Source organism: Jiella mangrovi, from assembly GCF_017815135.1.
Classification (GTDB): Bacteria; Pseudomonadota; Alphaproteobacteria; order Rhizobiales; family Rhizobiaceae; genus Jiella; species Jiella mangrovi.
Genome location: NZ_JAGJCF010000010.1, coordinates 1 through 56,642 on the forward strand (window position 1 = coordinate 1; position 56,642 = coordinate 56,642).

General features: G+C 65.2%; 52 protein-coding genes (1 of these 52 running past the window's edge). 26 read left to right on the plus strand and 26 right to left on the minus strand.

Features of this window, described 5'->3' with window-relative positions; translation table 11 throughout:
• Positions 1–421: 421 nt before the first annotated feature.
• From glpK to J6595_RS13900, 3 genes are all read right to left on the minus strand, one after another.
• On the minus strand, positions 422–1,909 hold the full coding sequence (glpK, locus tag J6595_RS13890; RefSeq protein WP_209595175.1) for a glycerol kinase GlpK: 1,488 nt from the start codon (positions 1,907–1,909) through the stop codon (positions 422–424).
• Between the two features lie 75 nt (positions 1,910–1,984).
• Positions 1,985–3,805: an ABC transporter substrate-binding protein gene (locus J6595_RS13895; RefSeq protein WP_245198309.1), complete on the minus strand. Its 1,821-nt coding sequence runs from the start codon at positions 3,803–3,805 to the stop codon at positions 1,985–1,987.
• A gap of 88 nt (positions 3,806–3,893) precedes the next feature.
• Positions 3,894–4,178, minus strand: coding sequence for a DUF2160 domain-containing protein (locus tag J6595_RS13900; RefSeq protein ID WP_209595176.1), 285 nt, complete (start codon positions 4,176–4,178; stop codon positions 3,894–3,896).
• 68 nt (positions 4,179–4,246) lie between these two features.
• On the opposite strand from J6595_RS13900, the gene J6595_RS13905 reads away from it, so the two are divergent.
• The 3 genes from J6595_RS13905 (at position 4,247) to J6595_RS13915 (ending at position 5,431) form a co-directional block, all read left to right on the plus strand.
• Positions 4,247–4,483 (plus strand): type II toxin-antitoxin system RelE family toxin, encoded by a 237-nt coding sequence (locus tag J6595_RS13905; RefSeq protein ID WP_209595177.1) that lies wholly within the window; start codon positions 4,247–4,249, stop codon positions 4,481–4,483.
• A 12-nt stretch (positions 4,484–4,495) separates the two neighbouring features.
• Entirely contained in the window at positions 4,496–4,852 is a 357-nt protein-coding gene (locus tag J6595_RS13910; protein ID WP_209595178.1) for a helix-turn-helix domain-containing protein, read from the plus strand.
• 273 nt (positions 4,853–5,125) lie between these two features.
• Positions 5,126–5,431: a GIY-YIG nuclease family protein gene (locus tag J6595_RS13915; protein ID WP_209595179.1), complete on the plus strand. Its 306-nt coding sequence runs from the start codon at positions 5,126–5,128 to the stop codon at positions 5,429–5,431.
• Positions 5,432–5,625: 194 nt separating this feature from the next.
• Here the strand turns inward: J6595_RS13915 and J6595_RS13920 are convergent, their stop codons facing one another.
• The 6 genes from J6595_RS13920 to J6595_RS13945 all read right to left on the minus strand — a co-directional run bounded on the left by J6595_RS13920 (position 5,626) and on the right by J6595_RS13945 (position 12,036).
• A complete protein-coding gene (locus J6595_RS13920) occupies positions 5,626–6,438 on the minus strand; it encodes a carbohydrate ABC transporter permease (protein WP_209595312.1) in 813 nt (270 codons plus the stop codon).
• A gap of 77 nt (positions 6,439–6,515) precedes the next feature.
• A complete protein-coding gene (locus tag J6595_RS13925) occupies positions 6,516–7,403 on the minus strand; it encodes a carbohydrate ABC transporter permease (RefSeq protein ID WP_209595180.1) in 888 nt (295 codons plus the stop codon).
• Positions 7,404–7,415: 12 nt separating this feature from the next.
• Complete coding sequence (locus J6595_RS13930; RefSeq protein ID WP_209595181.1) at positions 7,416–8,492, minus strand: ABC transporter ATP-binding protein; 1,077 nt, start codon at positions 8,490–8,492, stop codon at positions 7,416–7,418.
• Positions 8,493–8,503: 11 nt separating this feature from the next.
• Positions 8,504–9,580 (minus strand): ABC transporter ATP-binding protein, encoded by a 1,077-nt coding sequence (locus J6595_RS13935; RefSeq protein WP_209595182.1) that lies wholly within the window; start codon positions 9,578–9,580, stop codon positions 8,504–8,506.
• Between the two features lie 39 nt (positions 9,581–9,619).
• A complete protein-coding gene (gene glpD / locus J6595_RS13940; protein ID WP_209595183.1) occupies positions 9,620–11,122 on the minus strand; it encodes a glycerol-3-phosphate dehydrogenase in 1,503 nt (500 codons plus the stop codon).
• A 110-nt stretch (positions 11,123–11,232) separates the two neighbouring features.
• The gene (locus tag J6595_RS13945; RefSeq protein ID WP_209595184.1) at positions 11,233–12,036 is read right to left on the minus strand and encodes a DeoR/GlpR family DNA-binding transcription regulator; all 804 of its coding nucleotides are present in this window, start codon (positions 12,034–12,036) and stop codon (positions 11,233–11,235) included.
• 29 nt (positions 12,037–12,065) lie between these two features.
• On the opposite strand from J6595_RS13945, the gene J6595_RS13950 reads away from it, so the two are divergent.
• Entirely contained in the window at positions 12,066–12,212 is a 147-nt protein-coding gene (locus tag J6595_RS13950; RefSeq protein ID WP_209595185.1) for a hypothetical protein, read from the plus strand.
• A gap of 140 nt (positions 12,213–12,352) precedes the next feature.
• Here J6595_RS13950 and J6595_RS13955 read toward each other — a convergent pair whose 3' ends face one another.
• A complete protein-coding gene (locus J6595_RS13955; protein ID WP_245198318.1) occupies positions 12,353–13,660 on the minus strand; it encodes an MATE family efflux transporter in 1,308 nt (435 codons plus the stop codon).
• A gap of 305 nt (positions 13,661–13,965) precedes the next feature.
• Between J6595_RS13955 and J6595_RS13960 the strand changes: the two genes are divergently transcribed.
• Positions 13,966–14,868: a histone deacetylase family protein gene (locus J6595_RS13960; protein ID WP_209595187.1), complete on the plus strand. Its 903-nt coding sequence runs from the start codon at positions 13,966–13,968 to the stop codon at positions 14,866–14,868.
• 296 nt (positions 14,869–15,164) lie between these two features.
• Here J6595_RS13960 and J6595_RS13965 read toward each other — a convergent pair whose 3' ends face one another.
• On the minus strand, positions 15,165–15,464 hold the full coding sequence (locus tag J6595_RS13965) for a hypothetical protein (RefSeq protein WP_209595188.1): 300 nt from the start codon (positions 15,462–15,464) through the stop codon (positions 15,165–15,167).
• A gap of 12 nt (positions 15,465–15,476) precedes the next feature.
• Between J6595_RS13965 and J6595_RS13970 the strand changes: the two genes are divergently transcribed.
• Positions 15,477–16,544 (plus strand): hypothetical protein, encoded by a 1,068-nt coding sequence (locus J6595_RS13970; protein WP_209595189.1) that lies wholly within the window; start codon positions 15,477–15,479, stop codon positions 16,542–16,544.
• Between the two features lie 129 nt (positions 16,545–16,673).
• Here the strand turns inward: J6595_RS13970 and J6595_RS13975 are convergent, their stop codons facing one another.
• The 9 genes from J6595_RS13975 to groES all read right to left on the minus strand — a co-directional run bounded on the left by J6595_RS13975 (position 16,674) and on the right by groES (position 24,108).
• On the minus strand, positions 16,674–17,369 hold the full coding sequence (locus J6595_RS13975) for an Isoquinoline 1-oxidoreductase subunit (RefSeq protein WP_209595190.1): 696 nt from the start codon (positions 17,367–17,369) through the stop codon (positions 16,674–16,676).
• 122 nt (positions 17,370–17,491) lie between these two features.
• On the minus strand, positions 17,492–19,648 hold the full coding sequence (locus tag J6595_RS13980) for a xanthine dehydrogenase family protein molybdopterin-binding subunit (RefSeq protein WP_209595191.1): 2,157 nt from the start codon (positions 19,646–19,648) through the stop codon (positions 17,492–17,494).
• Between the two features lie 3 nt (positions 19,649–19,651).
• A complete protein-coding gene (locus J6595_RS13985; protein ID WP_209595192.1) occupies positions 19,652–20,110 on the minus strand; it encodes a (2Fe-2S)-binding protein in 459 nt (152 codons plus the stop codon).
• A 336-nt stretch (positions 20,111–20,446) separates the two neighbouring features.
• Entirely contained in the window at positions 20,447–20,635 is a 189-nt protein-coding gene (locus J6595_RS13990; protein ID WP_209595193.1) for a CsbD family protein, read from the minus strand.
• 178 nt (positions 20,636–20,813) lie between these two features.
• Positions 20,814–21,215, minus strand: coding sequence for a type II toxin-antitoxin system HicB family antitoxin (locus J6595_RS13995; RefSeq protein ID WP_209595194.1), 402 nt, complete (start codon positions 21,213–21,215; stop codon positions 20,814–20,816).
• A gap of 16 nt (positions 21,216–21,231) precedes the next feature.
• Positions 21,232–21,426, minus strand: coding sequence for a type II toxin-antitoxin system HicA family toxin (locus J6595_RS14000; protein WP_209595313.1), 195 nt, complete (start codon positions 21,424–21,426; stop codon positions 21,232–21,234).
• A 54-nt stretch (positions 21,427–21,480) separates the two neighbouring features.
• Entirely contained in the window at positions 21,481–21,828 is a 348-nt protein-coding gene (locus J6595_RS14005; RefSeq protein WP_209595195.1) for a helix-turn-helix domain-containing protein, read from the minus strand.
• 234 nt (positions 21,829–22,062) lie between these two features.
• Positions 22,063–23,715 (minus strand): chaperonin GroEL, encoded by a 1,653-nt coding sequence (gene groL, locus J6595_RS14010; protein WP_209595196.1) that lies wholly within the window; start codon positions 23,713–23,715, stop codon positions 22,063–22,065.
• 93 nt (positions 23,716–23,808) lie between these two features.
• A complete protein-coding gene (gene groES, locus J6595_RS14015) occupies positions 23,809–24,108 on the minus strand; it encodes a co-chaperone GroES (protein WP_209595197.1) in 300 nt (99 codons plus the stop codon).
• A gap of 339 nt (positions 24,109–24,447) precedes the next feature.
• Between groES and J6595_RS14020 the strand changes: the two genes are divergently transcribed.
• The 4 genes from J6595_RS14020 to J6595_RS14035 all read left to right on the plus strand — a co-directional run bounded on the left by J6595_RS14020 (position 24,448) and on the right by J6595_RS14035 (position 30,964).
• Entirely contained in the window at positions 24,448–25,305 is an 858-nt protein-coding gene (locus tag J6595_RS14020) for a TIGR01459 family HAD-type hydrolase (RefSeq protein WP_209595198.1), read from the plus strand.
• The gene (locus J6595_RS14025) at positions 25,302–26,288 is read left to right on the plus strand and encodes a bifunctional riboflavin kinase/FAD synthetase (RefSeq protein WP_209595199.1); all 987 of its coding nucleotides are present in this window, start codon (positions 25,302–25,304) and stop codon (positions 26,286–26,288) included. Before J6595_RS14020 ends, J6595_RS14025 begins: the two co-directional genes overlap by 4 nt.
• Before the next feature lie 234 nt (positions 26,289–26,522).
• Positions 26,523–29,915, plus strand: a complete 3,393-nt coding sequence (locus J6595_RS14030; RefSeq protein WP_209595200.1) for an isoleucine--tRNA ligase — start codon at positions 26,523–26,525, stop codon at positions 29,913–29,915.
• Between the two features lie 365 nt (positions 29,916–30,280).
• Positions 30,281–30,964 carry a hypothetical protein gene (locus J6595_RS14035; protein ID WP_209595201.1) on the plus strand — a complete coding sequence of 228 codons (684 nt, stop codon included), beginning with the start codon at positions 30,281–30,283 and terminating at the stop codon, positions 30,962–30,964.
• Positions 30,965–30,987: 23 nt separating this feature from the next.
• Here the strand turns inward: J6595_RS14035 and J6595_RS14040 are convergent, their stop codons facing one another.
• Positions 30,988–31,434 carry a nucleoside deaminase gene (locus tag J6595_RS14040; protein ID WP_245198311.1) on the minus strand — a complete coding sequence of 149 codons (447 nt, stop codon included), beginning with the start codon at positions 31,432–31,434 and terminating at the stop codon, positions 30,988–30,990.
• A gap of 228 nt (positions 31,435–31,662) precedes the next feature.
• On the opposite strand from J6595_RS14040, the gene J6595_RS14045 reads away from it, so the two are divergent.
• From J6595_RS14045 to J6595_RS14065, 5 genes are all read left to right on the plus strand, one after another.
• Positions 31,663–33,684 (plus strand): pseudouridine synthase, encoded by a 2,022-nt coding sequence (locus tag J6595_RS14045; RefSeq protein ID WP_245198313.1) that lies wholly within the window; start codon positions 31,663–31,665, stop codon positions 33,682–33,684.
• A 6-nt stretch (positions 33,685–33,690) separates the two neighbouring features.
• Entirely contained in the window at positions 33,691–34,251 is a 561-nt protein-coding gene (gene rsmD, locus J6595_RS14050; RefSeq protein ID WP_209595202.1) for a 16S rRNA (guanine(966)-N(2))-methyltransferase RsmD, read from the plus strand.
• A 175-nt stretch (positions 34,252–34,426) separates the two neighbouring features.
• The gene (locus J6595_RS14055; RefSeq protein WP_209595203.1) at positions 34,427–35,938 is read left to right on the plus strand and encodes a M16 family metallopeptidase; all 1,512 of its coding nucleotides are present in this window, start codon (positions 34,427–34,429) and stop codon (positions 35,936–35,938) included.
• 19 nt (positions 35,939–35,957) lie between these two features.
• Complete coding sequence (locus J6595_RS14060) at positions 35,958–37,289, plus strand: M16 family metallopeptidase (protein ID WP_209595204.1); 1,332 nt, start codon at positions 35,958–35,960, stop codon at positions 37,287–37,289.
• Between the two features lie 10 nt (positions 37,290–37,299).
• Positions 37,300–38,181 (plus strand): patatin-like phospholipase family protein, encoded by an 882-nt coding sequence (locus J6595_RS14065; protein ID WP_209595205.1) that lies wholly within the window; start codon positions 37,300–37,302, stop codon positions 38,179–38,181.
• Between the two features lie 262 nt (positions 38,182–38,443).
• On the opposite strand, the gene J6595_RS14070 is transcribed toward J6595_RS14065, so the two are convergent.
• Together J6595_RS14070 and J6595_RS14075 are read right to left on the minus strand one after the other, a co-directional pair.
• Entirely contained in the window at positions 38,444–39,859 is a 1,416-nt protein-coding gene (locus J6595_RS14070; RefSeq protein ID WP_342453197.1) for an MFS transporter, read from the minus strand.
• A 228-nt stretch (positions 39,860–40,087) separates the two neighbouring features.
• Positions 40,088–40,744, minus strand: coding sequence for a TetR/AcrR family transcriptional regulator (locus J6595_RS14075; protein WP_209595206.1), 657 nt, complete (start codon positions 40,742–40,744; stop codon positions 40,088–40,090).
• A gap of 80 nt (positions 40,745–40,824) precedes the next feature.
• On the opposite strand from J6595_RS14075, the gene J6595_RS14080 reads away from it, so the two are divergent.
• Both J6595_RS14080 and J6595_RS22755 read left to right on the plus strand, forming a co-directional pair.
• Entirely contained in the window at positions 40,825–41,991 is a 1,167-nt protein-coding gene (locus J6595_RS14080; protein ID WP_209595207.1) for an FAD-dependent monooxygenase, read from the plus strand.
• Positions 41,992–42,108: 117 nt separating this feature from the next.
• Positions 42,109–42,240 (plus strand): hypothetical protein, encoded by a 132-nt coding sequence (locus J6595_RS22755; protein WP_280891029.1) that lies wholly within the window; start codon positions 42,109–42,111, stop codon positions 42,238–42,240.
• Positions 42,241–42,290: 50 nt separating this feature from the next.
• Here J6595_RS22755 and J6595_RS14085 read toward each other — a convergent pair whose 3' ends face one another.
• Positions 42,291–47,210, minus strand: a complete 4,920-nt coding sequence (locus J6595_RS14085) for an NAD-glutamate dehydrogenase (RefSeq protein ID WP_209595208.1) — start codon at positions 47,208–47,210, stop codon at positions 42,291–42,293.
• Between the two features lie 144 nt (positions 47,211–47,354).
• Between J6595_RS14085 and J6595_RS14090 the strand changes: the two genes are divergently transcribed.
• The 9 genes from J6595_RS14090 to zapE all read left to right on the plus strand — a co-directional run bounded on the left by J6595_RS14090 (position 47,355) and on the right by zapE (position 55,063).
• Positions 47,355–47,933 carry a peroxidase-related enzyme gene (locus tag J6595_RS14090; RefSeq protein ID WP_209595209.1) on the plus strand — a complete coding sequence of 193 codons (579 nt, stop codon included), beginning with the start codon at positions 47,355–47,357 and terminating at the stop codon, positions 47,931–47,933.
• 159 nt (positions 47,934–48,092) lie between these two features.
• Positions 48,093–48,806, plus strand: coding sequence for a C40 family peptidase (locus J6595_RS14095; RefSeq protein WP_209595210.1), 714 nt, complete (start codon positions 48,093–48,095; stop codon positions 48,804–48,806).
• 104 nt (positions 48,807–48,910) lie between these two features.
• On the plus strand, positions 48,911–49,948 hold the full coding sequence (locus J6595_RS14100) for a D-alanyl-D-alanine carboxypeptidase family protein (RefSeq protein WP_209595211.1): 1,038 nt from the start codon (positions 48,911–48,913) through the stop codon (positions 49,946–49,948).
• A 220-nt stretch (positions 49,949–50,168) separates the two neighbouring features.
• Positions 50,169–50,420 carry a hypothetical protein gene (locus J6595_RS14105; RefSeq protein ID WP_209595212.1) on the plus strand — a complete coding sequence of 84 codons (252 nt, stop codon included), beginning with the start codon at positions 50,169–50,171 and terminating at the stop codon, positions 50,418–50,420.
• Positions 50,421–50,431: 11 nt separating this feature from the next.
• Positions 50,432–51,322 carry a pyridoxal kinase PdxY gene (gene pdxY, locus J6595_RS14110; RefSeq protein WP_209595213.1) on the plus strand — a complete coding sequence of 297 codons (891 nt, stop codon included), beginning with the start codon at positions 50,432–50,434 and terminating at the stop codon, positions 51,320–51,322.
• Between the two features lie 133 nt (positions 51,323–51,455).
• Entirely contained in the window at positions 51,456–52,196 is a 741-nt protein-coding gene (locus J6595_RS14115; RefSeq protein WP_209595214.1) for a DUF3800 domain-containing protein, read from the plus strand.
• A 12-nt stretch (positions 52,197–52,208) separates the two neighbouring features.
• On the plus strand, positions 52,209–52,856 hold the full coding sequence (locus tag J6595_RS14120; RefSeq protein WP_209595215.1) for a carbonic anhydrase: 648 nt from the start codon (positions 52,209–52,211) through the stop codon (positions 52,854–52,856).
• A 211-nt stretch (positions 52,857–53,067) separates the two neighbouring features.
• Positions 53,068–53,643, plus strand: a complete 576-nt coding sequence (locus J6595_RS14125) for a protease inhibitor Inh/omp19 family protein (RefSeq protein ID WP_209595216.1) — start codon at positions 53,068–53,070, stop codon at positions 53,641–53,643.
• A gap of 241 nt (positions 53,644–53,884) precedes the next feature.
• Positions 53,885–55,063, plus strand: a complete 1,179-nt coding sequence (zapE, locus tag J6595_RS14130; protein ID WP_209595217.1) for a cell division protein ZapE — start codon at positions 53,885–53,887, stop codon at positions 55,061–55,063.
• A gap of 167 nt (positions 55,064–55,230) precedes the next feature.
• On the opposite strand, the gene J6595_RS14135 is transcribed toward zapE, so the two are convergent.
• Together J6595_RS14135 and J6595_RS14140 are read right to left on the minus strand one after the other, a co-directional pair.
• The gene (locus J6595_RS14135) at positions 55,231–55,395 is read right to left on the minus strand and encodes a DUF1328 domain-containing protein (protein WP_209595218.1); all 165 of its coding nucleotides are present in this window, start codon (positions 55,393–55,395) and stop codon (positions 55,231–55,233) included.
• Between the two features lie 204 nt (positions 55,396–55,599).
• Positions 55,600–56,642: the 3' portion of a flavin-containing monooxygenase gene (locus J6595_RS14140; protein ID WP_209595219.1), read on the minus strand. It continues 784 nt past the right edge of the window; the window shows 1,043 of its 1,827 coding nt (coding positions 785–1,827); its start codon lies off the right edge, out of view; its stop codon occupies positions 55,600–55,602.

Below are 56,642 nucleotides of genomic sequence, written 5' to 3' on the forward strand. Positions count from 1 at the left end.
TTCAAGCCGTCGCCGAAAGATCGGGATCGAAGAAAGTCGGCATCATCGCCGTCGCCAGAAAGCTTCTCACTGTTCTCAACGCCATGCAGAGAGACAGAAAGGCGTTCGAATGAACACAGTTGCCAGAGACTTCTGACGCAACAGAAGCTTAAACGGCACACTGGATGCTCGGGACGGGGCCCGAGCATGACGAACGCGATGAAAGCGGACGCCTGATCTTGGAGTGTCAGGCACTCGATATGCGCAGTTCGACGAGACTGTCGTGCGCCCTGGCGACGCTCATTTCATCTCGCTCTGAAGAGCCACAGTTGCCCTTGCCGCCGATCGAACCGTCCCGTCGCATAAGCGGACAGCATCCATCGTCCTCAAACGTCTGGCGATCCGAGGTTTCCACGAAGCTGGCGGAAGATTGCGCCCCCCGTCACCGCGTCAGCGTGCGCGTCACCGCATCGGCCCAGCCGCTCAACTTGCGGCCTCGGGTGACGGCGTCCATCTGCGGCGTGAACTGGCGGTCCAGCCGCCATTTGGCTGCAAAGCCCTCCATGCCGGGCCACACGCCCGCCTTCTGGCCGGCGAGCCAGGCCGCGCCGAGCGCCGTCGTTTCCAGCACCACGGGCCGGTCGACGGGCGCGTCCAGGAGGTCGGCGAGGCGCTGCATGGTGTAGTCCGAGGCGACCATGCCGCCATCGACCCGCAACACTGTGCCCGCCGCCGCCGGCCAGTCCTTCTTCATGGCGTTGAGGAGGTCGGCGGTCTGGTAGCACACGGCTTCCAGCGCTGCGCGGGCGATCTCGTTCGGCCCGGTCTTGCGGGTGAGGCCGAAGATCGCGCCGCGGGCTTCGGCGTCCCACCAGGGCGCGCCGAGGCCGGTGAAGGCCGGGACGAGATAGACGTCCTGCTCCGGATCGGCCTTGGCCGCGAGCGGCCCGCTGACATCGGCCTTGTCGATCAGCTTCAGCCCGTCACGCAGCCACTGCACCGCCGCCCCCGCGATGAAGATGGATCCCTCCAGCGCATAGGTGGTCCGGCCGCCGAGGCGATAGGCGATGGTGCTCAAGAGCCGGTTGTGCGAGGCGACGCGCTCGGTGCCGGTGTTGAGGACGGCGAAACAGCCGGTACCGTAGGTCGATTTCAGCATGCCGGGTTCGAAGCAGGCCTGGCCGAGGGTCGCGGCGTGCTGGTCGCCGGCGATGCCGAGAATGGGGATGGCCGCGCCGAAGAGGGCGGGCTCGGTCTCGCCGAACTCCGCGTCGCAGTCCATCACCTGCGGCAGCATCGCCCTTGGCACGTTCAGAAGCTTCAAAAGCTCGTCGTCCCAGTCATTGGCCGAGATGTCGAACAGCAGCGTGCGCGAGGCGTTGGTCGCGTCCGTCGCATGGACCTTGCCGCCGGTGAGGCGGAAGAGCAGGAAACTGTCGATCGTCCCGAAGGCGAGCTTGCCGGCCTCGGCCTTATCCCGCGCGCCCTCGACGTGATCGAGCAGCCAGGCGATCTTGGTGCCGGAGAAATACGGATCGACGATCAGCCCGGTCTTTTCGGTGATCATCGGCTCGGCGCCGTCCGCCACCAGCTTGCGGCAGAACTCGGCGGTGCGCCGGTCCTGCCAGACGATGGCGTTGTGGATCGGCTTGCCGGTGTCGCGATCCCAGACGACGACGGTCTCGCGCTGGTTGGTGATGCCGATCCCGGCGATGTCGGAGGCCGAAAGCGAGGCGTCGGCGATGGCGCCCTTGACCGTGTCGACGACGGAATTCCAGATGTCTTCCGGATCGTGCTCGACCCAGCCGGAACGCGGAAAATGCTGGGCGAATTCCTGCTGGGCGACGCCCTTGATGCGAGTGCCGTCGTCGAAGACGATCGAGCGCGTCGAGGTGGTTCCCTGATCGATGGCGAGAACGTAGCCGGACATGATGATTTCCCGAGTTCATTCAGCATAAAAGGCGAAAGCCGGGGCGGACCCCGGCTTTCGTGTCAGTGAGACGGCTTAGTTGGCCTTGTCGCCGGACATCGTGTCCGGCTGCATCGAGGCCTTTTCGGCGGAGGTGCCGGCGGCCGCGTCGCCCGGATCCTTGGCGTCGTTGGCGTCGGCCCAGCTCTTCACCAACTCGTCATAGGAGACGGTGATCGGCTTTTCCTTCTCGTTTTCCTTCTTGGGCTGAGGCGCGATCGTGCCGTTTTCCTTGGCCTGTTCGACCCAGTAGTCCATGTCGTGCTCTTCGTTGAGCTTCGGACCGATGTCGCCCTGAATGCCGGCCCGCTCGAGGCGGTTCATCACCTGCTCCTGATTGGCACAGAGCGTGTCCATGGCTTCCTGCGGGGTCTTGGCGCCGGAGGCCGCGTCGCCGACCGCCTGCCACCAGAGCTGGGCGAGCTTCGGATAGTCCGGCACGTTGGTGCCGGTCGGCGACCACTGCTTTCTGGCCGGCGAGCGATAGAACTCGACGAGGCCGCCGAGCTTCGGTGCGCGCTCGGTGAAGCTCTTGTCGCGGATCGTCGACTCGCGGGTGAAGGTCAGCCCCTCGTGGCTCTTCTTTACGTCGACGGTCTTGGAACCGACGAACTGGGCGTAGAGCCAGGCGGCCTTGGCCCGGTCTTCCGGCGTCGACTTCATCAGCGTCCAGGAACCGACGTCCTGATAGCCGAGCTTCATGCCGTCGACCCAGTAGACGCCATGCGGCGAGGGGGCCATGCGCCACTTCGGATTGCCTTCCTCGTCGACGACGGGCAGGCCGTCCTTGACCATGTCGGCGGTGAAGGCGGTGTACCAGAAGATCTGCTGGGCGATCTGGCCCTGCGCCGGCACCGGGCCCGACTCGGAGAAGGTCATGCCCTGGGCTTCCTGCGGAGCATAGGCCTTCAGCCAGTCGAGATATTTCTGGATCGAATAGACCGCGGCCGGGCCATTGGTGTCGCCGCCGCGCGCGACGCAGGAGCCGGTCGGCTGGTCCTTGTCGTTGACGCGGATGCCCCATTCGTCGACGGGCTTGCCGTTCGGCAGGCCCTTGTCGCCATTGCCGGCCATGGAGAGCCACGCATCGGTGAAGCGCCAGCCGAGCGACGGGTCCTTCTTGCCGTAGTCCATGTGGCCATAGACCTTCTGGCCGTCGATCTCGCGGCCGGTGAAGAACTCGGCGATGTCCTCATAAGCCGACCAGTTGACCGGGACGCCGAGATCGTAGCCGTATTTCGCCTTGAAGTCGGCCTTGTTCTTCTCGTCGTTGAACCAGTCGTAGCGGAACCAGTAGAGATTGGCGAACTGCTGGTCGGGCAGCTGGTAGAGCTTGCCGTCAGGCGCCGTGGTGAAGGACGTGCCGATGTAGTCGGCCAGGTCGAGCCCCGGATTGGTGACGTCCTTGCCCTCGTTCTCCATCCAGTCGGTGAGGTTGCGGACCTGCTGGTAGCGCCAGTGGGTGCCGATCAGGTCACTGTCGTTGACATAGGCGTCGTAGATGTTCTCGCCCGACTGCATCTGCGTCTGCAGCTTCTCGATGACGTCGCCTTCGCCGATCAGGTCGTGGGTGACGTTGATGCCGGTGATGGCGGTGAAGGCGGGCGCCAGCACCTTCGACTCGTATTCATGGGTGGTGATGGTTTCCGACACGACCTTGATGTCCATGCCCTGGAAGGGCTTGGCCGCGTCGATGAACCACTGCATCTCCTTTTCCTGGTCGGCGCGGGACAAGGACGAGAGGTCCTTGATCTCGGTATCCAGGAATTTCTTGGCGGCATCCATGTCGGCGAAGGCCGGGCCGGAGGCAAGCGCGAGGGCGAGGGTCGCCGTGGTGACCCAGAGACTGCGTTTCATGAAGTATCCTCCCGTTGATAAGAGCCGGTCGATTCATCCCGAGACCCGAGCCGACCGGCGGCGGCGCGAATCCATGTTCCCTTCCGCCTCAGACGACGCGGAAGACGAGAGCGAAGAAGGCCGCGCAGACGATCAGCGCGTACCAGAGCGACAGATCGGTGGCCCAGAGCCAGCCGAGGCAGATGAAGGCGGAGCCGAGCAGGGACACGAACAAGCGGTCGCCCCGCGTCGTCTCGAAGCGCAGGATGCCGGTGCGTGGGCTACCGCCGGGCGAGGCGTATTCCCACACGCCCATCAAGGCGATCAGCCCGAAGATGACGATGAAGAAGATTGCCGTAGGCCAGGTCCAGGCCATCCAGGATAGGTCGATCATCTGGTGACTCCCATTGCAGCCATATTCGTTCTTGCGTATTTTTTGACTGAGTGAAGACGGATAAGCGTATGGACATTCGATTCTCGAACGCGGCCCGTCGAGGTCTGAAAGCCATGCCTGCCAAAGATCAGGCGGCAATGGTCACCAAGCTCATCCGCTACGCCGACACTGGCGAGGGCGACGTCGTCAAGTTGACGGATCAGACGGGGTATCGCCTGCGGCATGGAAACTGGCGTGCGGTGTTCGAGCTGATCGACGGGATCTACGTCGTCAAAATCGCCCACAGGCGAGAAGTCTATCGTTGACGGAGCAACGCCATGAACGAAGCGGTCAATCTGAAGGGCGATAAACTCATCGTCCTGACAGAGGAAGAGTATCGGACAATCATCGAGGACGCGGGCGATGCGGCGATCGCCGAGCAGGCAATGATCGACTACGAGCGCGCCCCCTCGATGCCTTCCGAACTCGTGCTGGCGTCGCTGAACGGCGAGCTCCACCCGCTCGCCGCCTGGCGCAAGTCCGTCGGCTTGACGCAGGCCGATCTGGCGGCGGCCGCGGGCCTTCGTCCGGCGACGGTGTCGGACATCGAGAGCCGAAAGATCGACCCGCGACTGTCGACGCTGAAGGCACTGGCCAAGGCGCTGAAGCTCGGGATCGAGGACATCGTGGACTAAGTCAGCCGTCTGCGCCGCCATTCCCTCGCCCTTCGAGGCCGCCTGCGGCGACACCTCAGGATGAGGGAATGGGGTGGCGATGGAGCTTTTCCAGCAGCTCGAGCAAAACGCGGCGTCTCCAGTCTGCCGCCGCCCTAGCAGTCGCCCCCTCATCCTGAGGTGCGAGCGCAGCTCGCCTCGAAGGGCGAGGGGGCGTCGCGCAGACGACTGCCAATGCTTGCCTCCGTCAACGTCTCTCAGCAAACTGCAATCCGTGTTTGCAGGAGAGCTGCCATGGAAGCGACGGTCTACATCCTGCGCTGCGCCGACGGCAGCTACTATACCGGCCTCACCAGGCAGCCGGTCGAAGCCCGTGTCTGGGAGCACAACAACGATCCCGACCCCAAGGCCTTCACCTTCAGGCGGCGCCCGGTGCAGCTCGTTTTTACCGAGACCTATGACCGTCTGCTCGACGCGATCGCGCGGGAAAAGCAGATCAAGGGCTGGAACCGTCGCAAGAAGGAGACGCTGATTGCGATGAATTACGTGGGACTGCCGGTGCTGTCGCGCCGTGGGCATCTGGTGGGGAAGAAGGAGTAGAGCCCCGGTTCGATGCTGCGGCGCCATTCCCTCGCCCTTCGAGGCCGCCTTCGGCGGCACCTCAGGATGAGGGAATGGGTTGACGTCGGAGCTTAGCCGCCGCCCTAGCAGTCGCCCCCTCATCCTGAGGTGCGAGCGCAGCTCGCCTCGAAGGGCGAGGGGGCGTCGCGCCGGCGTTGGAGCAAGCACCCCCATCACACCCGCCCCAGGGCAAAGCCCTTGGCGATGTAGTTCCTGACGAACCAGATCACGATCGCGCCCGGAATGATCGTCAGCGCGCCGGCGGCCGCGAGCACCCCCCAGTCCATGCCGGAGGCCGAGACCGTGCGCGTCATGATCGCCGAGATGGGCTTGGCGTCGGTGACCGTCAAAGTGCGGGCGAGCAGAAGCTCGACCCAGGAGAACATGAAGCAGAAGAAGGCAGCGACGCCGATGCCGGAGGCGATCAGGGGGGTGAAGATCTTGAAGAAGAACTTCGGGAAGGAATAGCCGTCGATATAGGCGGTCTCGTCGATTTCCTTGGGAACGCCCGACATGAAGCCCTCCAGAATCCACACCGCCAGCGGCACGTTGAAGAGGCAGTGGGCAAGTGCCACCGCGATGTGAGTGTCGATCAGGCCGAAGGCCGAATAGAGCTGGAAGAAGGGCAGGGCAAAGACCGCCGGCGGCGCCATGCGGTTGGTAAGCAGCCAGAAGAACAGGTGCTTGTCGCCCAGAAACCGGTAGCGCGAGAAGGCATAGGCTGCCGGCAGGGCGACGGCCACCGAGATCACCATGTTCATGAGGACGTAGATGATCGAGTTGACATAGCCCATGTACCAGGAGGGATCGGTGAAGATCACCTCGTAGTTGCGCAAGGTCGGGTTCTGCGGCCAGAGCGTCAGCGTGCCGAGGATCTCCTGGTTGGTCTTGAAGCTCATATTGACGAGCCAGTAGATCGGCAGGAGCAGGAAGACGATGTAGAGCGCCGGGATCAGCGCCTTCCATTTAAAATGGCCGGTCTTCATCCGCGAGCGGGCGGCGATCGCGCTTTCGGAATGGGCGGCCCCGGGCAGGCTCGGATGGGCGGTGGTCGCCTGGTCGCTCATTCTGCGCCTCCCGTCATCGGCTTGTCGTTTCCGGCATTGGTCATCACCGTGTAGAAGATCCACGACAACAACAGGATGATCAGGAAGTAGATCAGGCTCATCGCCGCTGCCTCGCCGATGTTGAACTGGCCGATGGCGAGCTTGACGAGGTCGATGGACAGGAAGGTCGTCGAGTTGCCCGGGCCGCCGCCGGTGACGACGAAGGGCTCGGTGTAGATCATGAAACTGTCCATGAAGCGCAGGAGGACGGCGATCAGAAGCACGCGCCCCATCTTCGGCAGCTGGATGTAGCGGAAGACCGCCCAGCGCGAGGCGCCGTCGATCTTGGCGGCCTGATAGTATGCGTCGGGGATCGAGACGAGACCGGCGTAGCACAGGAGGACGACGAGGCTCGTCCAGTGCCACACGTCCATCACCACCACGGTCACCCAGGCGTCGAGGACGTTGCGCACGTAGTTGTAGTCGATGCCGAGCGCATCCACCGTGTAGCCGAGAAGGCCGATGTCGGTGCGGGCGAAGACCTGCCAGATGGTGCCGACGACGTTCCAGGGGATGAGCAGGGGCAGCGCCATCAGGACGAGGCAGACCGGCACCCAGATGCCCTTCTTGGGCATGGCCAGGGCAACGAGGATGCCGAGCGGCACCTCGATGGCGAGGATGATGGCCGAGAACAGGAGGTTGCGCAAAAGCGCGTCGTGGAAGCGCTCCGACGTCAGCACCTCGCGGAACCAGTCGGCGCCGTACCAGAAGAACTGGTTGTTGCCGAAACTATCCTGCACCGAATAGTTCACCACCGTCATCAGCGGGATCACCGCCGAGAAGGCGACGAGCAGGAGCACCGGCAGGACGAAGAACCAGGCCTTGTTGTTCCAGGTCTTTTCCATGGTTGTCCCCCCTCAGGCCCGCGCCACGAGCCAGGAATCGGCGTAAAGGTTCAGCCGCTCCTCGGCAAAAGCGATGTCGGCATCGGCCGGGACGCTCTGATCCTCGTGGAGGATCGCGCTGACGCGGTGCTCGCCGAGCCTTGCGCGGACGATCTTTTCCGAGCCGATGTCCTCGACCTTTTCCACCTTGACGGGAATTCCCTGTCCGCGCGGGACGAGGCTGACGAATTCGGGACGGATGCCGAGCTCGGTCGTCTTGCCGGATTTCGCCCGGCCGATCGCGGCCGGCAGCTTGATCCGCTCGCCGGAGATCGTCGCCTCGCCGCCGTCGAGCTTGCAGGGCAGGACGTTCATGCCGGGCGAGCCGATGAAATAGCCGACGAAGGTGTGCTGCGGGCGCTCGAACAGCTCTTCCGGCGTGCCGATCTGGACGACCTCGCCGGCATACATGACGACGACCTTGTCGGCGAAGGTCAAAGCCTCGGTCTGGTCGTGGGTGACATAGACCATGGTCATCTGGAACTCGCGATGGAGCTGCTTCAGCTCCGAGCGCAGCTGCCATTTCATATGCGGGTCAATGACCGTCAGCGGCTCGTCGAAGAGGATGGCGTTGACGTCGGAGCGCACGAGGCCGCGACCAAGGGAGATCTTCTGCTTCTCGTCGGCGGTGAGGCCGCGCGCCTTGCGGTCGGCCTTCGCCGCAAGGCCGATGCGGCGCAGCATGTCGTCCACGCGCGGCCCGATCTCGGCCTTCGGCACCTTGCGGTTCTTCAGCGGGAAGCCAAGATTTTCGCGCACCGTCATGGTGTCGTAGATCACCGGAAACTGGAACACCTGGGCGATGTTGCGCGCCTCGGGCGTCAGCATGGTGACGTCCCGGTCGTCGAAGCGGACATGGCCTTCGGATGGCGTGAGGAGGCCGGAAATGATGTTGAGGAGCGTGGTCTTGCCGCAGCCCGACGGCCCGAGCAGCGCATAGGCGCCGCCGTCCTCGAAGGCGGTGTCGACTTCGCGAAGGGCATAGTTGTTCGCCTTGGCAAGCTCGGGCGAATAGGCGTGGCGGATATGATCGAGCCGGATGCGGGCCATCGGGTTCTCCTTCAGGCCGCCAATGCGGCGGGCGCGCCGACGGCGTCGCCGGCCTCGTCGAAGACGAGGATTTCAGCCGGATCGAAAGACAGGTGGACGGTGTCGCCGGCCTCGACACGCCGCACGCCATGGACGAGGGCGATGATCTCGGCGCCGGCGTGATCGGCATGGATGAAGGTCTGCGAACCGGTGACCTCGGTCAGCGAAACCCGCGCGTCGAAGCCGGCGCCTTGCGTCTTGCCGAGTTCCAGCCGGTGCGGGCGAATGCCGATCCGGTAGCGTCCATCGGCCAGGCCGGCATGGGCGCCGCTCGCGGCAAAATCGACGCCGTCCTTGCCGGTGAAGCGGCCGCCGCGCTTGTCGACGGCAAGGACGTTCAGCGGCGGGTCGGAGAAGGTGGTCGCGGTGACGATGTCGCGCGGCTGGCGATAGACGGTGGTGGTGTCGCCGAACTGGGTGACACGGCCCTTCGACAAGGTCGCGGTCTTGCCGCCGAGGAGCAGCGCCTCGTGCGGCTCGGTGGTGGCGTAGACGAAGATCGCCCCGGTCTCGGCGAAGATCTTCGGCAGTTCCTCGCGCAGTTCCTCGCGCAGCTTGTAGTCGAGATTGGCGAGCGGCTCGTCGAGGAGGACGAGATCGGCGTTCTTGACGAGGGCCCGGGCAAGCGCGGTGCGCTGCTGCTGGCCGCCGGACAGATTGAGCGGCGTGCGATCGAGATAGGGCGTCATCTGGAGAAGGTCGGCGGCCTTCTTCACCGCCTTGTCGATCTCGTCCTTGGGCCGTCCGGCGACGCGCATCGGCGAGGCGATGTTCTCGTAGACCGTCAGCGTCGGGTAGTTGATGAACTGCTGGTAGACCATGGCGACGTTGCGCCGGCGCACGGGAGTGCCGGTGACGTCCTTGCCGTCCATGATCACCTGGCCGGAGGTCGGCGCGTCGAGCCCGGCCATCAGCCGCATCAGCGAGGTCTTGCCGGCAAGGGTCGGGCCGAGCAGGACGTTGATCGAGCCGCGCTGGAGCTGCAGCGAGACATCGACGATGTGATCCTCGGCGCCGACCTTGCGGCTGACATTGATGAGTTCGAGCAATCCGTCCTCCCAAACGGCGCAAGGGTCCCGGCAAGTCGCCTATTCGGCGGCGGCCCTGTGCTGTGCGGTTGCAGTCTCGACGTATTCGGTCAGGCGTTTCGTCTCGGACGGCGCAAAGCGCAGACCGAGCTTCGAGCGGCGCCAGAGGATGTCCTCGGCGCTTTGGGCCCATTCCCGTTCGATCAGGTAGTCGACCTCGGCGGCGAAGAGGCCGTGGCCGAATTCCTCGCCGAGTTTTCCGGCGGCGACGAAGCTTTCGGCATTCGTGCCATAGGCCCGCACCAGCCGGCGGATCGTCTTTTCGCCGAGCTCGGGGGCCTTTTTGGCAAGGTGGCTTTCCAGCGATGCGATGGCATCGACGGCAAAGTCGCCGCCGGGCAGGGCGGCATCGCCCGTCCAGCTGCGGCCCTTCTTGCCGATCGCGTCCTCGATCTTGTCCAGCGCGTCTTCCGCAAGCACCCGATAGGTGGTGATCTTGCCGCCGAAGCAGTTGAGGAGCCCCGGCTCGCCCTTTTCGCCCTCGACCTTCAGGACGTAGTCGCGGGTCGCTTCCTGGGCCTTTGAAGCGCCATCGTCGAAGAGCGGGCGCACGCCTGAAAACGACCAGACGATGTCCTCGCGCCGGACAGGCTTTTCGAGATATTCGCTCGCGGCTTCGAGCAGATAGTCGGTCTCGGCCTCGGTGATCGCCGCGCCCGCCGGGTCGTCCTCGAAGTCCTGATCGGTGGTGCCGACGAGAGTGAAGTCGTCCTCATAGGGGATGGTGAAGATGATCCGTCCGTCGGCATTCTGGAAGATATAGGCCCGGTCGTGGTCGTAGAGCTTCTTCGTGACAATGTGCGAGCCCTGGACGAGGCGGATGTGATGGGCCTCGTTGCGGCCGACGGCATTGCGCAGGACGAGATCGACCCATGGGCCGCCGGTATTGACCAGGAACTTCGCGGCGACCTTGATTTCCTTGCCGGTTTCGCTGTCGCGCAGGGTGAGCTGCCACAGGCCGCCCTCGCGCCGAGCGCCGGCGACCTTGGTGCGCACCATGATGTCGGCGCCTTTTTCGGCAGCCGAGCGGGCGTTGAGGACGACCAGCCGGGCATCGTCCACCCGGGCGTCGGAATATTCGAAACCGGTGACGTATTCGCTCTTCAGCGGCGCGCCGAGCGGGCCGGAAAGATCGACCTTGGTCGTCGCCTTCAGCTTCTTGCGGCCGCCGATATGATCGTAGAGGAACAGCCCGGTGCGCAAGAGCCATTTCGGGCGCAGGCCGTCATGATGGGGCAGGATGAAGCGCAGCGGCCGGATGATATGCGGTGCGATCGCCCACAGCACCTCGCGCTCCATCAGCGCGTGGCGCACGAGCGAGAATTCGTAGTGCTCGAGATAGCGCAGGCCGCCATGGATCAGCTTGGTCGACCATGACGACGTGCCGGAGGCGAGATCGTTCATCTCGGCAAGTCCGACGGTATAGCCACGGCCGGCCGCATCGCGCGCGATGCCGCAGCCATTGATGCCCCCGCCGATGACGAAGATGTCGTAAGTCTTCATGGCCTCCCACTTCGCAGTGCAGCATTTTGGTTGCGATTGCGAATGTCAGGAAGTGTAATGCGAAACTGAAGCGAACGTCAAACGAAATAATACGAAAGCCGGACTGATCGTCAGGCAGCGTTATCGCCGATCCGGGCCGCCGCCATCCCGCCGCCGGCCGGGCCGGCCTCGATCAGCCGCACCTCCGCTGCCTGGCAGATCTCGCGGATCTGGGCCTGCGCCTCGTCGGTGACGAAGGTCTGGACCTGGTCGAGATGGCCGATGCGGACCGGCGCCGAGCGTTCGAACTTGGAGGAATCGGCGGCGAGGATGACGTGGCGGGCATTGCCGATGATCGCCTGGGCGACCCGCACCTCGCGATAGTCGAAATCGAGCAGCGAGCCGTCGAGGTCGATGGCCGAGGCGCCGATGACGGCGAAATCCACCTTGAACTGGCGGATGAAATCCACCGCCGCCTCGCCGACGATGCCGCCGTCGGAGCGCCTGACGACGCCGCCGGCGATCACCACCTCGACGTCGGGATAGGGCCGCATGGCGGTGGCGACGTTGATATTGTTGGTGATCACCATCAGGCCTGAATGGCGCAGGAGCTGGTGGGCGACCGCCTCGGTGGTGGTGCCGATATTGATGAACAGCGAAGCCTGGTTGGGGATGAGGTCGGCCACCGCCCGGCCGATCGCGGCCTTCTCGTCGGCGGCGATGACGCGCCTTGCGTCATAGCCGACATTCTCGACGCCGGAGGAAAGGATCGCCCCGCCATGAACGCGGGTCAGCATGCGCGCGTCGCAGAGCTCGTTGAGATCCTTACGAATGGTCTGAACCGAGACCTCGAACCGGCCGGCGAGCTCGTCGACGAGCACACGGCCGGACCGCTTGGCGCTCTCCAGAATCTGGAGCTGGCGATCCGAAAGCATGGCGGTTCCTTCCCGGTTTTTGCCGGATCATGGGCAAAACGAAAGAAAAGCGCAATCGAAACGCGGGCAGCGAAAGAGCGGCGGTGGTGCCGCCCACCGCCGCAATTGGCGACGACGACACGCCCCTGGCCGTCGTCGCGGATCCGGCGGAGGAGGACGCGCCGGACGGGCACTGAACCTGTCAAGGCGGGGCGTCGATGGGGGGAAAACCGCAGTCGGTCACATCCGATGACATTCCGGCGCCAAGAGCCAACCCAATGCCGAAACAAATAGCGATGCCAGATATTTGTGAAAAGTGGGGCGTGATGACGCAAGGTCAGGTTGCGGGAGTGGAATGCGTCCCCGCCGGGGCGCCCGGGCCAGGGCCGAAGGTGCGCCCGCGCTGACGCGGCAATACGGCGAGAAGGCTCGCGCCGCGAAGGCCGAGAAATACTTCCAGCGCCAGCCAAAGACCATGATTGCCGAAAACCGGCGTCAGCGCGTAGCCGAGCGCGACGAAGACGAGGAGCGAAAGGATCATCATGTCACGCATCGCCCGCGACCAGGTGGCGCCGATGTAGATGCCGTCCATGACGAAGGCGAGCGCACCGACGATCGGCGTCGCCGCCGCCCAGGGCAGGAAGATGCGCGCGGCGGCGCGAACATCCGGATCGGTGGTCAGAAAGTCGATCAGCGCCTCCCCGCCGATCAGGATGATGGCGGCGAGCGCAGCGGCGATGAAGCCGCCCCACAGGCTCGTCAGGCTGACTGTCCGGTCGAAGGCGAGCCTTCGGCGCGCCCCCACGGCGACGCCGGCGAGCTGTTCGCTTGCCGTCGCCACGCCGTCGAGGAAATAGGAACCGGTCATGAAGATGGTCATCAACAGGCCGTTGGCGGCGAGCGTGACCGGACCGAAACCGGCGCCGAGCCGGGTGAACAAAGTGAAGCCCGCCAAGAGGCAGAAGGAGCGGATCATGATGTCGCGGTTGACGCCCAGCATCTGGCGAAAACCGCCCCAGTCGAAGACCTCTTCGAGCCGTGGCAGGCGCCCGGCGGAAAAGCCCCTGGCGAGAACCACGAGCCCCGCGAGGCAGCCGGCCGCCTCGCCGCAGATCGTGCCCAGCGCGACGCCGGTGATGCCCCAGCCGAGGACGAGGCCGAATAAGATCGACAGGGCGATGTTGGTGCCGTTGACGACGATCTGCAGCACCAGAGCAAGGCCGCTGCGCCCGCGCCCGAGGACGGAGCCGAGAATGGCGTAGTTGGTGAGCGCGAAGGGGGCCGAGAACATCCGCACGAAGACATATGTCGATGCCGCCTCGGCGACATTCGGCCCCGGCGCGATGGCGAGAAGCCCCAGATGCATGAGGAGGGGCTCGGCGACGATGAGGCCAAGGCCGATCGCGAGCGAAAGAATGGCGGCGCGAAAGAACACGGCCTCCACCTCGCGCGGACGGCGGGCGCCGAGCGCCTGCGCCGTCAGGCCGGTGGTGCCCGCGCGCAGGAAATTGCAGACCGCGAAGACGAAGTCGAAGACCAGCGCCCCGACGACGAGGCCGCCGAGGGTCTCCGCGTCGCCGATCCGTCCGATGACGGCAATGTCGGTCATGCCGAGGAGAGGCGTCGTCAGAAAGGCGAGCGTCATCGGCAGGGTGATGGCCAGAACCTTGCGGTGATTCACCTCGAATGGTTCGCCGACCTCGTCGGTGGCGGGCTCGGATCTCGATATCGTCACGCTTGCTTTCCGTTGCTCTCGCCGATCCACGGTTCGGCCGTGTTCCTCGCGTCACATGCGAATCGTCCCGCAAGCACGTCCGCCAATAGACTCATCAGTCAGTGATAGCATTCAGCGGCGTTGCCCGCTCGTCATAACAGCTGAATGGGCTCGGCGGCGGAGCCCCGCAGCCATGTCCTGTTACGCGTCGCCTCACCGCCTATCTATGGCGAACCATGGCCGTTCCGATCATCCATCATCCCGCCTTCGATGCGAATTTCGACGCGCATCACCGGTTTCCGATGTCGAAATTCACCCGCCTTGCCGAAATCCTGCGCGAGGACGGCGTCGTCGGTCCTGCCGGCTATCACGTTCCGGCCCCGGCGCTGCCCGGCTGGCTGCGCCTCGCGCATGATCCGCGTTATGTCGACCAGGTGCTGTTTCAGGCGGTGCCGGCCTCGATCGAAAAGGCGATCGGCTTTGCGGTCGACGAAAAGGTGGCGATGCGCTCGCGCTGCGCGACGGGCGGGACGGTGCTCGCCGCGCGCCTTGCGCTCGCCGAGGGGCTGGCCTGCAACACGGCCGGCGGCAGCCATCATGCCGGGCGGAGCGGCGGCGCCGGTTTTTCGGTGTTCAACGATGTCGGCGTCGCGGCCTCGCTGCTTCTGGCCGATGGCGATGTCGGACGCGTCCTCGTCGTCGATTGCGACGTTCACCAGGGCGACGGCACGGCGAAGATCTTCGCGGACGAAGCGCGCGTCTTCACGCTCTCGATCCACGCGGAGCGCAACTACCCGACCGAAAAGGCGCAATCCGATCTCGATGTCGGGCTCCCTGACGCGACCGGCGACGCGGCCTATCTGGAGGCTCTCGGCGGCGCTCTCGATCATGGCTTTGCCGCCGCTGCGCCCGAAATCGTCTTCTACAACGCCGGCGTCGATCCGCACCGGGACGACCGGCTCGGGCGCCTCGCCCTGAGCGATGAAGGGCTCGCCGAACGGGACCGCCGGGTCATCGGCTACTGCCGCGATCGCGGCGTTGCTGTGGCTGCGGTGATCGGCGGCGGTTACTCGCGCGATATCGAAGCGCTTGCCCGCCGCCATTCCATTCTCCACCGGGTGGCCGGCGAGTTCGGCTGAAGCCGTGCGGGCGCGGGCCGGCGCATCGGCCAGTGGTCGAGCCGGTCCCGGCTTTCGGGCGATCCCTGCACAATGAAAGCCGCCATGGTCGGCCCAAGCCCCCGACAAATCGTGCGGTGCTTTGTCGCAGGCGCTCGCCATGCCTGCCGATCCCGCGATCTCCGCAGGCCGTCGCCGTCGTTCCTTTTCCCCCGTGGCAAATTGCATCGCGCCTTGCCGATTTCGCACCGCCGGTGGTTGTCGCAGGGCACTTGTCAAACTAGCTTCACCCTGAGTGCATTTCGATCGTCGGGAGATCACGGGTGTGGGCGAAGGCAGGACGACTGCTTCTTTTGCTGGCGGGAGCCGCGGTCGCCTTCCGTCGCCGCCGGCCCGATCATGATGCCGGAAAGGATGGACCTGCCGTCCCGGATGCCGTTACCGGCGGGGACGATGCCGGCAGGGCCGGTGCCGGCAAGTCTGATGCAGGCAGGATTGATGCCGGCGAGTTTGATGATGGTGCAGACGGCGCCGTTACGCGCGTGCCGCCGCCACAAGACGACAATGCCTCCCGGCGGCCGGCTCACGCCTCCGCGTCGACCCTCAGTCACGATCAAGGGCCAACGACCATGAGTGCAAACGATCCCAAGATCCCGCAATCGGACCTCGAGGCGGACCACCCCGTCGCGGCCTCGCGGGAATCGAGCGAGCGTCTGAAGGGCCGCGACCAGGCTCTGCCCGCCCGCAAGATCGAAGATCCGCTGGAAGAAAAGCACAAGGCCGGGGCTTTCGACCGCGACTTTCGCACCATCGACTATTCCAACATCTCGGCGGACGAGGCGGCCCGGGAAAAAGAGCGCATGCGTCGCAAGCGCGAGGCCTCGACCTGGCATCCGCCGAGCGAGCGGGCGCGCAACGAGACGCAGGATCCGCCCAGCCACGCCCAGTTCGCGACCTTCGGCGGCAGCATGGTCTCGGCCGAGGTCGTGCGCGGCAAGAGCAACGCGCGGGTTCCCGACATGATGCCGACGCTTGCACCGGGCGCCCCGCCGGCCCCAGCCAAGGCGGAAAAACCGAAAAGCGTCCATGCCGAGCGTCGGGCGAAACTCGCCTTTTCTAATCCGGACGGGCCGACGCCGGCCAAGGACGAGCGGCGGCTGCCGCCCGATCCGCTGGCCGAAAAACACAAGGCGGAGAAATTCGACAAGGACTTTCGCACCCTCGACTACCGCAAGCTCGGCAAGAAGGCGGACGGCAAGAAGGACAGGCTGAAGATCGAGCCGGACGGCATTCTCGACAAGGAAAGCCTCGTCGTCGATACTTCGCAGAGCGGCGAGCCGGCCGAGGATGATCTCGGGATGGGCGCGTTCCGTACGCCGGGAGCGCAGGCGCCGCTGGCGACGGTCGCGCTTGGTTCGGGACACGAAATGCCCGCCTCCGACGTGCCGCCCGTCGGCGCCAGCGCTCCGTCCGGCCTGCCGGCCCCGCGTCATGGCAACCCCGACGATCTGACGCGGATCGAGGGGATCGGCACCGCGATCGAGAAACTGCTGTTCGACCGCGGCATCTATCACTTCGACCAGATCGCAGGGCTGGAACCGCACGAGGTCGTCTGGGTCGAGCAGGAAATCGGCTTTCCCGGACGTATCGCGCAAGAGCGGTGGATCGAGCAGGCCTGCCGCCTCATCGAAGGCTGACCTGCCCAAGGGCGTCAGGCCGCGAGTCCTCCAACCGGAACCCGGCGCCGCGAAGGCGAACATGCGCTGGCGCCGGCGGATCCCATGGAAATGTGGCTCAAAGCGAATGCCCGGCCGTTGCCCCGACGATCAGCTGTCGGGACAGTGGGCTCCTGTCGCGGCCCAAGCCTTATAAAGGTCGCCGAACTGTTTCTGCGTTCCGGGGACGGGCTCTCGGCCCTTGCCCGGATGCCAGCCCCATCCGACGAGATCGTCGCTCGCCATATGGTCGACGAGTTCGGCCAGGGTCTTTCCGCCGTTGCGGTCCTGATCCTTGATCTGGCGGCAGATCTCGGCCAGCGAACGGCCCTGCCATGCCATCTCGATCGGCGCGAGATGCCAGTTGGGATTGCCGGGGATCGACTTGATGTCCTCGCTCTGGGCGACGACCGGTACGTTCTTGGGCCCGTGACAGGTGTTGCACATCATGCCCGGGACGCCGAAATTGGCATCGCCGCGCTGCACAGGCGGCTGGTGCAGATGCTCGTCCATGCCCTGTAGTGGACGATCGCCGGCCGGATGACAGTTGACGCAGCGCGGATGCAGGAGAACCTTGCCGGTCTCCTGGAAGATCGCGATCGAGCGTTCTCTCTCGTCCTTGATGTTGTCGAAGTCGGCGACGCTTTTCAGGCTCTTCTGCTGGTTCGTGTCGCTTGGCGCCAGAGCGGGCGTCGAAGGGGCGGGCGCCTCGGGAGCGCGGTCCTGGGCAAAGCCCGGCGCGAGACCTGCCAGAGCGGAGGCGAAAAGGAAGGCGGATACGAACCCGGCCCGTGTGTAATTGCGCATCGTGATCCTAAGTGTCGTCTCTTCTGTCGCATTGTCGCCCGGAAGGGCGACCGGAATGCGACGGGGCGGCGATCGGTTCGAGGCGCCCCGTCCGTCTTTGTTCGTCGCGGCGCTTCCCGCCGTCAGGCGACGAGCCCGCTCGCCAGAGGCAACTTCTGCACCGGCTGCCCGGTGAGCCGGCGCCAGGCATTGGCGACGGCCGGGCCGATCGGTGGGACGCCGGGCTCGCCGACGCCCGTCGGCGCCTCGTTCGACTGGACGATCGCCACTTCGACCTCGGGCATCTCACTGATGCGCAGCGAGCGGTAGTCGTTGAAGTTCGACTGGACGACCCCGCCGCCTTCGCCAAGATCGATCGCGTCGAAGAGGATCGCGCCGAGACCGTAGCCGATGCCGCCCTCCATCTGGGCGTGGATGATGTTCGGATTGACCGCGACGCCGCAATCGACCGCGCACCACACCTTGTGGACCTTGGGCAGGCCCTGGTCGCCGATCGATACCTCAGCGATCTCGGCGACATAGGTGTCGAAGCTCTTGTGGACGGCGACGCCGCGCTGGCGTCCGTCGGGAACCTGCGAGCCCCAGTTGGCGATCTCGGCGACCTTCTTCAGGACGCCGACATGCCGCGGCGAATCCTGCAACAGCGCAAGCCGCCCCTCGACGGGGTCCTTCTTCGCCCGCTCCAGCAGCCGGTCGAGGAACGTCTCGACGGCAAACGCCGTGTGGGTATGTCCGACCGAGCGCCACCACAGGACCGGCACGCCGAGGGACGGCTGGTGGGCGACGACCCTCAGATTGGGGATCTTGTACGGCATGTCGGCCGTTCCCTCGACGGTGGTCTCGTCGAGATCGTCCTTCTTCATGATGGACTGGCCGACGATGGTGTGGTCCCAGGCCGTGACATTGCCGTCCTTGTCGATCGCGCCCTTGATCGAGTGCACGTAGATCGGCCGGTAGAAACCGCCGCGAATGTCGTCCTCGCGGGTCCACATGTGCTTGACCGGCCGCTTCATGCCGGACGCCTTGAAGACCGCCGCGGCCTCGCGCATGTAGGGCGAGCCGAACTGCGCCCTGCGGCCGAACGAGCCGCCGGCGAGCTGGACGTTGATGCGCACCTTGGCGGGATCGACACCGCAGATTTCGGCGATCGCCGCCTTGTCCTGGCCGGGAAACTGCGAGCCGTTGTAGCAGTCGATCGAGCCGTCATCGGCCATCATCAGGACGGCATCGAGCGGCTCCATCGGGGCGTGCGCAAGGAAGGGAAAGACGATTTCGGTGTCCATGGTGGTGATGCCCTCGGCCGAAAGCGCGGCATCGGCATCGCCATTGTTCGCCGCCTCCAGACCCTTGGCCTTCATCTCAGCCCGGTAGTCGTCATAGATCCGCTGGCTGGAGCGGGTTTCGGCCTTGGAAAGATCCCAGTCGATCTTAAGCGCCGCCCGCGCCTTCAGCGCCGCAAAGGTGTTTTCGGCGTAGACCGCGATGCCCTGCGGCACCTGCTTGACGTCGACGACGCCCTTGATCCGGCGGGCCTCGCCATCGTCGAAGCCTTTGACGGTCGCGCCGAAATGGTCCGGATGGGCGACCATCGCGATCAGCATGTCATCGGCCATGACGTCGAGGGTGAAGATCGCCTTGCCGTTCGTCTTCTCGTCGGTGTCGAGCTTGTGCCTGTCCTTGCCGATGAGGACGAAGTCCTTGGGGTCCTTCAGCTTCACGTCGGATGGCGGATCCATCGCGGCGGCCTTTTCGGCGAACTCACCGAAACCGGCGTCCTTGTTCTTGCCCTCGTGGCGGATGCGACCCCTGGCGACGGTGATCTCGCCAGCGGCAACGTCCCACTCCTTGGCGGCGGCGGCAACCAGCATTGCCCTTGCGGTCGCGCCGGCCTTGCGCAGCTGATCGTAGGAATTGGCGATGGAGGTCGAGCCGCCGGTGCCCTGGAGCCCGAAAGCGAGATTCTTGTAGACGTCGTCGTCGGCGGGCGCTGCCGCAACGCGCATCTGGTCCCAGTCGGCGTCGAGTTCCTCGGCGACGATCGTCGTCAGACCCGTATAGGGGCCCTGACCCATTTCCAGATGCTTGGACAGGACGGTGACGAGGCCGTCCGGCGCAACGCGCACGAAGGCGTTGAGATCGGCCTGCTTTCCGGGCGCGCCCTCAGCGACGCCCTTTATCAGCGCGGCGCCGGCCTGACGGCCGACAAGCGTCAGGCCGACGACGAGGCCGGTGCCGGCAAGAAACCCGCGGCGTGTCGGGCGGATGGTCTCGATCCCCATGGCTCAGCCCTCCAGCGTCTTGGCGGCGTCGTGGATCGCCTGACGGATGCGTTTGTAGGTGGCACAGCGGCAGATGTTGCCGGCCATCGCACCGTCGATGTCCTCGTCGGTGGGATTGGGCGTGAACTGCAGGAGCGAGACCGCCGACATGATCTGCCCGGACTGGCAGTAACCGCATTGCGGCACGTCGATCGCCTTCCAGGCGGCCTGGACGGCTTCGGCCTCGGTGCCTTCGAGCCCCTCGATGGTGGTCACGCTGGATCCGTCGAGAGTGGAGACCGGCGTGATGCAGGATCGCCGGGTCATGCCGTCGACATGCACGGTGCAGGCGCCGCACTGGGCGATGCCGCAGCCATATTTCGTGCCGGTGAGCCGCTCGGCGTCGCGGATCACCCACAGAAGCGGCGTATCCGGATCGCCATCGAACGTCGTGTCCTGGCCATTGAGGGTGAAAGTGACCACGGTCGCCTCCTCGTCGTCGAAATGCAATCTGTCGATATTCGGCGGTCTTTGTCGATGATCGTCAATCACGATGCCTGTTTCGAAAGCCCTCGACACATCAAAGTTTTGACCCGCTCCAAACTAGACGGTTATGCGATGATCGCAAGGGATGCAATCGCGACGATCAAGACCCGGCCCGTGACAGGCGGCCGGCTGTGAATCATCCAGACCCGCGCGCTCATCGCGAGATGCAGGCTTTGCGGGCAGTCGAGATTCCGGTCGCGGCACTGGAGGCAACGAAAACGGCCGCCCGTTGCCGGGCGACCGCTTTCGTTACGATGATGTGATCGGGTGTGATCAGTGCGAGTGGGTCTGATCCTTCACCGCATCCTTGACCTTGCCGTAGTTCTTCTGGGTCTTGCCCTCGACCTGGTCCACCTTGCCTTCGGCTTCCATGCGCTCGTTGCCGGTCGCCTTGCCGGCCGTTTCCTTGACCTTGCCGCCCATTTCCTTGGCAGCGCCCTTGATTTCATTCTTGTCGACCATGGTCGTTCCTCCTGAAGGTCACCCGTGCTTGGCTGACCGATGGGCTAAGAACGGCGATGGTGATCGCAGAGTTCCCTTAGATTTCAGGTATTTGTTGTCACGCCTGCGGACGTGCATCGGGTCTCGTGACAGGCAGAAGTCGTGTTGACGGGGACGATCACGTCGACGATGACCGGATCTACTCGGCAATCTCGCGCTTTGCGGCGCTGGCAAGAAAGGCAGAGCGGGTCTGCCCGCGCGCGCGCGCGGCTGCATCGATTGCTTCGAGGAGACCGAGATCAAGGGAGACGTTGATTCTCGTCGTCGCCCCGCGATCGCGCACGAGCGGCACAACGGTCAGCATGGCGCCTTCCCGGTCGACCTGCAAAGCTGGATCCGCAACGATCTCGTCGAGGCTGCGCGGCGCGGGCAGGGTTTCGCCATCCGCCTCGATCATGCGCGCATGGCCGCTCAACGCCTCCACGGCGTTCGAGGCCGCCTCCTCAAGTGTGTCACCAGCGGAGATACATCCGGGAACGTCGGGGAAGCTGACACCGTAGCTGCTGCCGGGCTCCTTGTGAATGAAAGCGATGTAGCGCACTGATCCCGAGCGAGATTTACGATTGTTGATTGAGGAGTCCAGCTTGCCGAAGCACGGATCTGACTGTCCCTTGCGGTAGGTCCTTTTCAGGATGCGGAACGGTGACCTTACCCGGTTTGACGGCATGCTTGTAGTGATGATGGGAGCCGGTCACGCCCACTTCGAACCAACCATCCCTGCGCAAAAGCTTGATGAGATCACGACTGCTCATGGACATGGTCGATCCCGTGTGAAATAATACACACCTTGGCGGACGTCAAACGGTTCACTCGCTTTCGAACTCGACCCGGAGTTTTACCCGATCGATCGCGATGCCGGTGATTTGTGAAATTTCGTTTTGCGCCTCCGTTATGACGTCGGCGACCGTCTTGGCTCTTCGCGTGCGGGGGGGCGGCGACAGGTTTTCGGGAGGACGACCTGTGCGCAGGAATTCTACCGATACACCGACCGCTTTCGCGATCGCCGGGATTTTGTCGTCCCGGGGTACGGAGCCATTCTTCTCCCAATTCCACACCGCCGTCGGAGACACGTTTGTCTCTCTGGCGAGATCACTAGCTGTTAGACCGGCCTTTTCTCGTGCTTTGGCAAGTCTTTTTCCGAATGCGGTTGCCATTCCCAACTCCTGTTTCACTTAAAATGAACCAAAACTTGAAAAGTTTCAAGTCAAACTTGAAACGCCCGACAAAAAAAAGGGCGGTCCCGAAGGACCGCCCTGTAACGCTTGGCTGAGAAGCGCTGGTCAACCGGACTTAGAAGTCCATGCCGCCACCTGAAACCGGGCTTGCCCGGTTTCAGCATCTTCAAGGATGGGCGGGCTTGATGGTCTTCTTCGAAGCCTATCGGCTTCTTAGAAGTCCATTCCGCCCATGCCGCCCATTCCGCCCATGCCGCCGGCGGGCATGCCGCCACCGGCCGACTCTTTCTTCGGAGCCTCGGAGATCATCGCCTCGGTGGTGACGAGCAGGCCGGCGACCGAAGCCGCGTCCTGGAGGGCCGAGCGAACGACCTTGACCGGATCGACGATGCCCATCTGGATCATGTCGCCATACTCACCCGAAGCGGCGTTGTAGCCGAAGGTGATCGAGGAGTTCTCGAGGATCTTGCCGACGATGATGGAGCCCTCGGCACCGGCGTTCTGGACGATCTGACGGATCGGAGCCTGAAGCGCCTTGCGGACGATGGCGATGCCGGCGTCCTGGTCGGAGTTGGCACCCTTGATGTCGACGGCGTTGGAAGCGCGCAGGAGAGCGACGCCACCGCCGGCCACGATGCCTTCTTCCACGGCCGCACGGGTCGCGTTGAGGGCGTCGTCGACGCGGTCCTTCTTTTCCTTCACCTCGACCTCGGTCGCACCGCCGACGCGGATGACCGCGACGCCACCGGCGAGCTTGGCTAGGCGCTCCTGGAGCTTCTCGCGGTCGTAGTCCGAGGTGGTCTCCTCGATCTGCGCCTTGATCTGACCGACGCGGGCCTTGATCTGCTCACCTTCACCGGCACCATCGACGATGGTGGTGTTTTCCTTGGTGATCTGGACCTTCTTGGCGCGGCCGAGCATGTCGAGGGTGACGTTCTCGAGCTTGATGCCGACGTCCTCGGAGATGACCGTGCCGCCGGTGAGGATCGCGATGTCCTCGAGCATGGCCTTGCGGCGATCGCCGAACCCAGGAGCCTTGACGGCGGCGATCTTCAGGCCGCCACGCAGCTTGTTGACGACGAGCGTGGCGAGAGCCTCGCCCTCGACGTCCTCGGCGATGATGATCAGCGGCTTCGACGACTGGACGACAGCCTCGAGAACCGGCAGCAGCGCCTGGAGGTTGGAGAGCTTCTTCTCGTGCAGGAGGATGTAGGCGTCCTCGAGCTCGGCGACCATCTTCTCGGCGTTGGTCACGAAGTAAGGCGACAGGTAGCCGCGGTCGAACTGCATGCCTTCGACGACTTCGAGCTCGGTCTCGGCGGTCTTGGCTTCCTCGACGGTGATGACACCCTCGTTGCCGACCTTCTGCATGGCGGCGGCGATCATCTCGCCGATTTCCTTCTCGCCATTGGCCGAGATGGTGCCGACCTGGGCGACTTCGTCAGACGTGTCGATCGAGCGGGCGGCCGAGCCGAGAGCCTCGACGACCTTCAGGACGGCCGCGTCGATGCCGCGCTTGACGTCCATCGGGTTCATGCCGGCGGCAACCGCCTTGGCGCCTTCCTTGACGATCGCCTGGGCGAGAACCGTCGCGGTGGTCGTGCCGTCACCGGCCTTGTCGTTGGTCTTCGAGGCCACTTCGCGCACCATCTGGGCGCCCATGTTCTCGAACTTGTCCTCGAGCTCGATCTCCTTGGCGACGGAAACGCCGTCCTTGGTGATGCGCGGAGCGCCGAAGGACTTGTCGATGACGACGTTGCGGCCCTTGGGGCCGAGGGTCACCTTCACCGCGTCGGCGAGGATGTCGACGCCGCGCAGCATGCGCTCACGCGCGTCGCGGCCGAATTTTACGTCTTTAGCTGCCATGTTGATATTCTCCCGGGCGCGCCTTTGAAGGCCGGCGCCGTTTGAAGTTTCATCGGATCGTGGATCTCTAAGAGGCCGTCAGGCCGTCTCGCCTCAGGCGGCGACGACGCCCATGATGTCGGACTCTTTCATGATCAGAAGGTCTTCGCCGTTGAGCTTGACCTCGGTGCCCGACCACTTGCCGAAGAGGACGCGATCGCCTTCCTTGACGTCGAGCGGAACGACCTTGCCGGACTCGTCACGAGCGCCGGAACCGACGGCGACGATCTCGCCTTCCTGGGGCTTTTCCTTCGCGGTGTCCGGAATGATGATGCCGCCAGCGGTCTTGGCTTCGGACTCCACCCGGCGAACCACGACGCGGTCGTGCAGGGGACGGAAGTTCACAGCTGCCATGTTCGTTTGAACCCTTCGTTGGACGATAGTGCCGGAGCTCGTGAGCATCCGGCTGAAACAGTATTAGCACTCACCCGATGGGAGTGCTAACAGCCGCTACCTAGTGAGCGAGCCGGGTGAGTGTCAAGGGGATGGGAGACAAAAAACAGCGATCGGGGGTCGTCGCCCAGATCAGAAAACTGCCGCATTCGCAGTGGCCACGGCGGCACAGGCCAAGAGCCGGGGCATACGATTGCAGAGGCCATCTGCGAGCGCACTCGACTTGACCGCTCGCGCCCTCATCTCTATCGCCTCGGGGCGAGATTCAAGCCCGAAACGCCAATTCGCCTGGAACAGTTAATGCCGAACCCGTCGTCTGCCGCGCCGCGCCGCATCGCGCATCTCGCCGAGATCGCCGGCGGCTACGACGCGATCTTATGCGATATCTGGGGCGTCGTGCATGATGGTCTGGCCAAGCATGCGGCGGCCGAACGGGCGCTTGCCGACGCCCGGGCCGCCGGGGCGACCGTTGTTCTCATCACCAATGCGCCGCGCCAGGCGGCCGGCGTCGTCGCGCAGCTCGATTCCTTCGGTTTCTCGCGCGAGGCCTTCGATCAGATCGTCACGTCGGGCGATGTCACACGCGCCCTGATCTCCAGGGCCGAGGGGCCGCTCTTTCACATCGGGCCACCGCGCGACGTCGATCTTTTCGATGGGCTCGGGGTCGAGACGACCGACGATCCCGGCGCGGCGAGAGCCGTGATCGCGACGGGTCTTTACGACGACGAGACGGAAACGCCGGAGGACTACCGGGACCTGATCGCCACCTTCCGCAAGAACGACCTGCCGATGGTCTGCGCCAATCCCGACATCGTCGTTCATCGCGGCGAAAAGCTCGTCTATTGCGCCGGTGCCGTCGCAAAGGCCTATCAGGATGCCGGCGGCCGGGTCTCCATGGCCGGCAAGCCCTATCCGCCGATCTATCAGGAAGCGCGGCGGCTTGCGCGAACGAGCGAGACTTCGCGCATCCTTGGCATCGGCGATGGCCTCGCCACCGACATCAAGGGCGCCAACGAGGCCGGCCTCGACGTGCTTCTGATCACCGGCGGCATCCACGGCAAGGACTTCGGCGACCGGCCCGAGGATCCGGCAGCGGTCGCCGGGGTTCTCACCGAGAAGGGTCTGTCTTCGCAATATTTCATGGCGGCGCTCGAATGAGCGCACCGGCCGCCATCGCCAGACTGTCCGGCGAGAGACCGATACCGGCGAAGTTCCAGGGCGGCGTCGTCGCCATCGGGAATTTCGACGGCGTCCATCGCGGCCACCAGGCGGTGCTCGCCTCGGCGCGCGAGATCGCCCGCGCCGAGGCAAAGCCGCTGATCTGCCTGACTTTCGAGCCGCATCCGCGAACGGTCTTCAATCCCGAGCGGCCGGTGCCGAGGCTGACCCCGGCGCCGATCCGGGCAAGGCTCCTCGGCGCCCTCGGCTTCGATGCGGTCGTCGAGCAGGGCTTCGACAGGGACTTTGCGGGGATCGAGCCGGAGACCTTCGTGAAGGCGATCCTCGTCGAGCGGCTGCAGGCCGCCCATGTCGTTGCAGGCTTCGACTTTCACTATGGCGCCAAGCGGGCCGGGACGCCGCAGACCCTGATCACCTCCGGCGAGCGCCACGGCTTTGGCGCGACGCTCGTCCCGGCGATCGACGACGGTGGCGGCGAGACGATCTCCTCGAGCCGGATCCGCGCATTGCTCGAAGCCGGTGATACAGCGCGCGCCGCCGAGCTTTTGGGATATCGCTGGACGATCGGCGGCTCGGTGTCGGAGGGACAGCGGCTCGGCCGCACCCTCGGCTATCCCACCGCGAACATCCATCTGATGCCCGACACGATGCTGAAATTCGGCATCTATGCCGTGCGTGTGCGCCGCGCCGACGGGACGATCCATGACGGTGTCGCAAGCTTCGGCCGCCGCCCGACCTTCGATAACGGCGCCGCCCTGTTCGAGACCTTCCTGTTCGATTTTTCCGGCGATCTCTACGGCGAGACGATCGCCGTCTCGATCTTCGAGTTCCTGCGCGGCGAGGAAAAGTTCGACACCGCCGAAGCGCTGGTCGCGCAGATGGACGTGGATTCGGAAAACGCCAAGGCGGTGCTCGCTGCGGCAGCCCCGCTGAGCGATCTCGACCGGGCGATCTCCTTCTGATCGCTCGTCGCCGGACACGCGGCGACGGGCGTTCTTTTCATCGCGCCGCGAAATTGCTAAAGCCGGCCCATGTTGACACGGCACATCGTCTCGATCGGTCTGCGAATTAGTCGCCCGGCCTTCCGGCAGTCCTGACGGGCGCGCGGAGGGACCGGGCCGTATCGCGTTTCAACGCTCACTTCTCTTTCGCCGCCGCTTGAGATTTTCGCGGCCGCAACAGGACTGACCCGCATCATGACCGACGAGACGAAACCAGAAGCCGGCATCGACTACGCCAAGACCCTCAACCTGCCGCAGACCGATTTCCCCATGCGCGCCGGGCTGCCCAAGGCCGAGCCGGAATGGCTGGCGAAATGGGACGGCATGGATCTTTACGGCAAGCTGCGTCAGGCGTCGAAGGGACGGCCGAAATACGTCCTCCACGACGGCCCGCCCTATGCCAACGGCAACCTCCATATCGGCCACGCGCTGAACAAGATCCTGAAAGACGTCATCAACCGCTCCTTCCAGATGCGCGGTTACGACGCCAACTACGTCCCCGGCTGGGACTGCCACGGCCTGCCGATCGAGTGGAAGATCGAGGAGGCCTACCGCGCCAAGGGCAAGAACAAGGACGAGATCGAGATCAACGAATTCCGGAAAGAGTGCCGGGAATTCGCGACCCATTGGGTCGGCGTCCAGACGGAAGAGTTTCGGCGCCTCGGCGTCGAGGGCGATTTCAAGAACCCGTATCTCACGATGAACTTCGAGGCGGAGTCGGTGATCGCCGGCGAGCTGTTGAAGTTCGCCATGTCGGGCCAGCTCTATCGGGGGTCGAAGCCGATCATGTGGTCGGTGGTCGAGAAGACCGCGCTGGCCGAAGCCGAGGTCGAGTATCACGACTACGAGTCGGATACGGTGTGGGTGAAGTTTCCAGTGGCAGGGGATGGACGGCTCGCCGGCGCATCCGTCGTCATCTGGACCACCACCCCCTGGACGATGCCGGGCAACCGCGCGATCGCCTTCTCCACTCGCATCGCCTATGGCCAATACGAGGTCACGGCGCCCGAAGACGCCGACAACCCGCGTTGGGCGAAGCCGGGCGACAAGTTGATCCTCGCCGATGCCCTGGCTGCCGACGTCTTCGCCAAGGCGCGCGTGCCGGAAGGCGGATGGCGGAAGGTAGCCGACGTGAAACCGTCCGATCTGCAGGGTCTCGTCGTGGACCACCCGCTGAAGGGTTGGGCGACAACCTCCCCCTTGAGGGGAGGTCCGAGAGCCGAAGGCGATCGGGGTGGGGGTGATGCCGCAACGCCTGTCCTGGGCGATCCCGCTCGGCGCTCGGCACGGGACCCCCACCCTCAATCCCTCCCCACAAGGGGGAGGGAGGTCTCTGTGCCATATTCCTTCCCCGTCCCCCTCATCGCCGGCGATCACGTCACCGACGATGCCGGCACCGGCTTCGTCCACACCGCGCCCGGCCACGGCCGCGAGGACTTCGACGCCTGGATGGAGATGCGCCGCGATCTCGAAGCGCGCGGTATCGACACGGCGATTCCCTTCACCGTCGACGATGACGGCTTCTATACCAAGGACGCGCCGGGCTTCGGGCCGGATGCCGAGGGCGGGCCTGCGCGGGTCATCGACGACAAGGGCAAGAAGGGTGACGCCAACAAGCGCGTCATCGCCGCACTGATCGAGCAGGGAAATCTGCTGGCGCGCGGCCGGCTGAAGCATTCCTATCCGCATTCGTGGCGCTCGAAGAAGCCGGTGATCTTCAGGAACACGCCGCAGTGGTTCGTTCATATGGACCGGGACCTGGGTGGCTATGGGCTGGAGGGCGCACCCTCGCCCTTCGAGGCTCCGCTTCGCTCCGCACCTCAGGATGAGGGTGCTAGCGTCGCGGCCTCCGCTGACGGTGCTGGCGCCAGTGCTTCCACAAGCGCTGAAGCTGCAGCCGCAAACGCTAGCCCTCATCCTGAGGTGCCGCCGCAGGCGGCCTCGAAGGGCGAGGGCGGCTCGCAGCAGCCCTCGGCCGAAGGCCGCAAGCCCGAACGGGCGTTGGCCGGTCAGGCCGCCCCCGCGGAGCGCAGCCGCGCCAGCGGCGACAGCGTGAGCGAAAATAGCTTGGATACCCTCCGCTCCCGCGCCCTCTCCGCCATCGACCACACCCGCTTCGTCCCCGCCTCCGGCCAGAACCGCCTGCGCGGCATGATCGCCGACCGGCCGGACTGGGTGCTGTCGCGCCAGCGCGCCTGGGGCGTGCCGATCTGCGTCTTTGCCGATGCGGACGGCAATGTCCTGAAGGATGACGCCGTCAACGCCCGCATCCTCGAAGCCTTCGCCAAGGAAGGCGCCGATGCGTGGTTCGCCGCTGGCGCCAAGGAGCGATTCCTCGGCAACGAGCACGACGTCTCGAAATGGACCATGGTCCGCGACATTCTCGACGTGTGGTTCGATTCCGGCTCGACCCATGCCTTCTGCCTGGAACAGCGCCCTGACCTAAAATGGCCGGCGGACCTTTATCTCGAAGGCTCCGACCAGCATCGCGGCTGGTTCCACTCCTCGCTTCTGGAAAGCTGCGGCACGCGCGGCCGGGCGCCCTATGACGCCGTCCTCACCCATGGCTTCGTCATGGACGAGGAGGGGCGCAAGATGTCGAAGTCGCTCGGCAACGTCGTCACCCCGCAGGAGGTGATCAAGCAGTCCGGCGCCGACATTCTCCGGCTCTGGGTGGTTTCGTCGGATTATTCGGAGGATCTGCGTCTCGGCAAGACGATCCTCCAGACCAATGTCGACAGCTATCGCAAGCTCAGAAACACCATGCGCTGGATGCTCGGCACCCTCGCTCATGACGAAGGCGAAACGGTGCCGCTCGATCAGATGCCCGAGCTCGAACGGCTGATGCTCCACCGCATCGCCGAACTCGACGAGGTCGTGCGCAAGGGCTACGACGCCTTCGACTTCAAGCGGGTCGCAAGGGCGCTTCTCGATTTCGTCGTCGTCGAGCTTTCGGCCTTCTATTTCGACGTGCGCAAGGACGCGCTCTATTGCGATCCGATCTCTTCGGTAAAACGCAAGGCGTCCCTTCAGGTGGTGCGGACGCTGTTCGACCATCTCGTCACCTGGCTCGCGCCGATGCTGCCCTTCACCATGGAAGAGGCCTGGCTCGAGCGCTATCCCGACGCCGTGTCGGTTCATCTCGAACAGTTCCGCGCCGTCGATCCGGCCTGGAAGGACGAGGCGCTCAGCCTTCGCTGGCAGACGATCCGCAAGGTCCGCCGCGTCGTCATGGGCGCGCTGGAGGAAAAGCGCCGCGACAAGGTGATCGGCTCGTCGCTCGAAGCCTGGCCAACGGTACATGTCGCCGACGCCGAGACCCGCGCCCTCGTCGCAGCGTCGGATTTCGCCGAAACCTGCATCACCTCCGGGATCGAGGTCAGCGGCGATCCGGCCCCGGAGGGCGCCTTCACCCTCGCCGACACGCCGGGCGTCGCCGTCGTCTTCGCCAAGGCCGAGGGCAGGAAATGCGCGAGATCCTGGAAGATCTCCGGCGATGTCGGCTCGGACCCCGACTATCCGGATGTCTCGGCGCGCGATGCCAAGGCCTTGCGGGAGCTGAAGGCCGCGGGCCGTCTTGCAGCATGACGGAGGCTTTCGCGCCCGGGGATCGATCGATCATGGCTGCGGTTGCGCGATGAAACGTGACCGCAGCCGGAAAATTCGTCACCTGCCGTAAGGTTATGCCCGGAATTTGCCGGATTTTAATGCGATCCAGCCAGCTTGTCGCAGAATCGGGCTTGGCCTTCGGCCGTGTTCCGCCTATGCGATTGGGGCTTGCTCGTTCAAAGGGGGAATGGGCGGGCCCAAAGCGGCAGTCGGCGAATATGCGCGGCTGGCGGATCTTTCCGGGAGCTGGTGATCTTCAGCCGGCCTCGGCAGTCGGATTTCGAGTTGTTCGAAGCGACGGGGTCACTTGCGGCCCCGCCGTCCGAATGAGGGGACGTATCGTGATGATGCCGAACACCGCCCGCAAGGGGGTCACCGCAGCCATGTTGGTGCTTGGGTGCCTGTCGCTCGGCGGCTGCCTCGGCCCCACCTACGGCACCGGAAAATCGCAGGGCGAGACGCTCTTCGACGACATCAACAATTTTGTCGCGATCGGCGGCGCGGACGAGGGCAAGAAGATTGCCTACACGCCGCGACCGGAACTGGTGAAGCCGGAGAACACGGCGGTGTTGCCGCAGCCGCAGGTGGCGCGCAACACGACGGGCGACCCGAACTGGCCCGAAACCCCCGAGGAACGCTCTGCCCGCATTCAGGCTTCCGCCTATCAGGGCGATGGTCCGCTGCCGGCCGAGTTCGCCACGAAGCGCAAGGAAGGCGTCACCCAGGGCTATCTCAATCGCACCACCGGCGAAGGCTATACCTTCGGCAAGAATTCCGACGAGGCCGGCGTTCTGACGCCGGCAGAGATGACCAGCCGATCGGAGATGATCAAGGAGCGGCTGGCCGAGCGCAATCAGGGCAGCCCGACCCAGCGCCGCTATCTCTCCGAGCCGCCCATCAAGTATCGCGAGCCGGCCGCGAGCGCGCCGATCGGCGATCCCGGCGAGGACGAGGCCATCAAGGAACGGCGCATGCGGGGCAAGAACCCCGGCGTTCTCGACAAGCTGGGCGACCTCCTGCCATTCTGATCGAAAGTCGCGCGTGACCGGCCTCAGCGCCGGTCGGCGAAGAACCGCTTGAGGATGGCAGCGCTTTCGCTTTCGGCGATCCCCGAATAGACGTCCGGCGCGTGATGGCAGCTTGCCTGGGAATAAAAGCGCGGCCCGTTTTCGACCGCGCCGGCCTTTTCGTCCGACGCGCCGTAATAGAGCCGGCGGATCCGGGCGAAGGAGATCGCCGCCGCGCACATGGCGCAGGGCTCCAGCGTCACATAGAGATCGCAGTCGGGCAGCCGCTGCGATCCGACGGCCTCGCAGGCCATGCGGATTGCGACGACTTCGGCATGGGCCGTCGGATCGGGCCGCAGGATCGTCTCGTTGCCGGCCGCCGCGATGACGCGTCCGTCCTTCACGACGACCGCGCCCACGGGCACCTCGCCGCGCATGGCCGCGAGTTTTGCCTGTTCGAGGGCAAGATCCATGAAATTGACGCGTGGCATGGGCGGATCGGTCTTACTCGGCGGTGAAAGCCTTGCTATAGCAGTCCTGAACGATGACGGAAGCCGCCGGACGACCGCGCCTTTGGGAACGGTCGAAGCGGCGAGGGCGCAATGCCCGGCTTTGTAGGCAGATCGGCCCGCGAGCGAAGAACCGGCAGATCGGATCTGGAACATGCGAACGTCCGGGCGGAGCGCCCGTCGACGGCGCGAGACATTGGAACGATGGCAATGAGCGACGAGGGAAACAGCGCCGGCGGGCGCGGCGGGCGCGGTCCGCGCAAGGGTGGCGATCGCTCGGGCGCCGGCGGCAGAGGGCGTGGCCCGGCTGGTGGCGTAAGGGGCGACAAGCCGCGCGCCGGGGCCCGGCCCGCGCGGTCGGGCGACGCGGCAAAACGCTCTGACGGCGACAGGCCCCGCAAGCCCTATGCCGGCAAGCGCGATGGCGCGGGAAGCGAGGGGGCACAGCAAGGCTCCGGCGACCGGCCGTTCCGTGCGAGGGCCGAAGGCGGCAAGCCGTTCACGCCGAAAAGCCGGGGCATGATCTCCCATGGTGGCGGCAAGGCCGAGGACGGGCGGGCGGCAAGGCCGAAGAGCTACGGCAGCCGCAGTCACGACGGCACGAGCGCCAGCGATGGTCCGAGCGGCGGGCGCAAGCCGCGGCCGATGAATGCCGGACGCCACGACGACCGGGGGCAAGGCCCGCGCGGCAAGGACGGCGCTGGCGCCGGCGAAAGGGGCGGCTTTCGCAAGGAGCGCCCGGCGCGGGCGCCAAGGCCGGACGGCACCGAGCGCTCGCCGCGCAGCGCCAGCCGGACCCGCCGGGACACTGGCGAAGGGGCGGCGACGACCGACGCGGCGGGCGAGACCGCCCTCACCATGCGCATCGCCCGGCGGCTGGCCCGCGCGGGTGTCGCCTCGCGCCGCGACGCCGAGGCGATGATCGCCGAGGGCAGGGTTTCGGTGAATGGCAAGGTCCTGGAAACGCCCGCCCTCGACGTCGGGCCGAAGGACAGGATCACCATCGACGGCGAGGCGCTGCCGGCGATCGAGCGCACGCGGCTGTGGCTGTTCCACAAGCCCGCCGGGCTCGTCACCACCAACAAGGACCCGGAAGGCCGCCCGACCGTCTTCGAGAAACTGCCGGCCGACATGCCGCGCGTTCTCACCATCGGCCGTCTGGACATCACCACCGAGGGGCTGCTGCTCCTGACCAATGATGGGGGCCTTGCCCGGGTGCTGGAGCTTCCCGCCACCGGCTGGCTGCGGCGCTACAGGGCCAGAGCCCATGGCACGATCGATCAGGCGAAACTCGACGAGCTGCGCGAGGGTATCGCCATCGACGGCGTCTTCTACGGTGCGATCGAGGCCTCGCTCGACCGGGTTCAGGGCGCCAATGTCTGGCTGACGCTGGGACTTCGCGAGGGCAAGAACCGCGAGGTCAAGCGCGTTCTCGGCCATCTCGGCCTCGACGTGAACCGGCTGATCCGCCTGTCCTACGGCCCGTTCCAGCTCGCCGATCTGAAGGAAGGCGCGGTGCGCGAGATCCACGGCAAGACCCTGCGCGACCAGCTCGGGCCGCGGCTCATCGAGGAATCGGGCGCCGATTTCGACGCCCCGATCGTCAATCCCTTTTCCAACAAGCCGGTGGAAGCCGAGCGGGCGCCGAGGGCCAAGGATAGCGAGGCGAGAAAGCCCCGCGCCGAAACGGCGCCGAACAGGAAGCGCCAGCGTGAGGAGCAGCGCGCCGACGCGCTCGGCCGGCTGGCGACGCGGGCCGATCGGCCGGGCCGTTCGGAGGGCGAGGGCCGGCGCGGGCGGACCGATGCTGCCGGCAGGACGTTCGGCGACAAGCCGCAGCGTGCCCGCAGCAACGCCCGCGATTCCGAACGCTTTTCGAGCGACAGGCCGGCTCGGTCCGGCTTCGGCGACAAGCCGTCTGGCGGCAGATCGTCCGGCCAGAAATCCTTCGGCGAAAAGCCGTTCGGCGCCGGCAAGCGCGGCGATAAGGCCCCGGAGGAGCGGCCTGACCGTCCAGCCTCCGCCGGCCGGCGTCTCTCCAATGTCTGGATCGCGCCCGGCGGCCGTCCGATGGGGCCGAAGAAGGCCGCGAACGAGGAGGCCAAGGCCGAGCGCGCCGACAAGCCGCGCGCCTTCGATCCGACCCAGCGGATGGGCAAGAAGCGCGCAGGTGCAAAGTCCAAGGGCGGAGCATCGGGCGCTTCCGGCCCGAAGCGGCCGAAGAAGGGCTAGGGCAGGATGCGCATCGTCGCCGGCGAGTTCCGCGGCCGCAAGCTCGCCGAGCCGAAGAGCGAGCGCGTCCGCCCCACCACCGACCGCAATCGCGAGACCCTGTTCAACATCCTCGCGCACCGCGCCGAACCCGATCTCGTCGGCGCGCGCGTCCTCGATCTGTTTTCCGGCACCGGTGCTCTCGGCATCGAGGCCTTGTCGCGCGGCGCGCGCTTCTGCCTGTTCGTCGAGGAAGACGCCGAGGCGCGGGGACTGATCCGCTCGAACATGGAAGCGTTCGGCCTGAACGGCCGGGCGAAGATCTTCCGGCGGGATGCGACGAAGCTCGGGGTTCCGGGCACGATGGAGCCCTTCGACATGGTCTTCGCCGATCCGCCCTATGGCAAGGCGCTCGGCGAGAAGGCCGTGAGCGCGGCGAGCGATGGCGGCTGGCTGAAGCCGGGTGCCCTGGCCGTCGTCGAAGAGGCCGCGAGCGCCGCCTTCAACTTGCCGGATCACTTCGAACTGATCGACGAGCGCGCCATGGGTGCGACGATCCTGCGGTTCTTGCGGCTGAATCGCCCATAAACTCGCCATCCTCGCGCTGCATATGAGGGCCGCCGGTGATTCAATAAGTTAAAGCGTCATTCGTGCGTTCATTGGGACGCACGGCGCTCTAACGAAAGCGTAAGTGGCCTCGGCAAAGGCGCTCCGGCATAGTCGAGACGACGCTCTGCAACTGCAACGAGGATAGCTGACCGAGATGATTCAGGTGATTCGGGCCCTTTCGGCCACAGCCCTTGCGGGCACCCTCGCTTTCGGCCCGGCCTCGACCGCCGCCGCCGAAACGTTGTCGAAGACCGAAGCGAAGCCCGACACCGCGATCGAAGCCGCGTCGCAAGCGAACGCTGCCGCGGGGACGGCGGAGGATCACAAGCCCGTCGAGGAGCGGATCACCGAGTTCACGCTTTCCAACGGCCTGCAGGTGGTCGTCCTGCCCGATCACCGCGCGCCGGTCGTCACCCAGATGGTCTACTATCATGTCGGCGCGGCCGACGAGGCGCCCGGCGAAAGCGGCATTGCGCATTTCCTCGAACATCTCATGTTCAAGGGCACGAAGACCCATCCCGAGGGCGAGTTCTCGCGCGCCGTCGCCGATATCGGCGGACAGGAAAACGCCTTCACCACCGATGACTACACCGGCTATTACCAGCAGGTGCCGTCCTCGGCCTTGAAGATGGTGATGGGCTACGAGGCCGACCGCATGGCCAATCTCGTCCTCACCGACGCGGTGGTGAAGCCAGAGCGGGACGTCATCCTCGAAGAGCGCCGCATGCGGGTCGACAACGATCCCGGCGCCCAGCTCCAGGAGGCCGTCCAGGCGGCGCTGTTCCAGAACAGCCCCTATGGCATCCCGGTGATCGGCTGGCGCAGCGAGATGGAGAAGCTCTCGCGCGCCGACGCCATCGCCTTCTACGACAAGTATTATACCCCGAACAACGCGACGCTGCTGGTCGCCGGCGACGTAACCGCCGACGAGGTGAAGACCCTTGCCGAGGAGACCTACGGCAAGGTGAAGCGCCGGGCCGATCCCGGCGAGCGCGAGCGCGCGCTCGAGCCAGAGCCGCTTGCGGCAAGGACCGTGACCCTCACCGATGCCAAGGTGACCCAGCCCTCGATGCAGCGGACCTATCTCGCCCCCTCGGAAAACACCGCCGAGCCCGGCGAATCCGAAGCGCTCGACGTCCTGGCCGACATTCTCGGCGGCGGCACGACCAGCCGGCTCTACCGCGCGCTGGTGGTCGACAAGGCGATCGCCGCGGGGACCGGCGCCTACTATTCCGGCTCGGCGCTGAAGGAGAGCCAGTTCGTCGTCTACGGCATGCCGCGCGGCAAGGCGACGCTGTCCGACATCGAGACGGCGATCGACGCCGAAATTCAGAAGATCAGGACGAAGGGCGTCACCGAGGCCGAGCTCGAACGGGCGAAGAACCGGGTGCGCAAGAACGTCATCTATCTGCGCGACAGCCAGACGGCGATGGCCCGGCGGGTCGGCGCGGCGCTTTCGACCGGTCGCACCGTCGAGGACGTCGAGACATGGCCGGACCGGATCGAGGCGGTCACGGTCGCAGAGGTCAACGCTGCGGCGAAGAAATATCTCCAGCCGAAGCGTTCCGTCACCGGCTATCTGAAGCCCGAGGCTCCGCAGACAGCCGCCGATGCCAACGACGCCAAGGCCGATGCGCCGAAGCCCGACGCCGCCTCGCGCTCCTGACCCTTCCCGAAAGACCATCATGACACTCAACGCCCAGATCAGCGGCCTCAAGGGGCTTTTCGCAGCGGCCTCCTTCGGCCTTCTCGCCTTTTCGGCGGCGCCCGCGGCGGCGGTCGACATTCAGGAGGTGGAAAGCCCCGGCGGGATCAAGGCCTATCTCGTCGAGGATCATTCCAACCCGCTGATTGCCGTCAATTTCGCTTTCAAGGGCGGCGGCTCGACCCAGGACCCGGATGGCAAGGAGGGGCTTGCCAACCTCCTGACCGGCCTTCTCGACGAGGGCGCCGGCGACATCAGGAGCGCCGACTTCCAGGCCAAGCTCGATGACCTCGGCGTCTCGATGAGCTTCGATGCCGGCTACGACAATTTCACCGGCTCGTTCCGCACGATCACCGAATTCGAAGACGAGGCCTTCGATCTCCTGAGCCTTGCGCTGACAAAGCCGCGCTTCGACGAGGAGCCGGTGAACCGAATCCGCGGCCAGATCGTCACCGGCATCCTCGCCGACAAGAACGATCCCGGCGAGATCGCGTCGAAAGCCTTCCGTGAGACGGTGTTCGCCGGCCATCCCTATTCGCGCCCGAACGAAGGCACGCCGGAGACACTGGCCAATGTGACTGCGGCCGACCTCGAGACATTCCGCTCCAAGGTCTTCGCCAAGGACGATCTCGTCGTCGGCGTCGTCGGCGACATCACGCCGGAGAAGCTGAAAAAACGCCTCGACGAGGTTTTCGGCGGTCTGGCGGACAAGGCCGATCTTGTATCCGTGCCGATGGCGACTCCCGTCATGGGCAAGGAGGTCGCCGTCGATCTCGCCGTTCCCCAGACGAACATTCGCGTCGCGATGCCGGGCCTTCTGCGCTCCGACAAGAATTTTTTCGCAGCCTATCTGATGAATCACGTTCTCGGGGGTGGTTCCTTCACGTCGTGGCTCTATGAAGAGATCAGGGAGAAGCGGGGCCTCGCCTATGGCGCGTCTTCCTATCTCGCGAGCTACGACCACGCCGGCATCCTCGGCATCGCGACGGCGACGCGGGCGGATGCCGCGGCCCAGACCGTCGACATCATCCGCAAGGAGATCAAGCGTATGGCCGACACAGGCCCGACCCAGGAGGAGCTCGACAAGGCCAAGGCCTATGTGAAGGGCTCCTATGCGGTGCGAAATCTTGATTCGTCGCTGGCCGTCGCCCAGACCCTCGTCGGCATCCAGCTCGACGATCTCGGCATCAACTACATCGACGAGCGGCAGTCGCTGATCGACGCCGTCACGCTCGATGACGTCAAGGCGGAAGCCAAGCGTCTCCTCGACACCCAGCCGACCATCGTGACGGTCGGCCCGGCCGGCGCCTGAGGCGGGCGCGTTGCGGCTGGGCATCGCCCTCGGTGGCGGCGGCGCGCGGGGCCTTGCCCACATCCATGTCCTCGAAGCGCTGGACGATCTCGGCCTGAGGCCGGCGCGGATCACCGGTTCCTCGATCGGCGCGATCATCGGGGCCGGCTATGCCAGCGGCATGCCTGCCCGGGACATTCGCGCCTATCTGCTCGACTGTTTCATCAGCCCGCGCATCGTCATCGGCCGGCTCTGGCAGACGCGGCCGGTCTCCCTGCAGGAATTTCTGAGCGACGGCGGCTTCCGCATCGGCCAGCTGAACGCCCGGCGGGTGATCATGGCCTTCATGCCGCCGGACGTGCCGCTGACCTTCGAGGCGTTGGAGATCCCCCTCGGGGTGATGGCGACGGACTTTTACGCCCGGGCGGAATGCGAACTCGACGAGGGCGATCTGCGCAGCGCGATCGCCGCTTCGGCTGCGATCCCCGCGATCTTCCGCCCGGTGCGGCGCGACGGGCGCGTGCTGGTCGATGGCGGCATCTACAATCCCTTGCCCTTCGACCGGCTGAAGGGGACATGCGATTTCACCATCGCGGTGGACGTCAATGGTGGCCCGGAGGGCGACAACAGCCGCATCCCCACACCGATGCAGGCGATGATCGGCGCCTCGCAGCTCACCATGCAGTCGATCATCGACACCAAGCTGATGATCTCGCCGCCCGATCTCCTGTTTCGCCCCGCCGTCTCGTCCTATGGCGTCCTCGACTTCCTTCGCTCGCGCGAGATTCTCGAGGCGACCGACGGTCTGCGGGACGAAGCCAAGCGCGCGATCGAACGGCATGTCGAGGGGCGGCTGAAGGGGCACGGACGCCTGTCACCCCGGCTTGAGGCAGCGGCGTCGCCGTCGCGGTAAGTGGCCGGGCGTCCCGCCTCGACCCGTCGTCATCCCGGGCTTGACCCGGGACCCATTCCAAATCGCCGGCGATATGCCGACTGCATTCGCAGCCGCCGCTCGACTAAGCGAAGGCTGGCGCCGATCCTCCACCGGAGAGGCGCGTCCCCGGCAGAGGAGTGGATCCCGGGTCAAGCCCGGGATGACGAGGCGGATTTATCCGCGCCTTTCGCCGGCCCGAACGGCGGCAGGGCAAGGGCGAGTGGCCAACGCGATGCGCTCCTCACCCTCCACTCGTTTCCGGCGGTCCCTCTGTCCGCACCACCAGTACCAGCCCCACCACGAAGAACACGATGAGGCTGGCCATGCCGATGCGTGAGGCCGTGATCGGATCGAAGCTTTGAGCCGCGAGCGCGGTTGCCGCCGCGACGGCGGCCGGTGCCAGGAAGGACGTCGCCCGGCCGATGAAGGCGTAGAAGCCGAAATAGCGGCCGGCCTCGGCGGCCGTGACGGATTTTGCCATCCAGGACCGGGACGAGGCCTGGATCGGACCGAAGGCGAGGCCGATCAGCAGGCCGAAGACGATGTAGCTCTTCTCCGCACCGCTGGCGAAGACGCCGCCGCCTTCGCCGGGCGGGGCAAATGTCATCAGGCCGAACAGGGCGGAATCCGGGCTGGTCGAGATGATGCCGATGGTGGCGAGCGACAGGCAGAGGATCGCCATCACCACCACCGCTTTCGAGCCAAGCCGCGCGTCGAGCATGCCGGCGAGGAAGCAGCTGGGAATGGCGACGACGTTGAGGATGATGCCGAAGAGGCCGCTTTCGGTCAGCGTCCAGCCGAACATGCCCGCCGCAAAGGCCCCGCCGAGGACGACGAGGGCGTTGACGCCGTCCTGATAGATCATCCGCGCGATCAGAAACTGGAGCAGCGGCCGGCGCTGGCGAATCTCGCGGAAGGTCGCCTTGAGATCGCCGAGGCCCTGGCGGACCGCCGCCGTCACCTTCTCGCCGCGCGGCCGGTCCGGCGTCAGGAGGAACATCGGCAGGATGAAGACGAGATACCAGAGCGCCGCCAGCGGGGCCGTCGCCCGCGCGCCTTCGCCCGTCGCCGGGTCGAGGCCGAAGGCGGGAGGAAGGCCGAGAAGCGTCAGCCCGGTCTCCTTCGAACCGGCGAGAAAGGCGAGTGCCACGATGAGAAAGACGATGCCGCCGGCATAGCCGAGGCCCCAGGCGATGTTGGAAATCCGGCCGATCTCGTCGTTGCGCAACAGCCGTGGGATCATCGCGTCGTTGAAGACGATCGAGAACTCTGCCGCCACCGTCGCCACGACGACGAGCACGGTGGCGACGAAGAGCGACGAGCCGGGCGCGGAAAACCACAGGAGGCATAGCGCGCCGATCTTGAAGCCTGCAAAGAGGCCGATCCAGGGTTTGCGCGGGCCGGCACGATCGGCGACGGCGCCGAGAAACGGCGAGCCGAAGGCGACGAAGAGGCCGGCGACGGTCGCAGACAAGCTCCACCAGGCCTGGCCCGTCGCCGGGTCCGGCGCCAGCTGCGAGACGAAATACGGGCCGAAGACGAAGGTCAGAACGACGGTGAAGAAGGGCTGCGCGGCAAAGTCGAAGGCCATCCAGCCCCACACGCCGGGGCGTCTGAGGGCAGGCCGGGCGTCGCCCGTCAGATCATTCGATGTCACGTGAGAGCCCCCGTCGCAGCCGCAGCGATGGCGCTAGGTGCAACGATTTTGCGCGATGGCGCAAGGCGGGAGCTTGCATCGGGCCATGGGCGACCGGCGTCTGTCTCAAGGCGGAGCCCGACGGCTGACCGCGAGCAAGATAGACGCGTTTCGTGTCTCAGAAAATCGTCTGCCATGGATGGCTTGCGGTCTGTCGGCTTTATACCGCAATCGGCAGGACGTTGCCGTTCAGCTGTCTCGATCGATCGCACCGTAAAGGGTATCCCTGAGTGCCGTCTCAATGCCGGTGCTGGCCTTGTCCACGATGGACAGGAATTTTTCCTTCGCAAGCTTGGCGGCTCCGTTCTTTCGGAAATCCTGGTGCGCTTGGGCAAAGGCGACTGTCCATGCCGCCAAAAGGAGGCTGGCTGCGAGATGGGCGTCGATATCGTCGGCTGGCTGATCGACGGAGGCAGCGAGTGCGTGCGCCAGCGAATTGACCATTTCGTCGCGGATCGCCCGTGCGCGAGCCTTCAACGCATCGCTCGCCGCAATGGTCTCGACGAAGTGACTGCTTTCGTCGCCGAAGCGGATATAGGGACGCTCCTCCGCGACCAGCCGATGCGCGAGGAGGCGGAGCGCAACGATCGGGGCGACATGCGGATCGCGGTTTCGCGCGGCATCGAGCACCACCTGCCGGGCTTCGGGATCTTGATCGAAGAACATGTCCTCCTTGCGGGGGAAATGGTTGAACACCGTCATACGGCCGACGTCGGCGGCATCGGCGATCTCGTCCACCGTGACGTGATCGAAGCCTCGCTCGAAGAACAGACGCGTGGCGACGTCGGAGATCCTTTGGCGCGTGGCGAGCCGTTTCCGGGTGCGGCGGTCAGGGAGTGTCGACATCGGCCCTTGCAATTTATTTATACCCAGTACATTTATGATCGAGGTACATGATTGTCATGCGTATATGATGGGGTGTCAGCATGGAAGCGCAAGATGGTGGCCGTCTCCGTCACGCCGCTCAGGCGGGTGGCCGCGTGCTCATTTCCGGAGCGAGCTTTGCGGGGCTTGCCACGGCCTACTGGATGAAGACGCTTGGCTACGACGTGACGGTCGTCGAAATCGCTGCGGGCCTGCGCAAGGGCGGCACGCCCGTCGACATCAGGGGCGAAACGATCGGGGTCGTCCGTCGCATGGGGCTTCTGGACGCCATCCGCCGCAAAGCACTGCCGCCCCGCCGGACCGAGTTCAAGAACGCGGACGATATCACGCAAGCCCGGATCCCTGCCCGGCCGGCCGTCCTCGACAGTCCTGACGAGGAGTATGAGATCGATCGGGACGATCTGCTCGACATCATGTTCGGCGCGGTTTGCGCCGATGTCGACATCCTTTTCGGGACATCGGTGCTTCGCCTTCAAGAAACGTCGGACGGTGTTTCGGCCTGGTTCTCCGACGGGGCACGACAGGATTTCACGCTCGTCTTCGGCTGCGACGGCACTCGCTCCAGCACCAGACGACTGGTGTTCGGAAACGACGAAGACGTGATGCACTTCATGGGGCTGTATTCTTTTCTGAAGGTCGTGGACCGGAGGTTGATCGAGAGCAACGTCACGCAGATTTTCAGCGTCCCGGGAAAGACGGTGATGCTGAATGGTTATGACGACAAGACCGACATCGCCTTCGGCTTCCGTTCGGATCGTGAGATCCCCTATGAGCACCGTGACATCGAGCAGCAGAAACAGTTGATCCGCGATCAGTTCGAGGGGCTGGGCTGGCGCATACCCGACCTTCTCAAGGAAGTGGACGCTGCTGAAGACTTCTACTTCGACAAGCTCTGCCAGATCAGGATGCCCGCCTGGTCCAGGGGCCGCGTGGCGCTCGTCGGCGACGCTGGCTACTGCCCGTCTCCGGCTGCCGGAATGGGTGGATCTATGGCGATTATCGGCGCGGCGGCGTTGGCGGACGCCCTCGAACGGCATGGCGATGACCATGTCGCCGCGTTCCGGGACTATGATGAAGGCCTGCGCCCGTTCGTGGAGAAGGTGCAGGAGGATGCGATGAGCTTTGGTCTAACGATGTTTGCGCCGGAAACGGAAGCAGCCATCGCCGATCGCGATCGCAGGCTCGCTGAAATGTCAGCGGAACGCTGAAATCCGTCTTTGCTCCGAAACAGAGGCCTTCGCGACGATGCCGCGCACGAATTAACAGGCGTTCTCTCTTGCCCCATGCTATCTCCCGCCATCGCAACCTCATGGAGGATCAGGGCAATGGCCAAGGGTCAGATGCGCAGCAACAAGGAAGTCCGCAAGCCGAAGGCCGACAAGAAGGCCAAGGCTGCGGCTCCCTCGACCGTGCCCGGCAAGTTCGCCGCGCCGCAGACGAGCGACAAGAAGAAGTGAGCGGCCTGCCGGCGCCGAAAAAGGGCGCCGGCCCCTTCACGCGGCGGAGGTCATACCTGCGCCGCAAGATCCGACAGAAGACCCGCCGCGACCGTCAGCCTCGGCACCGAGGTCTCGCCGCTGCCGGCAAGGGTCACGAGCTGGCTGCGGATCCGGTCGACGGTGCCGTGGCGCTCCCTGGCCCAGTCTTCGGGTGACTGGCCGCTGCGCATCGTCGCCGTGGTCAGTTGGCGCCGCGCCCGGGCGATCTGGCTCTCGGCCCGCTGCAGCGCCAGCGTCTCGAAATAGTCGCTGGTGTCCAGCCGGAACAAGGCCGCTTCCAGCCGGCCGATCTCGAACAGCCGGGTAATCTCGAAATAGGTCTCGACGGTCTCTTCCAGGGACTTGCCGGTTTCGCGCGAGACGGCGTCGATATCGGGGATGAGGGCGAGAAGCGGCAGCAGCGCGACCTCTTCGGCGATACCCTGTGGCACGCCCTGGCGCGTCCACTCGCCGACCCGTTGCTCGGCCTCCTGCCTGGCGGCCTCGGAAGCGAGTTCGGCGAGCCGCCCCTTCAGTTTGCCGAGGGCGTCGCGGCTCTCGATGGCGACGCTGGTCAGCCCCGAGCCGAAGCCCTCGTTGCGGACATACCAGGTCGTCAGCCGGCGCAGAAAGCGCCCGACCTGATGATAGAGCCCGTTCTGGACAGCGCCGGGAAGCCTTGCATCGAGGGCGTCGATCCGCTCGTAGAGATCGCGCATGTCGAAGCCGTCCATCGCCGCGACGAAGGCCTCGACGATGGCGGCAGGCGAGGCGCCGGTCGCTTCCTCCACGGTGGTCACGAAGGTCGGGCCGGTGCGGTTGACCACCTCGTTCGCCAGCACCGTCGCGATGATCTCGCGGGCGAGGCGATGGCTCTTGATGTCCTTGGTGAAATCCCGGCGCATCGGCACCGGGAAATAGTCGTGCAGCCGATCTTCCAGATAGGGGTCGTCCGGCAGATCGCTGGCCACGACGGAATCGAAGAGCGTGATCTTGGCATAGGCGAGAAGGACGCCGATCTCCGGCCGGGTGAGGCCCTGGCCGATGCTTCTGAGATCGGCGATCGCACTGTCCGAGGGCAGCGTTTCCACCGCCCGGTCGAGATGGCCGGCGCCCTCCAGAACGCTCATGAAGCGCTGCTGCAGCGCAAGCGCCGAGGCGCCGTCGCGCTCTTCCAGGGAGATTGCGAGGGTCTGCTCGTAATTGTTGGCGAGCACGAGATCGGCCACCTCGTCGGTCATCGAGGCGAGCAGCCTGTCGCGCTCCTCGCGTGACAGCCTGTCTCCCGCCATGGCGCCCTTGAGCGCGATCTTGATGTTGACCTCGACGTCGGAGGTGTTGACGCCGGCGGAATTGTCGATCGCGTCGGAGTTGATCCGGCCGCCCTTCTTGGCAAATTCGATGCGGCCCCTCTGGGTGACGCCGAGATTGGCGCCTTCGCCGATCACCTTGGCGCGGACATCGGCGCCGGTGATGCGCACGGCGTCGTTCGCCCGGTCGCCGACATCGACATTGCTCTCGCTCGAGGCGCGGATGTAGGTGCCGATGCCGCCGAACCAGAGAAGATCGACCGGCGCCTTGAGGATCGCGGTGATGATCTCGGTGGGTGTGCCCTCGTTGCTATCGAGGCCGATGGCCGCGGCCGCCTCGTCGGACAGGTGGATGATCTTCTCCTTGCGCGAGAAGATGCCGCCCCCATGGGAGATTTTGCTGGCATCGTAGTCCTGCCAGGAGGAGCGGGGCACGTCGAACAGCCGTTTGCGCTCGGCGAAGGATGCGGCCGGATCCGGGTTCGGGTCGATGAAGATGTCGCGGTGATCGAAGGCGGCGACGAGCCTGGTTTTTTCCGACAACAACATGCCGTTGCCGAAGACGTCGCCCGACATGTCGCCGCAGCCGGCGGCCGTGAAGGTCTCGGCCTGGATGTCCCAGGCGCCTTCGCCGCCCTCGCCGTCGCGGGGGATCTCGCGGAAATGCCGCTTCACCGCCTCCCAGGCGCCCTTGGCGGTGATGCCCATGGCCTTGTGGTCGTAGCCGGCTGAACCGCCGGAGGCAAAGGCGTCGTCGAGCCAGAAATCCTCTGACTGGGCAATCGCATTGGCGGTGTCGGAGAAGGTCGCCGTGCCCTTGTCGGCGGCGACGACGAAATAGGGGTCGTCGCCGTCATGGCGGCGGACGCCGTCGGGCGTCACCACCGCGTCGCCGACGAGATTGTCGGTCACCGACAGGAGCGAGGCGATGAAGACGACATAGGCCGAGCGGCCGGCGGAAAACCAGGCGTCGCGTTTCGAGGCGTCGGGCAGGCGCTTGGGGTAGAAGCCGCCCTTGGCGCCGACCGGCACGATGACGGCGTTCTTGACCTGCTGCGCCTTGACGAGACCGAGCACTTCGGTGCGGTAGTCCTGCGCCCGGTCGGACCATCTGAGGCCGCCGCGCGCGACCGAGCCGAAGCGCAGATGGACACCCTCGACGCGGGCGTCGAAGACGAAGATCTCGCGATAGGGGACGGGCGCCGGCAGCCCTTCGACGGCGCCGGAATCGAGCTTGAAGGCCAGCGCCGGCTGGACCTTGCCCGGCTCGGAACCCTCCTCGGCGGAAATGCCGTCGACGGCAAAATAGTTGGTCCTGAGCGTCGCCAGAATGGCGTTGAGAAAGCGGCGGACGATGCGGTCGTCATCGGCCGAATCCACCTCGTCGAGGGCATCGAGGATTTCGGCATAGACGTCGGCGCAGCCGCGCACGACCGCGCGGCGGTGCTGCCGCGTTTCGCGCTCGTCTGCGGCGATGGAGGCGTCGTCGCTGTCGGGGGCTCCTTTCGCCGGATCGAAGGATGTCTCGAAGACGCGCCACAGCGCCTGGGCGATGCCGGTATGCCGCACGAGAGCTTTCGCCAGATAATCCTGCGAATAGGACAGCCCCGCCTGGCGCAGATAGCGGGCATAGGCCCGCATCACGTTCGCCTTGCGGAAGTCGAGCCCGGCTTCGAGCACGAGGGCGTTGAAGCCGTCATTCTCGATCCGCCCGCGCCACACGGCGCCGAAGACGTCCTCCAGCGACTTGCCGCTGTCGGCGAGCGGGATCTTCTTGCCGACGCCGGCCCTGACGAGATCCATGTCGTGGAGATGGACGGCGTCGCCATCGGGCCGGGCGAGCCGGAAGGTCCGCTCCGAAATGACGGAAAAGCCCATGTTTTCGAGGATCGGCACGCGGGTCGAGAGTGCCACGGCCTGGCCGAGGTGATAGACCTTCAGCCGCACCGTCTCTTCCAGATCGCCGTCGCGGCGATAGAAGTCGACGAAGAGCGGCTCATCTGCCGACAGCTTCTCGATGACCGAAACGTCCCGCACGGCCTCGGCCGGCGAGACGGTGTCGCGGTAGCTGCCCGGCATGCCGCTGGCAAAGCGTTGATGATGGCTCGGGGCGTGGGCTTTCTCGAGCGCGGTGACGAATTCGTCGTCCCAGTTCTTCGCCATTTCGGCGATGCGCGCTTCCAGCCGCGCGACGTCGACCTCGGGCGTCGGCTCGCCAGAGCGGCCGACGATGATGTGGACGCGCGCCAGAAGCCCTTCCGGAAAGGCCGGGTAATAGGCCGAGACATGGCCCTCGTAATTGTCGGCGAGAAGGCGTCCGATCCGTTCTCTGAGCCGCGAATCGTAGCGATCGCGCGGCACGTAGACCATCACCGAGACGAACCGGTCGAACCGGTCGATCCGCGGCAGGACGCGCACCCGCGGCCGCTCGCCGAGTTCGACGACGATCGCCGCGTAGCGTTCGAGAAGATCGACGTCGATCTGGAAGACTTCGTCGCGCGGATAGGATTCCAGCGCGTTGAGCAGCGCCTTGGCCGAATGGGAGCCCGGCCGGAAGCCGGAGCGCTCGATCACCGTCTCGGCCTTCAGCCTCAGATAGGGGATCGTCAGGATCGAGCGGGTATAGGCCGAGGAGGTGAACAGGCCGACGATCCTGAGTTCGCCGGTCAGGCGGCCCTCGTCGTCATATTGCTTGACGCCGACATAATCCATGTAGGCGCGGCGATGGACCAGCGAGCGGGCGTTGGCCTTGGTGACGATCAGCGGGCTCGCGGCCTCGAGAAAGGCGCGGATCTCCGGCGTCGTCACCATTGGCCGGCCGGGCCGTCCGAGAATGCGGATGTCGGGATCGGCGAGGATGCCGAGCGCGTCGCCCTGGCGCCGCTCCAGGATCTCGCCGTCGCGTTCGCCCTGATAGTCGTAGTCGCAGGCGCCGAGAAAGATGAAGTTGTCGTCGCGCAGCCATTCGAGCAGGCGGGCGGCTTCCGTGACATTCGTGCGCTCGTCCTCGGGCACGGCGGCGGCCCGCCGGTCGAGATCCTCGACCGCGCGGCTGACCCGCTCGCGCATGGCCGAAAAGTCGCGATTGCTGTGGGCGACCTGGACGAGGATCTTCTCCAGCGCCTCCGCCAGGCCCGAGCCCTGCTCGCCGCCTGCCATGGGGTCGATGGCAAACTGGATGAGGCTGGTGCGCGTCGTGCCCGGTCGCGTCTCCTGGCCGGTCCGCGAGGCGGCGAAATCGGTCACGCTGCCGTCCTCGCCCCGGGTTACGTCGATGATCGGATGGGAGATGTAGTGGATCGCATTGGCCCGCTCGGCGATTTCCGCCGTGAGCGAATCGAACAGGAAGGCCATGTCGTCGGAGACGACGGTCACGAGATCCTGCGGCTCGCCGTCGTGGCGGAAGTCGTCCGGCCGGTCGATCCAGACCAGCGGCCGGCCGGGGCGGTTGACGGCGAGCGCTTCGGCGCCGGTCTTGGCGGCAGCGGCGAGCGCCGCGGTGTCGAAGGCTTCGAGATCCTCGACCGGCGGCCGAGCAAAGAGGAGGGGGGCGAGCCTGGCGCCGGGGCTGTCGGCACCGAGCTCTTCGCCGACCCTGGCGACCACGGCCGCCTTTCGCGGATTTGTGTCTTCCTGCATGTGCGATCCCTCCTCTTGCGCCCCTGTTTGTGGCATCAATCATAGGGGAGAGGACCGGAACTGCGAGGCTTGAACCGGTCCCTTGCGGGCGAAAAGCGCCGCAGGCCCCGGCGAGACCCGAGGCACCACATGGGAGGACGGCAGATGACATTGAAACGCGACAGGCCGGTGACGGCGCTCGATCTCGGCCTCGCCGAGCCGATGTCGGAGCGCACGAAGGCCTATTTCGACAAATGCGAGGAAAAGCTTGGCCTCGTGCCGAACGTGCTCCTCGCCTATGCCTTCGACGAAAAGAAGCTCGAGGCGTTCTCGCGCTTCTACAACGAGGTGATGCTGGCCGACAGCGAGCTATCAAAGCTCGAGCGGGAGATGATCGCGGTCGTCGTGTCGGCGATCAATCACTGCCACTACTGCCTCGTCGCCCATGGCGCGGCGCTGCGCGAACTTTCCGGCGATCCGGTCTTCAGCGAGACCATCGCCCAGAACTGGCGCGCCGCCGGTCTCGACGAGCGGCAGACCGCGATCCTGGATTTCGTGACGAAGCTCACCGAGCGGCCGGACACGATCGTCGAGCAGGACCGCGAGGCCTTGAGGAAAGCCGGCTTCTCCAACCGCGCGATTTTCGACATCGCCCAGACGGCGGGCTTCTTCGCCATGTCGAACCGCGTCGCTTCGGCGAGCGAGATGCGTCCGAACGAGGTGTATCACGGGATGGCGCGGTGATGGGTAGGGCGCGTCAAACCCGCACAGCATTTCGACCGCGATGACGGCGGCGTCGGCGATTTCCTAACCGGACCTTAACGACTTGGGCCCAGCCTGCCGCCTGATCTGACGCCGTGCCGACGTGGCGCGGCGAACCCGGCAGTCGAAAGGCACGGCCGCATGATGATTGCCCGTATCGGCATGATGCTGATCCTCGGCGCCGTTTCGGCGATCGGACCAGTGAGCGGCGCGGCCGCACAATATCTCACCGACCACGACTTCCAGGACTGGCAGACCGCGCAGCTGATCTTCGAGGAGGAGGAAGGTCCGCTCGCCGAGGCCCTTCAGGCTGCGACGAAGAGCCCTTACACCCATGTCGGCATCGTCAGGATCACCGGTGGCGGCCCGGTGGTTCTCGATACGAAGCCGGCGCTGTGGGAGAATTTCGTCGAGGAATTCATCGCGAACGGGGTCGGTGGCCATTATGCCGTCTACGAGGTTCGCGGCTTGTCCGGGGACGCGATCTTCACCCCCGCGCGGATGGCCAACGACTATCTCAACGCGCCGGACGATCCCTATCTGCGCCCCGGCGGCCCGGAGCTTTCCGGGGCCGAACTCGTCCAGCTCGTCTATCGATCGGTCGGCTATGAACTCGGGCGTTCCGTTCGGTTCGAGGATCTCGATATCGAGCGGCCGGAATTTCGGCGCTGGTTCGAGACCGTCTGGCGCGATCATCCCGATTGCACCGCGCGCTCCCTCGATCGCAAGGCCTGCCGGGCGCTCGTCGGGCGTCAGATGGTGCTCACCCCGGCGAGCATCGCGGCCGATCCGAAGGTGATCTGCGTCTGGTCGAATTTCGCGGCCGACAAAGGGCGGTGCCCGGGACCTCGGTAATCATGTTCCGATCCCGGCCAAAAGGGTGTATCGGGCCGGGGAGGGGACAGGTCCATGCCAATGATCCTGCCTCATGCCGGTATCGCCAATCGTCTCGGTGTTTCATGCGCAATCTCTTCGCGGCCATCTTCCTCTCGATCACGGCCTTTGCCGTTCCGGCCATGGCGACGCCCGCCCTCGTCGTCGATGTCGGCAGCCGCGCGGTGCTTTATGCCGACGACGCCGGGCACCCCTGGTTTCCCGCCTCGACCACCAAGCTGATGACCGCGCTCGTCACCTTCGAGGCCTTGCAGGCGGGGGAGGTGACGCTGGACACCCCCGTCGTCATGACGCCCAAGGCAATGAGCCAGAAGTCGCTGCATGCCGGCCTCAGCGTCGGCCGGGGGATGCGGCTGGAGGATGCCCTCTACGCCGCCTTTGCGGGGTCGGCCAACGAGGTCGCCGTGGCGTTGTCGCAGACCGTGGCCGGAAGCGAGGCGGCCTTCGTCGAGCGGATGAACGCTGCGGCCGAACGCCTCGGTATGACCGCCAGCCATTTCGCCAATGCCAATGGCCTGTTCGATCCCTCCCAGCACGTCTCGGCGCGCGATCTCGCCATCCTGGCGATGACCATCAATCAGCGATTTCCCCAGTATCGGCAGATCTTCCGCACCGCGCGGGTGGTGATCGACGGCAAGGCGGTCGATTCCTTCAACGAGCTTCTCACCCGCTATCCCGGCGCCGTCGGGATGAAGACTGGATTTCTGTGCGCCTCCGGCCGCAACCTCGTCGGGATCGCCGAGCGCGACGATCGCCGCATCATGGTGGTGCTGCTCGGCGCGACGACGGACAGGGAGCGCGCGGAGCGCGCCGCCAAGCTCCTCGACGAGGCGTTTTCGGGCAAGCTGCAGCCGATCGGCAAGACGATCGACGAGATCGCCGATCAGCCGAACGAGGCGCCGCCGGACATGCGGATGAAACTGTGCAGCGACCAGACCGCGCCCTACGAGGCGGCGCGCGATGCGCTCTATCCGATGGGGCTGCCGGGCCACGAGAGCTATCTCGGCCCCGCAACGGAGCCGGCGACCCATGTCGTTCACACCTTCGAAGCCGATCCGAACGGGCGCGTTCCGGTCCCGACGCCGCGCCCGGAAGCCGGCTAGACGGCAGGCCCCGACCGCTGCGGTCATGAGTGAAGCCGGCGATCCGGTCGGCATTCTCCTTAGTATCGAACGTCAGGCTGGTCAGGGTTCGGCGGCCGAGCTTTCGTCAGATTGGCGGACGGGAGGGCGATCGGGATTTCATCGGCCGCAGCTCGTTCTGCTCGTGACGAGGTCGTCATTGCCTGTTGCCCTTGGCGGCCATTTCGTGAAGATGCGAGGCATGAGCGGCAAACCATCCGAAGACGAGCGCCAGCGCGAGGCCAAGGCCATTCTCGAACGCGTGCGCCAGGAGACCGACCCGCAGATCGGGGCGCACACCCAGGCGGCGCTGACGCGAACCGGCGATCACTTCATGGCGCGGGACGTCGATCAGTCCGACAGGATCGAGGTTCTCGGCTCGCGCATCGGGCGGATCGCCAGCATCGGCGGCTTCATCGTCCTGGCGCTGATTCTCGCCAACCACTTTTCTTAAGGCACGGCGCGATGACGAAAGACGGCAATCCGGCCGGTGACCGGCAAGCGGTGATCTCGATCGCGAGCCACGTCGTGCGCGGAACGGTGGGCAATCGCGCCGCGGCCTTTGCGCTGGAATCGCTCGGGTTTCCCGTCTGGTCGGTGCCGACGGTGACGCTGCCCTGGCATCCGGGCCATGGCGCATCGACGCGGATCGTGCCGCCTGAAGCAGATTTCGCCGCGATGATGGCGGAGCTTGCGCAGTCGCCCTGGCTCGGCGAGGTCGGCGCCGTCCTGGTCGGCTATTTCGGGGCCAGCCACCAGGTCGAGCCGGTGGCGCAATTGGTCGAGGCGGTCCGCAGGAAGAACCCCGGAGCAATCGTCCTGTGCGATCCGGCGACCGGCGATGGCGGCCGCCTCTATCAGCCCCGCGAGACGCTGGAGGCGACGCGCGACAGGCTTCTGCCGCTCGCCGATATCGCGACGCCCAACCGGTTCGAACTGGAGTTTCTGACCGGGCTCGACCTCACCGACAATCGAGAGCTCATCGAGGCAGCGAGCGCGCTCGGGCCGCGCACCGTCGTCGTCACCTCGGCCTTCGCCATGTTGCGGGGCGGCACCGGCAACCTTCTCGTCGACGACCGCGACGTCATGCTCGCCGAACACCGGCTGATCGAGAACGCCCCGAAGGGCCTGGGCGATCTGACCTCGGCGGTGTTTCTCGCCCGCATCCTTTCGGGCGCCACGCCGGAGAAGGCGCTGCAGTCGACCACGGCGACGGTGTTCGAGCTCCTTGCCCGCACGATCAAGCGCGGCGCCGACGAACTGACCATCGAGACCGATCTCGACAGCCTGAGGCATCCGATGGCCATGGTCCAGATGCGCCGGCTCGGCCGCTCGGTGCCGAAGCAGCCGGCTTGACCGTTGACGGGACCGCTTCCTCTTGTTGCCAAGCTGGGGATTTGCGCTTATTTGTTGCATTGCGGTTGGGAGAACTGCCTTTGCAGTTCGTCGAGGCGATTGCTTCGCCCGGCCGCCTTTCAACGCGAGGCCGATGTATCTGCTGTATCTGGACGATTCCGGCTCATCAGGAAATGCCGCCGATGGGCATGTCATCCTGGCGGGATTCGCCGTTTTCGAGCGTCAGCCGCATTGGCTTTCCCTTCAGCTAGACGATTTGGCGCGGGAAATTTGGCCGCAGAATCCTGATGGTTTGGAGTTTCGGGGAGCTGACATTTTCAGCGGCAAGAGACACTGGCGTGGTGTCGGCAAGGTTCAGCGTTTAGATTGCTATCGCCGCGCTTTGAGCATTCTTGGAACGTCGCGGCTTGTGCATGTCTTCGGCATTGCAGTCCATAAGGCTTCGGTGTCTCCGGACGATCCGATGGAGCGGGCGTTCGAGGAGATCGCAAACCGTTTCGACCGTTTCCTCGGCCGCTTGCACAGGCAGAACAATACGCAGCGCGGTCTGATTGTTCTCGACAAGTCGTCTTATGGGACGTCTCTTCAGGGACTGGCCACAAATTTTCGTTCTGTCGGACACCGATGGGGCCAGCTTTTCAATCTCACGGATGTGCCGTTATTCGTCGATTCTCGAGCGACCCGGCTCATCCAGTATGCCGACATGGTTGCCTATGCGCTGCGGCGCTACTACGAAAACGGACAATCGGAATATTTCGACCTGATCAGTAGGCGTTTTGATGCGCAGGGTGGCGTTGTGCACGGCCTTGCCCATCTGGTCAGGCCCGAGAATGCGTGTCATTGCCAAGCATGCCGGCAGCGCGTTCGGAACTAGGACCCTTAGTATATGGCGAAACGTCTCCCCGATCATCTGATGGCAGGCTACAATTCCTTCATCGCCAAGCGTTTGCCGGGCGAGCGGCAGCTGTTTCGCGAGCTTGCCGACAAGGGACAGCATCCCAAGACGATGGTGATCGCCTGCTGCGATTCCCGGACCGCGCCGGAAACGCTTTTCGACTGTGCACCGGGCGATATCTTCGTGGTGCGCAACGTCGCCAATCTCGTCCCCCCTTACGAGCCGGACGGCGAGTATCACTCGACCTCCGCGGCGCTGGAATTTGCCGTCAATTCGCTGAAGGTCGAGCACATCGTCATTCTCGGCCACGGCAATTGCGGCGGCATCCACGCTGCGCTGTCGCCATCGGCCGAGCCGCTGTCCTCCGGCGATTTCATTGGCCGCTGGATGAGCCTGCTCGATCCAGCGGCCAAGGCCGTCGGCGCCAACGAGCTGATGACCGGGCGCGAGCGGCAATCGGCACTGGAGCGAATCGCCATTCGCTACTCGCTGAAGAACCTGCGCAGCTTCCCCTTCATCGCCGCCTTGGAGGCGGAGGGAAAGATCACGCTGCACGGCGCCTGGGTGGACATTTCGTCCGGTGCGCTCTGGGCGATGGATCCGGAGAGTGGCGATTTTTCGATGACGACCGAGGAGTAGGGCCGGCGTTTCTTTACGCCCGAAGGTCGATGCCGACGCCGATCGTTGCATATCGGCGATGGTGGCGGTGGATTCTCGTGCAAAGAAGCGGCCATCTGTCGCGTTTTGATACATTGATGCCTTGCGCAGCAGCCAACGCGTCCGCTTTACTGAGGACGACAACATCGACAGGCCGCCCGTGCGGGCCTGATCGTTCCGGGGAATTGATTTCATGAAACATCCAGCAAGGATCGCTGCGGTCGCCGCCATGCTTCTTTTTGCGGCAGGCTGCTCGCGGTCGACGTCGCCTTATGCGGATAACGGCCCGCCGCCCTTGCAGCCCGTGCCCTCGGGGCGGATCGCATCCAACCAGCTGCCGCCGCCGCCGCCGCCGCCGCCGCCCTCGAACGATTCGATGAACTCCGATCCGTCGATGAGTGACGCCGATCTTGCAAGCGACGGGACCCAGGGCAACCTGCCGGCGGATAACAACACGCCGAACACCCAGGTCGCCAGCGCCAGCCAGCAGCCCCTGTCGCGCAACTCGGTTCTGGGCGCCTACAAGGTGACGACCGACGGCGGCAACTGCCAGATCATCCTGTCGCTCACCAAGTGGTCCGGCGGCTACCGCGCCGCCTCGCGCGGTTGCCCCGGCAAGGTCGCCGACGTCTCGGCCTGGGACGTCTCCGGCAGCCAGGTGGTCCTGCGCGATTCCGGCGGCTCCAACGTCGCCAGCCTGAACTCTTCCGGAGGCTCGCGCTACGAGGGGCGCACCACGGGCGGCCAGAGCATCACGCTCTATCGCTGAGCCACACCGCGACGTCGGATTCGCGTCTGTCGGACGCGCGTGCTGAAAATCGCAAATGGGAGGGTCGCCGGTTTCGCCGGCGGCCCTTTTCACGTTTTGCCGGCCGCTCATCGAACTGTTGGGGATCGGCAAACGGTTGTTCTTGTGCGCGCGGCGACAATAATGCTGCATTGCAAAGACGCGCAAAGCCGCGTCCGCACTCTTGCCGGTCGACGAACGAGACGAAGGAACCGACGAACCGATGGCCCCCAGCGCAACCGTCGAACCCAAGTCGCGGCAAGGCCCGGTCCGCTCCGCGCTGGAGCGGCTGATCCAGTCCGGCGAGATCGAGAGCGATCCGATCCAGCGACGGCTGGCCGACCGGCTCGACGCTCTCGACCGGCGCCTTTCGGCGGAGGTCGGAGCCTCCAAGAAGAGCGCGCTCGGCTGGCTTTTCGGCCAAAAGCGCGATGCCGACCCGGTGAAAGGGCTTTACGTCTATGGCGACGTCGGCCGGGGCAAGACCATGCTGATGGACATGTTCTTCCGTCAGAGCTCGGTCGCGGCAAAGCGCCGGGTGCATTTTCACGCCCTCATGGGCGAGGTGCACGAGCTGATCGGCGAACACCGGCGGGCCCACAAGAACGGCGAGGTGAAGGGCGACGATCCTATCCCGCCGGTCGCGGCCAGAATCGCGGAAAAATCCAGGCTCTTGTGCTTCGACGAATTCACCGTGACCGACATCGCCGACGCGATGATCCTGTCGCGGCTGTTCAAGGCCCTGTTCGCCAACGGCCTCGTTCTCGTTGCGACATCGAACGTCGCGCCCGACGATCTTTATCCCGACGGGCTCAACAGGCCGCTCTTCCTGCCCTTCGTGAAGGTGCTCAAGGAGCATGCCGAAGTGTTCGAGCTAGCCGGGGAGGAGGATTATCGGCTGGCGTTTCTGGGCGAGGAGGACATTTATGTCGAGACCTCCGATCCGGCTGCCGGCCAGCGCATCGACGCGGCATGGGAGCGCCTTCTCGACGGTTCGAAGGAGACGACGGCCTCATTGTCGGTGAAGGGGCGTACCATTCCCGTTCCGCGGGCCGGAAACGGCGCTGCCCGGTTTGCCTTCGACGATCTTTTGAAGCGGCCGCTGGGATCCCAGGACTATCTCGCCCTTGCCCAGCGCTTTCACACGATCCTCGTCGAGAACGTTCCGGTAATGGACGAGGCCGAGCGGAACGAGGCCAAGCGGTTCATCACTCTGGTCGACACCTTCTATGATGCCGGCAAAAGGCTCGTCGTTTCGGCGGACGCTCCCGCGAACGAGCTCTATCAGGGACGTTCGGGCACCGAAGCCTTCGAGTTCGACCGAACCACGTCGCGTCTCTTCGAGATGCGTTCGCGGGAGTATCTCGAGAAGGCGAGCGCCAGAGAAGACGCGCGGAGCTGATTGCGGCGCATACGCGCCATTGCGGGCCGGATGCGAAAGGTCGGCGACAGCCGCGAGGACGCGTGATCATTGTGTCGGAAACGAACGGTCGAGCGCGTGCGGCGCAAAGAAAAAGCCGCCCCGTCGCAAGACGGAGCGGCTTTTGTGATGCGGACTGGTACAGCCGATCAGAGCGCGCGGCGGCGACCGAAGATCAGCGACAGCACGAAGAGCACGATCGCGACGAAGAAAATGATCTTGGCGATGCCGACGGCTGTGCCGGCAATACCGCCGAAGCCAAGAACAGCCGCGATCAAGGCGACCACGAGGAAAGTAATTGCCCAACCGATCATGGCTGGTACTCCTTTTCACGAAGATTTTTGTTGCCTCGGAAACGGACTGCCAGCGGTAAAGGTTGCAAGCCTGCGAACAATTCTTTTTCGGCAGCCATCAAGAAACGTCCGGCGAAGGATGACGATCGCCCAATGGGCCGGATGCGATACGGGCGAGCCATCGGCCCGCCCGGGTCCTGTCGTCCGATGATCGGGAACGGCGGGTCACCGTCCGAGGTGGTGGGTTTCCTGCTGGCCCCAGACCGGCGTCGCAATCCCCTCCATCCGCGCCTTCAGCTGCAAGGCGAGATAGAGCGAGTAGTGCCGTGACTGGTGCAGGTTGCCGCCGTGGAACCACAGATGCTCGACCTGTGTCGGCTTCCACATATTGCGCTGCTCGCCCTCCCAGGGGCCGGGATCCTTTGGCGTATCCGAGCCGAGGCCCCAGACCTTGCCGACCTTGTCGGCCGCTTCCTGGCTGACGAGATCGGCGACCCAGCCGTTCATCGACCCGTAGCCGGTGGCATAGACGATGAGGTCGGCCGGCAGTTCGGTGCCGTCGGCGAGCTTCACGCCGGTCTCGGTGATCTCCTCGACCTGGCCGGCCTTCAGCTTGATCTTGCCGTCGATGATCAGCTGCGAGGCGCCGACGTCGATATAGTAGCCCGAGCCGCGCCTCAGATACTTCATGAACAGGCCGGAGCCGTCGGCGCCGAAATCGAGCTGGAAACCGGCCTTCTCCAGCGCGTCGTAGAAGGCTTTGTCGACCTCGCGGATCTTGTCGTAGATCGGGATCTGGAACTCGTGCAGGATCCGGTAGGGGATCGAGGCGAAGATCATGTCCGCCTTGTGGGTGTCGATCCCCGCCTTCAGCGCCCGCTCCGAATAAAGATCGCCGAGGCCGTATTCCATCAAGGGGTCCGAGCGGACGATGTGGGTGGTCGAGCGCTGCACCATGGTAACGTCGGCACCCGCTTCGTAGAGTGCCGCGCATATGTCATGGGCCGAATTGTTCGAGCCGACGACGACGACGGTCTTGCCCTTGTAGGCGTCCGGACCCGGATGCTGGGATGAATGCTGCTGCTCGCCCTTGAACCGGTCCATGCCGGGAAATTTCGGCATGTTGGGCTTGGCCGACATGCCGGTGGCGAAGACCAGTTCCTTCGGCCGGAGTGTCACCTCCTCGCCGTCGCGGTCGACCACGACCTCCCACTCGCCTTTGGCTTCGTCGTAGCGGGCGCTCCTGGCCGTCGTCTTCGACCAGTAGT

Bases quoted from the DNA above. Each gene is read 5' to 3' on its own strand.
- glpK (WP_209595175.1), bottom strand. From the start codon at position 1,909: ATGTCCGGCTACGTTCTCGCCATCGATCAGGGAACCACCTCGACGCGC.
- J6595_RS13895 (WP_245198309.1), bottom strand. From the start codon at position 3,805: ATGAAACGCAGTCTCTGGGTCACCACGGCGACCCTCGCCCTCGCGCTT.
- J6595_RS13900 (WP_209595176.1), bottom strand. From the start codon at position 4,178: ATGATCGACCTATCCTGGATGGCCTGGACCTGGCCTACGGCAATCTTC.
- J6595_RS13905 (WP_209595177.1), top strand. From the start codon at position 4,247: ATGGACATTCGATTCTCGAACGCGGCCCGTCGAGGTCTGAAAGCCATG.
- J6595_RS13910 (WP_209595178.1), top strand. From the start codon at position 4,496: ATGAACGAAGCGGTCAATCTGAAGGGCGATAAACTCATCGTCCTGACA.
- J6595_RS13915 (WP_209595179.1), top strand. From the start codon at position 5,126: ATGGAAGCGACGGTCTACATCCTGCGCTGCGCCGACGGCAGCTACTAT.
- J6595_RS13920 (WP_209595312.1), bottom strand. From the start codon at position 6,438: ATGAAGACCGGCCATTTTAAATGGAAGGCGCTGATCCCGGCGCTCTAC.
- J6595_RS13925 (WP_209595180.1), bottom strand. From the start codon at position 7,403: ATGGAAAAGACCTGGAACAACAAGGCCTGGTTCTTCGTCCTGCCGGTG.
- J6595_RS13930 (WP_209595181.1), bottom strand. From the start codon at position 8,492: ATGGCCCGCATCCGGCTCGATCATATCCGCCACGCCTATTCGCCCGAG.
- glpD (WP_209595183.1), bottom strand. From the start codon at position 11,122: ATGAAGACTTACGACATCTTCGTCATCGGCGGGGGCATCAATGGCTGC.
- J6595_RS13945 (WP_209595184.1), bottom strand. From the start codon at position 12,036: ATGCTTTCGGATCGCCAGCTCCAGATTCTGGAGAGCGCCAAGCGGTCC.
- J6595_RS13950 (WP_209595185.1), top strand. From the start codon at position 12,066: ATGGGCAAAACGAAAGAAAAGCGCAATCGAAACGCGGGCAGCGAAAGA.
- J6595_RS13955 (WP_245198318.1), bottom strand. From the start codon at position 13,660: ATGACGCTCGCCTTTCTGACGACGCCTCTCCTCGGCATGACCGACATT.
- J6595_RS13960 (WP_209595187.1), top strand. From the start codon at position 13,966: ATGGCCGTTCCGATCATCCATCATCCCGCCTTCGATGCGAATTTCGAC.
- J6595_RS13970 (WP_209595189.1), top strand. From the start codon at position 15,477: ATGAGTGCAAACGATCCCAAGATCCCGCAATCGGACCTCGAGGCGGAC.
- J6595_RS13975 (WP_209595190.1), bottom strand. From the start codon at position 17,369: ATGCGCAATTACACACGGGCCGGGTTCGTATCCGCCTTCCTTTTCGCC.
- J6595_RS13980 (WP_209595191.1), bottom strand. From the start codon at position 19,648: ATGGGGATCGAGACCATCCGCCCGACACGCCGCGGGTTTCTTGCCGGC.
- J6595_RS13990 (WP_209595193.1), bottom strand. From the start codon at position 20,635: ATGGTCGACAAGAATGAAATCAAGGGCGCTGCCAAGGAAATGGGCGGC.
- J6595_RS14000 (WP_209595313.1), bottom strand. From the start codon at position 21,426: ATGAGCAGTCGTGATCTCATCAAGCTTTTGCGCAGGGATGGTTGGTTC.
- J6595_RS14005 (WP_209595195.1), bottom strand. From the start codon at position 21,828: ATGGCAACCGCATTCGGAAAAAGACTTGCCAAAGCACGAGAAAAGGCC.
- groL (WP_209595196.1), bottom strand. From the start codon at position 23,715: ATGGCAGCTAAAGACGTAAAATTCGGCCGCGACGCGCGTGAGCGCATG.
- groES (WP_209595197.1), bottom strand. From the start codon at position 24,108: ATGGCAGCTGTGAACTTCCGTCCCCTGCACGACCGCGTCGTGGTTCGC.
- J6595_RS14020 (WP_209595198.1), top strand. From the start codon at position 24,448: ATGCCGAACCCGTCGTCTGCCGCGCCGCGCCGCATCGCGCATCTCGCC.
- J6595_RS14025 (WP_209595199.1), top strand. From the start codon at position 25,302: ATGAGCGCACCGGCCGCCATCGCCAGACTGTCCGGCGAGAGACCGATA.
- J6595_RS14030 (WP_209595200.1), top strand. From the start codon at position 26,523: ATGACCGACGAGACGAAACCAGAAGCCGGCATCGACTACGCCAAGACC.
- J6595_RS14035 (WP_209595201.1), top strand. From the start codon at position 30,281: ATGATGCCGAACACCGCCCGCAAGGGGGTCACCGCAGCCATGTTGGTG.
- J6595_RS14040 (WP_245198311.1), bottom strand. From the start codon at position 31,434: ATGCCACGCGTCAATTTCATGGATCTTGCCCTCGAACAGGCAAAACTC.
- J6595_RS14045 (WP_245198313.1), top strand. From the start codon at position 31,663: ATGAGCGACGAGGGAAACAGCGCCGGCGGGCGCGGCGGGCGCGGTCCG.
- rsmD (WP_209595202.1), top strand. From the start codon at position 33,691: ATGCGCATCGTCGCCGGCGAGTTCCGCGGCCGCAAGCTCGCCGAGCCG.
- J6595_RS14055 (WP_209595203.1), top strand. From the start codon at position 34,427: ATGATTCAGGTGATTCGGGCCCTTTCGGCCACAGCCCTTGCGGGCACC.
- J6595_RS14060 (WP_209595204.1), top strand. From the start codon at position 35,958: ATGACACTCAACGCCCAGATCAGCGGCCTCAAGGGGCTTTTCGCAGCG.
- J6595_RS14075 (WP_209595206.1), bottom strand. From the start codon at position 40,744: ATGTCGACACTCCCTGACCGCCGCACCCGGAAACGGCTCGCCACGCGC.
- J6595_RS14080 (WP_209595207.1), top strand. From the start codon at position 40,825: ATGGAAGCGCAAGATGGTGGCCGTCTCCGTCACGCCGCTCAGGCGGGT.
- J6595_RS22755 (WP_280891029.1), top strand. From the start codon at position 42,109: ATGGCCAAGGGTCAGATGCGCAGCAACAAGGAAGTCCGCAAGCCGAAG.
- J6595_RS14085 (WP_209595208.1), bottom strand. From the start codon at position 47,210: ATGCAGGAAGACACAAATCCGCGAAAGGCGGCCGTGGTCGCCAGGGTC.
- J6595_RS14090 (WP_209595209.1), top strand. From the start codon at position 47,355: ATGACATTGAAACGCGACAGGCCGGTGACGGCGCTCGATCTCGGCCTC.
- J6595_RS14095 (WP_209595210.1), top strand. From the start codon at position 48,093: ATGATGATTGCCCGTATCGGCATGATGCTGATCCTCGGCGCCGTTTCG.
- J6595_RS14100 (WP_209595211.1), top strand. From the start codon at position 48,911: ATGCGCAATCTCTTCGCGGCCATCTTCCTCTCGATCACGGCCTTTGCC.
- J6595_RS14105 (WP_209595212.1), top strand. From the start codon at position 50,169: ATGAGCGGCAAACCATCCGAAGACGAGCGCCAGCGCGAGGCCAAGGCC.
- pdxY (WP_209595213.1), top strand. From the start codon at position 50,432: ATGACGAAAGACGGCAATCCGGCCGGTGACCGGCAAGCGGTGATCTCG.
- J6595_RS14115 (WP_209595214.1), top strand. From the start codon at position 51,456: ATGTATCTGCTGTATCTGGACGATTCCGGCTCATCAGGAAATGCCGCC.
- J6595_RS14120 (WP_209595215.1), top strand. From the start codon at position 52,209: ATGGCGAAACGTCTCCCCGATCATCTGATGGCAGGCTACAATTCCTTC.
- J6595_RS14125 (WP_209595216.1), top strand. From the start codon at position 53,068: ATGAAACATCCAGCAAGGATCGCTGCGGTCGCCGCCATGCTTCTTTTT.
- zapE (WP_209595217.1), top strand. From the start codon at position 53,885: ATGGCCCCCAGCGCAACCGTCGAACCCAAGTCGCGGCAAGGCCCGGTC.
- J6595_RS14135 (WP_209595218.1), bottom strand. From the start codon at position 55,395: ATGATCGGTTGGGCAATTACTTTCCTCGTGGTCGCCTTGATCGCGGCT.